The organism is Serratia odorifera, from assembly GCF_041448735.1.
Classification (GTDB): Bacteria; Pseudomonadota; Gammaproteobacteria; order Enterobacterales; family Enterobacteriaceae; genus Serratia_F; species Serratia_F odorifera.
Map to the genome: position 1 here is coordinate 1 of NZ_JBGMUT010000005.1, position 55701 is coordinate 55701.

Genomic DNA, 55701 nt, shown 5'->3' on the forward strand with positions numbered 1-55701 from the left:
TCTTCCTCCAACTGGCGCAGCCGACGCAGTTCCGTCACGCCCATGCCGCCAAACTTCTTCTTCCAGTTGTAAAAAGTGGCTTCAGAAATCCCCATCTTTCTGCACACTTCCTCCACGCGCGTGCCGGTTTCCGACTGTTTCAGGGCAAATGCGATCTGTTCTTCGGTATAACGTGTCTTTTTCATGTCAGATGACCTCTTTTTTCAGGAGAAGAAAGGCCGAAAACTCTACTTTACGCCGGTACTGAACAAAGGGAAGAGATCAGAAATGAAATGAACTGCAATGAATCATTGTTGTCGACGCGCTATGATAGTGCTGTGTATCGAGACAGTAGTACAACACTATTTTACAGGGAGAGAATATATCCATATGATCGAAAATAAGCCTATTGATGTTGACGAGCACTCGATACTCGTATCGCTTACGCCGGAGTATATCGAGAAAGAACATGTTGGGTATGTTCTGGCAATTGAAGCTGCTCTTGCTGATAAGCAGATCCGTAACATCGCTTTATCGGGTAACTACGGAGTGGGTAAGAGTAGCATCTTGCAAGAAGTTGCTCGAAGAAAGGATGATCATGTAGTCGAAATTTCTTTATCAACCCTGTCACCTATAGAAGTATCAAAGCTGGACGATTCGGTACCAAAGCAGGCAACGACGCCAACGAATCGCATTCAGCAGGAAATTGTGAAACAACTGCTTTACCGCGAAGAACCGAGTAAAACACCGGGCTCTCGCTTTAAACGAATTGAGCGATTTCGATGGAAATGGGAAACAGTGTCGGCTTGCTTGCTGGGATTCGCAGTCGCTGTCATTTTTCTCTTGTCGGGGTGGACGGCCCAAGTTGTATCAGCAATACCTTCATTGAAAGCTCTTGGTGCCTGGATACATGCAGGGATCTTTAGCGTGGCATCAGGTATTGCCTTTCTGATTCGCTGGCGGTTCTACGGCAAACTTCATATTAAGCAATTTTCAGCTGGCGCCGCGACGGTCACACTTGATGATAACTCTGTATCGTACTTTGACCAGTATTTAGATGAGATCGTATATTTTTTTGAAGTTTCTGATCGCAATATCGTCATTTTTGAGGATATTGACCGTTTTAACGATTCGCACATATTTGAAACGTTACGTGCACTGAATTCATTACTCAATGCATCGCCTCAGATCAAAAGGCCTGTCTGTTTCATTTATGCCGTCAAAGACAGTATCTTCGACAATATTGCCCTGAATGAGGAAGGACGTAAGATTGAAAAGGCGATACTTGAAAACGGCGACCCAGCGCTCGCTGAGGTAGTTCGTGCGAACCGGACAAAGTTCTTCGACCTCATTATCCCGGTTGTTCCCTTCATTACCCACAGAAGTGCACGTAATCTCGTGTTGAAACAGCTTGGGAATATGAAGAATCAGATAGCACCTGAACTTATCGACCTGGCATCTCAATATGTCCCGGATATGAGGTTGCTCAAAAATGTTCGCAACGAGTATATAGTTTTCCGTGAAAGGATTTTTTCTGGTGATGGAGAACAGCTCAATCTTAATAAAACCGATTTGTTTGCGATGATGCTTTATAAAAATACCCATCTTACGGATTTTGAGACAATTAGGATCGGCAAGAGTAAACTGGATTTTTTATATAAAATCAGTCGTGAGTTGGTTGCCATTAATATTAAAAGGCTTGCGGATGAGTACGCTAGTCTTCGTTATAAGCTAGAGCATATCAACACAATAGCCTCAAAGTGTGAACGATTAGGTGAGGAATTGCTTGCCCATGTAAAGAGAACAGCAGAGGCCGTTGATTATAAGCTCCCGAACGCAACTTTCACCTTCAAGGGCATGGCATTTTCTCAAGAGGAGCTGAAAGGAGAGTCATTCTGGCAAGACTTAGTATTAGCTGATGGTGATACTGTATTCCAGGTTCGTACTCGGCAAAACTATACTATGGATTTTACTCGGGATAGTCTTGCTGAAGTCCTCGGTGAGCCATTAGACGTAGATTTATGGGAAAATCAAGAAAGGGAATCTATTATTGATGAAATAGGAGATAGAAATTCCGATATTCAGTTTCTGAGAAGCGCAGATCTTCATGATCTTATTAGACGTCCGGAATTTATGGTGGCGTACGAGGATAATAATCTACCTCTCGAGACAATTGCACGTTCTCTGCTGAAAACAGGTCTTGCATACCAACTGATTCGTGCAGGTTATATTAATCGTAATTTTACACTTTATACGTCAACGTTTCATGGTACACGTGTGAGCACGACGGCCACTAACTATATTATTCATCATGTTGAGCGTGACCTGATGGATATCTATTTCAAGTTAACGCCAAAAGATGTTGATGCCGTGGTTCGTGAGCGTGGTAAAGAGTCGCTCAAAGATTCCGCCTTATACAACATCGATATTCTGGACCATTTACTCGTTAAAGATAGCGAATTAGCTGATATTATGATCCATTCTTTATTGGATTTTAGCGAGAATGCTGAAAAGTTCATGCAAGCATACCTTTCTTCTGGGGAGCAGCGTCCGCTTTTCATTGAGCGATTAACAAATGTATTTACCAGAATCATTCCGTTTATTGTAAACCTGACGGCTTTAGATGACGCCTCCCGCTTGCAGTTTGTTAATATTGCCCTGACCCATCTTCCAAAACTTAAACAACGGACTGATTCAGTTTCATCTGTGTACCTCTTAACTCATTACGCTAAGCTTACCGCCATTACCTCAGATGCCATTTCTACATCTCAGGCAGAACGTATTGGAACGCTTTTCAAGGAAGCACATATTATTGTGCCTCGATTGCAGCCTTTGGGTAGACAGATTCGTCGGGCCTTCCAGTCCCAAAGCATTTATGAGATCACCTATGAGAACCTGTTAACTGCTATCGATAGTGCAAAAAGTGTAGCGCTGGACATAATAAACACTGCGAGTGAGACAGTCTTTAGCTATGTTCTTACAAATCTGGGCACGTACCTTAAGGCTATAGAAGGCAAATCTTTAACAATTGATGTCCCCGATTCCTTTATCACAATCATCGAAGAGGTACTTGCTCAAGATGCGTCTCATCTTAATGACGTAATTAAGCATGCTCATACTGATTGTCATGTAAGGGATCTTGCGCAAGTATCAGAGGCTGCTTGGCAGCCACTCGCTGAACTTTGCCGGTTCCCCGCAACATTTAATAATGTCATTCGCTATATTGCTGTCTTTGGTGCAGTCGATGCACACCTATCCCAAGTGCTTTCTACATGCGGCACGATTTTTGAGGCTGAACCAGCGGAAGACGAACAAAAGACGTCCTTGGCGACAGCAATTCTCGCGGCCAGAGAATATCTTTCTCCTGCATCTCTGCGTGTAGAGCTGGTGAACAGTTTAAACCTCGGCCATTACCTAGATATCAGCGATGTAAATGCGGAAGTGGGGGATCTTTTCGCGTTATTGCTCAGGCACGACCTCATTGAGGATGACTTGGAATCATACGAACATCTTGCTGGGACTGACTGGCCGACCCGGCAGGCATTCATTAATGAGTCAGCGCATTTTGAAGAGTATATGACGCCTGAACTTGTTTGCTCTGACTTGGTTGAGATTTTGGCCAGCGATGTTATCAAAGCTTCGATAAAATCAAAAATAGTTGATGAAGCAACTTCATACGTCGCATTAGCGGATTTTGCTGGTATTAATCAACTGGCAAAATATGCAACACACCATGGTTATGCCTGTGATCTGTCAGTAGTTCAGAAGATGGCAGAAGATGGGGTGGCGGCGGAGCTGGTTATCCCTCTTTTACAACCGCACCTGGAATCGATTAGCCGCCAACAGCTGTTTTCTGTGCTGCGATTACTTGATGGGGATTACCCTAACTTGACGAACGTTGGTTATGACAAACCCCGAATTCCAAATACTCGGGCAGATCTGGCACTGCTCGAGAGACTAACGCTAGAAGGTATTGTAGGTAAATACGATGCGCAAGAGTCGCCGATTAAGGTCAATAAGAAGTATAAATAGTGTTTCACCATTATTCGCAATAGACCACTAAAGGCACGTCATTTAGCGCAAGTGTTACAGATGGATGACACTTTTTGTTAGCAGATTCATTACCAATGGACGCTGCATCAATTTGCTGAGTCTCAATGGGTTATCTGACAAGTGTAGTGGTCAACAAAAACTGGCCACGGCTTTAGAGTTTTCCAGTATCGATCTTCCGATTCGTTTGCTGGCAACCCATCGCTATGCCTTGCGCCGGCGTAGGCATCACCGGCCATGTGTCCTGGCGCAACCGACAACCGCTATAAAAACGGGATAAGCCCCGGCTACTTTACGCCTATACCTCGCTATGATAAGTTCAAGTGATGAATACAGAATACAAAATCAGCGTTTTCAATCATAACCTGTGGTGGCTGCCTTCTTAAAGGCGGTCTGAATCTGTATTTTCCATTTTCAATTAACCGCCGAAAGGCGGTTAATTTCATTGATAAGACCCCCTTTCGGCCGGATGCCTAAGGAGTCTTATATGAACAGCAAATCCATTATTCTTACCGGCGATCGCCCTACTGGTCCGCTGCATCTGGGTCACTTTGTTGGCTCACTGCGCCAGCGCGTCGCCCTGCAACGAGATTATCAACAGTTTGTGTTGATCGCAGACCTGCAGGGGCTGACGGATAACGGCAGCAATCCGCAAAAAATTCGGGACAATATTCCCGAAGTTCTGGCCGATTATCTCGCCGCGGGTATCGATCCCTCGCTCACCACCCTCTGTCTGCAATCCGCACTCCCGGCCCTTGCCGAACTGACCGCGCTGTATATGAACATCGTTACCGTGGCGCGGGTGGAGCGTAATCCAACGGTAAAAAATGAAATAATACAAAAAGGGTTTGCACGGTCATTACCGGTCGGTTTTCTTGTCTATCCCATCAGCCAGGCGGCAGACATTACCGCCTTCAAAGCTGATAGAGTCCCGGTCGGCGACGATCAATTACCGATGATCGAACAGACTAACGAAATCGTCCATAAGATGAATAGCCTGTTCCCCGAACCTGTTTTGCGCCATTGCAAGGCGATGTTGAGCGAAACCAGCCGCCTTCCGGGTATCGACGGTAACGCCAAAATGTCTAAATCATTGGGCAATACTCTGCTCCTTTCCGCCAGCGAGGAGACCATCCACCGCGCGGTTGGCGCAATGTACACCGACGCCAATCATCTGAAAGTGACCGACCCGGGGCAGGTAACCGGCAATATGGTCTTCACCTATCTGGATGCGTTTCATAGCGATAAAGCCAAGGTCGCGGAGATGAAGGCACATTATCAACGGGGTGGTCTGGGTGACCGGACATGCAAAAATGAGCTTGAAATGTGTTTACAAGAGCTGATTGCGCCTATGCGCGAGCTTCGTGCAACTTATATTCAGGACAAAGGCATGCTGATGGCACTGTTAAAGAAAGGCAGCGAACGGGCACATGAAGTCACGCAGAGCACTTTGCAGGAAGTGAAACGCGGGTTGGGTGTTCCGGTGTTCTGAGGGGGACGGGAGTATTGCATACCTTTCACCCCGTGACTGGTCAAATGGATGAATATCACCGAGGCGGCTAAATTTGTGCTACCTGTGGAGAGCGGAAAGGCCTGCTTTGCGCCCATCGCCGCCAGGGGCGCTATGGCCGATTCTGTGCCACCAGCGGGTACATGAGTGGCCGGTAAAATCACGCTCGGTTACCGGTTCATCTCTTGTTGTCTCATCAACTCTTGAGGGCGTAGCGAAGCTTTTATACTGGCTCCATTAGCCTGATGCTGGCACAAAGTGGGGGGGTATCAGAATTAACATGCGCCGCGCATGTTGGAGCGATGCGCGGCAGGAGATGTGTTGATAAATAGCGTTATGGGGTGTAAAACTGCTCTTTATGCTGGTAGCGATATTCTTGAGTGATCCCCGTGTAACCGTATGAGGCCGCTTTACAGTCGATGATATGAACGTTCGACTGAGGATGTAAGTTACCAATCGCTTGTTCCATCGCCTGGTAAATCGCTTTTTGGTATGCCGCTTTCTGGTCTTTGCTACAGGTTTCATCCACGACGGTTACCTCCAGCCTGAACGAGTTTTTCCCCCACTCAGCCAGACTTTTGCCATCAATAAACCAGTCATCGTCATCGACATGTCTCACTATGACCATTGTTTCGAAGCTATTTTTGTTTAAAACATCACAGGTGATTTGAGTGGCTAGCAGTACACACTGTTTGGTGAGTTTTTGATTCTTTAAGCCAGACAGCGTCAGGGTTATACCCGGCATAACAAGTCCTTAATCAGATTTTCATATTGGCTAAATCATTATAGGAACCGCTACCGGTTCTGCAGCAATTTATAAATCATCAAGATGACATCTGCGCGCCGACCGATGGTATTTCGGTGGGCAATTGGGGGCCGTAGAAGCACAAAAGAAGCAGCCAGCGCTCTTGCCATGTGGCTATGCGCCTCCCGCACGAAGGCGCGGACATGACGGCCAGCCCCCGTACCGCGCAAGCCACTGCGCCGCCTACTGTCTAAGAAGCTCAGGTGCTACACATCCAGTCGCGAATAATCTCTCCGTATAGCTGCTCAGCCTCGTCTATTCGGCTGAGCAGGCAGTATTCGTCGGTTTGGTGGGCCATTGACGGCTCCCCGGGACCGAGAATAATACAGGGTGGATTTCCCAACGCCGGCAGCAGCAGGGATGCGTCGGTAAAGTAGGGGACCACGCGAGGTTGCAGCGGCTTTTCGTGCAGTGGCTGACAGCGCTGATAAACCTGCTTTATCCATACGCTATCTTCTTCGCTCAGTACCGCCGGCAGATCGATCAGCGTGGAAACCGTGACGCTCTTGCCAAGCAGCGTGGTCAACTGCTGTCGAATGGTGGCGTGCTGTAAATTGGGTGTGCTGCGAATGTCCACATCAAAACGCGTGTGATCCGGAACGGAGTTGATATTTAGCCCACCTTCGATGCGTCCGACGTTAAGCGTGGACTGCTTCATCAGTGGATGCGGTGCACCTGGTGAAAAGTGTTGTATCTTACCCAAGGCATCCGCCGCCAGATAGATAGCATTAATCCCCAGTTCGGGCATCGCGCCGTGCGCCGTTTTCCCCCGCGTTTCGCAGCGTAGCCAGAGCGCGCCTTTATGTCCGATAACCGGATAATTGGCGGTGGGTTCACCAACGATCAGCGCGCCAATCGCCGGCATCGTCTCTGACTCGATCAACGCCCGTGCGCCGTCACAGCCGGTTTCCTCCCCGCCGGTGATCAGCAATACCACACCATGCCCGGCGATAATGTCTTTTCGCTGCCGAAGGCAGGCGATGGCAAACGCCGCTATCGCCGCTTTCATATCGCTGGCTCCGCGTCCGTAAAGGCGCCCATCATCCATCTGTGAACCGAAAGGATCGTACTGCCACTGCGCATTGCCGAGCGGAACGGTATCCAGATGGCCGGTAAAAGCCAGCGGTTTACCTGTCGTCGCCCCTGGCAACCTGGCGATCAGATTGCAGCGTCCCTCACCGAACGACGACAGAAAAACCTCAAAGCCGCTCTCGCGAAGCCAATCGGCAAAGAACTGCATGCAATCGACTTCGTTGCCTGGCGGGTTAATGGTGTTAAAGCCCAGCAGTTGCCGGGCCAGTTCTAGGGTGGTGGTCATCAGTCGCGTTCCGTCAGCCAGTCGAGGCAGTTAATCCACAGTTGGCGGTAGCCGGGCCATTTGGCAAACTCTGCTGGCAGCCAATGTGCGGACATATCGCTAGTCCATACCAGCGAGCGCCCCTGTTGATATTCGCGAACGGCCAGCAGCGGATGATCGGTACCGGCGATCGTAGCCAACAGTTTGCCCTGCGGATGCATTTCCACTTCGTTATAACCCAGCAGCCACGGCCATTCGCCCGGCATATCGTTAAACAGCGCGTGAGATCCCGTCACTTCGGCATAGCAACCTTCCGGAGTTTCAACACGATCATCCCATGCCAGGCAGCGTACTGGCAGCACCTTCTCCACTGCGGTATTGCGATAGCGCGCGCCGCCGTTAATTCCCTGGAAGCTGTAATAGCCGCCAATCATCATCAGCGCACCACCAGCCGCAACATAATCATGCAGTAGCGTCAGACGATTGGCGGTACGGCAGCTTTTCAGCCAGGTATCCGGATGCAGCAGCAACGTATTGGCACCGATATCCGACAGGATAATGGCATCCCATTGCCGTAATGCTTCCTGCGTTAGCGGAAACTCGGTCGCTGCCGCGTGGGCAGGCATATAGGTAATGGCATAGTCGCTATCTGCCAGCGCGGCCAGGAAATCCGTTGCGCCGGTATGCCAGGTGGCGGTAGCAAACTGATCGAAGCCTTTAACGTGTGTTGAAGTGCTGGTCCAGGATTCACCCACCAGTAAGATTTTCTTCTGCATTACTTTTTCCTTTTATCCGCCAAAGACCCGTTGGGGATTTCCAATCATCAAGGTTTCGAGTTGTTCGCCGCTGACGCCATGGCGCCGCAAGCGAGGAACAAAATGCTTGAGTATGTAGCCGTAGCCGTGACCGCCATAGCGGGTGAGCATGGTTTTCAGGAACACATCCTGCGATAGCAAAATCTGCTGGATATAGCCGTCGTCAATCAGCTCGCGAATGGCACGAGCGTTCTCCTCGTCAGAGGGGGATTGCGCCGACTCGTCGGCGTAGTAGTAGCTCATGCCGATCATGTCGTATTCGAGAAACGCTCCGCGTTGCGCCAGTTCGCGCTGGTAGCGCTTATCGGCAAAGCTGGGATTCATATGGCACAGCACCGTATGGCGTAGATCGGCGCCTTCCTGTTCGAGAATATCCAGCACTCGATGGCCGAGCCGTTCCCAGCCTGGCAGATGAACTTCGATCGGCACACCGGTCGCGGCACTTGCCCGGCCTGCGGCGCGCAGCGACTTCTCTTCATCTGACGTAAAGCGGCTGGAGATACCGATTTCACCGATCAGCCCGGCGAGCACTGCCGGCTTCTCTTCTGCACCGCCGAGGTCGTAGATCAGCCGTTCGGTCAACTGCTCGACGCTGCTGTTTTTTACCCACTCGGGATGCGACGGTTCCAGATAGAGTCCGGTACCCATAATAATGTTCAGCCCGGTCAGGCGAGCGATGCGCGCCAGCGCTTGCGGATCGCGGCCAATACCGATATTGGTCGGATCGACCACCGTTTCCCCGCCAAGGGCGCGATATTTGGTCAGTTCTTCAATTGCCACGTCGACATCAAACAGCTGACAGTTATCACGGCTCATCAGTGGATTGAGCGACAGTTCGCCGAGGTTCTCTATTTTCACGGGCATTTCGGCAAGATGGCGATCGCTACAGCAGCAAGGTGGCACCCATTTGCCGGAGGCATCCAGCAGGATATGCTCATGCATCAGCGTGACGCCCATCTCGTTAATAGGCAGCGGGCCCAGCACCGTCATTACGTAACCGCTGCTGACGCCTACCGGCAACGGAATAGGGTGGCGAAAAATTGATCCTTTCATCAGCTATCCTTTTGCCGCAGAGCGCGTGGGGTTGAGAATGCGGGTGTTCAGCCAGATAGCCAGCAGGATAATGGTGCCGGTGGCTATCTGAGTGTAGAACGGCGAGATATGCGACAGGATCAGCCCGTTCTGAATCACCGCAATCGACAGCGCGCCCAACAGTGTGCCGATAATGGTGCCGAAGCCGCCAAACAGACTGGTGCTGCCAAGAACAACGGCGGCGATCACCTGCAGTTCGAAGCCTTCGCCTTGGTTGGAGGAGCCGCTGCCGAGACGGGCGGTAATAATCATTCCTGCCAGTGCAGCGGCCATTCCGCTGATGATGTATACCTTCATCGTCACTGCCTTGGTGTTAATCCCGCTGCGGCGTGCGCCTTCGGCGTTGGCGCCGATAGCCGTAACGTAGCGGCCAAAGCGCATATGGTTCAGTACGATATGCCCGATAACCAGAATCATAATGCCAATCAGCGCCGGCATCGGGATACTCATCACCCAGGCGCGGCCGATAAAGGTAAACAGGCTGTCAGCGGGAACAGGAATCGAGTAGCCCTGAGTCACCAGCAGCGCGATACCCCGTACTACAGCCAGGGTGGCGAGGGTGACGATAAACGCCGGTATCCCTTCATAAGCAATGAAGAAACCGTTGATTGCGCCAACCAGCCCGCCGAGCAACAGACCACCGAGCAGAACCACCGGCCACGGCAGTCCCCAGTTGTTCAGGGCGATAGCGGAGAGCGCGCCGACCAGCGCAAGGGTGGAGCCAACCGACAGGTCTATACCACCTGTCGTAATCACCAGGGTCATTGCGGTCGCGACGATCAGCAGCGGGGCGCTCTGACGGATGATATTCAGCCAGTTGGTGCCGGTGAGGAAGTTACTGGTGATCAGTGAAAACACCACGCAACAGAAGACGAAAAACAGAGCGATGCTGACTACGCCCGAGTGGTTATGCAGCAGGCGTCGCGGCAGCGAATGCTGGATCATGCGGGAGCTGCTTAAGTTCATGATACTCATCCTGTTACCTCAGTGTGCAGCCGCAGAGTGAGCGGTGAATTTTTCGCCCACTATCAGGTTGACGATATCGCTCAGGCTGGTGTCGGCCACCCGCCGATCGGCGACGTTGGTACCTTCATACATCACCATGATCCGGTCACAGACCAGGAACAGGTCCTGCAGGCGGTGGGTAATCAGAATCACGCTCACACCGCGAGCAGAAACGCGACGGATGAGCTCCAGAACCGCTTCTACTTCCGCGACGGCGAGCGCGGCGGTTGGTTCATCCATAATCAGCACCTTAGGGGCAAAAGCCGCCGCGCGGGCGATGGCTATAGCCTGGCGCTGGCCGCCGGAGAGATTACGGACCAGTAAGCGGGTATCGGGAATGGAAATTCCCAGCCCTTTTAACATCTCACGGGCATCGGCGTGCATTTTGGCTTCGTCGAGAAAGGGGATGCCGAGCACTGATTTCATCGGTTCGCGGCCCATAAACAGATTGCCCGCGACATCGACCGTGTCACATAGCGACAGATCCTGATACACCATCTCGATATGGCAGCGCCGAGAATCCGCAGGATTGGTAAACTGGTGCTGTTCGCCGTCGATACGGATCGTGCCGCTGGTGGGGATCACCGCACCAGACAGCACCTTGGTCAGGGTTGATTTCCCCGCGCCGTTATCGCCCACTAAACCCAGTACTTCGCCCGGAGCCAGCTCCAGGTTGACACCGCGCAGTGAACGTATCGACCCATAGGTCTTGGTGATATTGATCATCTCTACCCTTGGCGGGATAGTTTGTGGCTGCTGCATCTGTTAACTCCCATCGCTATTGCAGGGAAAATGTTCGCCGTCCTGTGCGAAAGACTCCATCCAACACGGTTTACAATCTAGTAAACCGGTTTACCTGGTGGGTGAAGTACTCGCAAACACAGTCAGGCCAACGCTATTTGAGATATTTGTTCGCCAGTAAGAACATTGCAGCATCCGTGCCAGGGCAGTAACAACACAGCAGCCCTATCATTTAACGCCATGTAATAAATCGGTTTTTTTTAAACACATCCCGGTAAACCGGTTTACTGATTATAGTGAAGGGATTTTGAGTTGATCGTTTTTTGCGCCAAAATTGGGCGCTTTTGCGCCATTTTGGGACATGCTTAACAAATCTTGATTGAATCGCGGCTAATCCATTCGACCGGCAGGCGGGTTTCTGCGGGGATGTCTTTCTCGTTGTTCAGCAGGCGCAGGATGATATTCACTGCGGTGCGGCCCAGTTCACGTGCAGGCTGACGGATGGTTGAGATACGCGGCTGGGTAAAATCGGCATAGTTGGCGTCATCGAAGCCGACTAGCGACAATGCCGCTGGTGCCTGTAGTCCGTTGGCGCGCAGCCCGTCGAGCAGTCCCAGCACCAGATAGTCGCTGGCGGCAAAGACGGCAGTAGGGCGAACCGCTTGGCTAAACAGATATTCCAGCGCCTGTTGGCCGAACTCACGCTGGTATTCGCCGTACATGACCCATTCAGGTGGACAGCTCAGACCGGCCTGCTCCATAGCGGTGCAGAACCCCTGATAACGTTCGCGGACGCTCATCAGCTTGTCAGGCCCGCCGACGAAGGCAATATGGCGATGCCCGGCGGCGAGCAGCTTTTCTGTGGCAATCCGCCCGCCTTGCACGTTATCAGCAAAAACTTTCGGTACCTTACTACCGGGTATGTCCTCATCCAGCAGCACAATGCGTTCGTGACGTTGAATTTCTTTACGCAGCAGGCCGTTATCGGGGCGGTTAGTGGTGAACAACAGGCCATCGACCTGGCAGGTATCCAGCCAGCGAATGAATTGACACTCTTTTTCCGGGTTATTGCGGGTGATGCACAGCACCAGGCTGTAGCCGCTGGCAGAGGCGGCTTCTTCAGCGGCATCGGCCAGTTCAGCAAAGAAAGGGTTGGTAATATCAGGTAGCACCAGGCCAAGAGTTTCGCTACCCCCCTTGCTGAGGCGGCGTGCAAGGCTATTGCCACGATAGTCCAATTCGTGGATAGCTGTTTCGATGCGATTGATGGTTTCCTGCGGCAGCACAATACTGTTGTTCATATAGCGCGACAGGGTGGCCTTCGACAGTCCCGCCAGCTTTGCCACATCGGATAACAATACGCGTTTTATACTCATTTCCTGCGCCATCTCTGCCAGAATCGGCTATCTGTAACATAGTTAAGCGCCGTGGATACAGCAATTTCTCTGGCAACAATTACTTGAAATAATTGCTTGACAAATTTCAATCAGCGGAGAATTGTATAGGCAGTTTACCGCATCATCCGGGAAGTCATTCCCAAACCCGCTTAAGCCATTCCAGTAGCGCACCGAAACGGACCGGTTGCCGGAATGAATTTAGGCCGGTGCTAGCCGAACGGTCCTTGATTGTTCTGGTATATACACGATATTTGCCCGCCAAAAAGTAACTCTTCTGCGTTCGCATGCGGCGCGGAATTCTGCTGGCTATCCACTCTTCCCGACGAGGATAATGATGATGTTATTTAACACCGGAAAACTGCGTTTTATTACTATAGCAACGGCGATGCTGGCATCAGTTGTTTTTATTTCTGCTGCTCGTGCTGCGAGTCCGACTTATGCCTTGGTACAAATCAATCAGCAGGCTCTGTTTTTTAATTTGATGAATAAAGGCGCGCAGGATGCAGCGAAGTCCAGCGGCAAGGATTTAGTTATTTTTAACTCCAATGATAATCCGGTTGCGCAAAATGACGCGATTGAAAATTATATTCAGCAAGGCGTTAAAGGCATTCTGGTTGCTGCTATCGATGTTAACGGGATTATGCCGGCGGTAAGAGAGGCCGCCGCGGCAAACATTCCGGTAATTGCTATTGATGCTGTATTGCCGGCCGGACCTCAGGCGGCGCAGGTCGGTGTTGATAATATCGAAGGCGGTAGAATTATTGGTAAATACTTCGTTGACTATGTGCAGAAAGAGATGGGTGGCCAGGCGCGGTTGGGTATCGTCGGTGCCTTGAACTCGGCGATTCAGAACCAACGGCAGAAGGGATTCGAAGAGACGCTGAAAAGTAATCCGAAAATTACCATCGCTAACGTCGTCGATGGGCAAAACGTGCAGGATAAAGCGATGACCGCAGCGGAAAACCTGATTACCGGCAACCCTGATCTGACGGCGATATATGCCACCGGCGAACCCGCGCTGTTGGGGGCGATTGCCGCGGTGGAAAACCAGGGACGTCAAAAAGATATTAAAGTTTTTGGCTGGGATCTGACGGCGAAGGCGATTTCGGGTATTGACAGCGGCTACGTTACCGCAGTGCTGCAGCAGGATCCGGAACAGATGGGGGCAGAGGCCCTGAAAGCGCTGAACAGCATCACTTCAGGTAAAACCGTGCCGAAAACCATTCTGGTTCCGGCCACGGTGGTGACTAAAGCAAACGTTGATAGCTACCGTTCGCTGTTCAAGTAAGTTAGTGCGCGCCGTCCTTGGCTAACAGGGCGGCGAGTTCGTTGCCGTCAGGAAACGCGCTGAGCGTACCCCGGCGGCTAACGGTAATGGCGGCAGCGCGGCTGGCATGAGCCAGCGCCAGGTCATCCGGCTCCACCCCGCGCAGCAGCGCAGATGCCAGCATCACGGCAAGGAAAGTATCGCCTGCGCCGGTGGTATCAAGCGCTTCGACAGAGGTGGCAGGGCAGAAGTGGCGCAGGCCATCACGGATCAGCCAGGCTCCGGCAGCCCCTTGGGTAATGACCAAGGTTTTCACGCCGTAAGGTTGTAGTAGCTCTGCCTCGGATTCATTGACCACCGCGATGTCGATAAGTGGCCACAGGTGGCAAAAATCAGGATTAACCGGTGAAGGGTTAAATACCGTGGTCATACCCTGCGCTTTGGCGAACTGAAACAGGCTGCGAGTTTTGTCCAGGGAGAAATTCCCCTGTTGTAACAGAATATCGCCCACGGCAGCGTCAGCCAGGTGTGGAATAATATCATCCAGGCCAAATGTATCTGCGGCGGCGGTGGTTGTAATAATGGCATTGTCACCATCGGCGATATTTAAAATAATCGAGGTGTCGCTATGTTGATTGAAATTGCAGTCGGGTAGCAGCGTCAGGGGTTCATTTTTAATCTTCTGACGGATCCAGATGCCATTGCTGTCACTCCCTGTTGCGGCAATTAAACGCGTTTCGATGCCGCAACGGGACAGGATAATTGCCTGGTTCGCTCCTTTACCGCCTATATCCTGAGAGGTTTTAATTCCATGTATCGATGATCCTTTCTTTGGTATATCAGAAATGGACCATGCTTCATCTACGGTAATATTACCGGTAACGTAAGCTCGCATAGTGCTCCCTTAAAAGGATGGATAAGATGATTTCTATCTCAGCAGAAAAATCGAATGCAATACAAGCTATTTTTTCACGTAGTAAAGTCGTTATTGGCGTTGTTCACTGTGCACCTTTCCCAGGTACGCCTAAATATCGAGGAAAATCAGTTAGTGATATTATAGAACGCGCGCTTCGTGATGCGGAACATTATCTTTCAGGTGGGGTTCACGGACTGATTGTAGAAAACCACGGCGATATTCCTTTTTCCAAACCTGAAGATATTGGCCCTGAAACGTCAGCGCTGATGGCGGTCATTACCGAGAAAATTCGCCAGCGCTTCGGTGTGCCGCTTGGAATTAACGTATTGGCTAACGCCGCGATTCCTGCGATGGCTACCGCATTGGCGGGCGGGGCCGATTTCATCCGCGTAAACCAGTGGGCCAATGCCTATATCGCCAATGAAGGGTTTATTGAAGGGGCTGCGGCCAAGGCATTACGCTACCGCAGCAAGCTGCGTGCTGAACATATTCGCGTCTTTGCCGATAGCCACGTTAAGCACGGCAGTCATGCCATCGTTGCCGATCGCTCGATTCAGGAGCTGACTCGCGATGTGGACTTCTTCGAGGCCGACGCGGTGATTGCCACCGGTCAGCGCACGGGCGATAGCGCCACCATAGAAGAAATTGACGAGATTCGCGCTGCGACAGAATTACCCTTGTTGGTGGGGTCCGGCGTGACACCGGCGAACGTCTGTCAGATCCTCGGACGCACCCAGGGGGTGATCGTCGCCAGCACCATGAAGGTTGATGGCGTATGGTGGAACGACGTTGATCTGGCGAGGGTCAAACATTTTATGTCGGTCGCTCAGGCAGCTCTGGAGGAAGCGTAATGGAAACGTTTAGCGATCGCCTGCTACGCGAACATCAGCAGGTGTGGCAGGCGATGCAGCAGCACCGTTTTGTCGTTGATATTGAGCAGGATCGGTTACCAACCAGGGTATTTAACCGCTATCTGGTCTTTGAGGGTAACTTTGTCGCCACGGCTATCGCGATTTTTGCTCTGGGCATCAGCAAGGCTCCGAATATTACTCAGCAGCGTTGGTTGATCGGTGTACTGAATGCGCTGGTTGAAACGCAGATTACCTGGTTTGAAAGGGTGTTGTCTGAACGCCGGATTAATTCCGCTGATTACCCCGACGATCTACCCGGTGTACGGCACTTTCGCGATGGTATGTTGCAGACGGCACGGCAGGGGCGTTATGAACATATCATTACCATGATGTTCGGGGCAGAATGGATGTATTACGTCTGGTGCCGACGGGCGAGTGAGCAAAGCCAGAGTGATGCAGACGTCCGGCTCTGGGTAGAAATGCATGCGGAAGAGGAGTTTTACCAGCAGGCTCGCTGGTTGAAGGACGAACTGGATCGCTGCGCCATGGCACTTGGTGAACGCGAAAAGCAGGCGCTGTCGGCGCTGTATGGCGATGTGCTTCAGTGGGAAATAGATTTCCATACTGCAGCGTATGAGAATTAACCACGCGGGTAAAATGGGGGCGCCGGATACGGCCCCCCTTACACTGCAGTTGCATTATATCTGAACGTTAAGTTCAGATAGCGGGGGAGGAAAAAATTGAAGCGTCTGTGATGTGCCGGCAGCGGACAATACAGAAATTTAACTTTATTTAATGTCTCTGAGTTTAATTATTCTTTTTTCTCTAATCTGATATCAGCATCTCCAACATCCGTTTTATTACCCCAACCGAGATGTTTGTAAAATTTCGCTGCACGGCTATTTTTTGCAGTTTCCAACCAGATTACTTCGTGATGTTTGAATAGTTCTTTTTCAGCCGCCATAACAAGCCTACGACCTATTCCTTTATTTTCATGATCCGGAAGAACAAATGCGGCAAAGAGACAACCTTCATCCTGCAAAACCATTGAAAAGCCGACAACCTTCATGTTATCAATAGCGACCCAGGCACAGGGGCCATTCTGGATCATATCGGCAACTACGCTTTCAGTGATACCCATTTGCCGCATTTCTTCACGACTCAGATGATTTTCAATTACCGAAGTTCTAACATCGAAGATACTATCGACATCTGTGATCAAGGCTTGTCTTATATCTATTCCCATTAGAGCGGCTCCATAAACGGCAAAAGTAAAAGGATATTACATCGTGAAAAATACCATTTCCGAGCCTCTTGAGCTAGGTGTATTGTGTATATGATGTCCGCTCCTCACTCAAAGCAGATCCGACGGTTCTGGGTTCCTGCCGTTTGCCAGCACAGGCAAACACCGCTGGGGGAGGCCAGTCGACGAGGGCGCAACAATATAACCAATCTCTATTCAATAAGAGGTTGGTTATCGTTACGTAACCATGAAATAAAATCTTATCGGTCTCTTGGCACGGAGCTAACGTGCTTAATGCCTAACGGAAAAACTCCGCCATCGCCTCACTCAACGCTTGCGGTTGTTCATCCGGGATAAAGTGGCCGCTATGCGCGATAGTGATGCCAATGACGTTATCAGCAAACTGGCGCAGCGGCGTGGCCATATCAGGAATGGACCCCTGATCGGCGCTAATGGCCAGTACTGGCAGCGTCAATTTTCCCTGTTTGCACTGAGCCCGGTTTTGCGCCGCCGACAGCTCCACCTCGCGGTAGGGTGCCAATCCTGCGCGCAGTGCGCCGTTCTGTTTTAACAACCGTACATATTCCAACATATCGTCGTCGCTGAATGCCATTGGGCTGGCGGTTTTGCGTCGCAGGAACCACTGCAGATAAATCTCTTCATGCCCGCTAATCAATGCTTCTGGCAGATCGGGTAATAAGTGGAAAGCGAAGTGCCAGGTTTTCCATGCTTTATCCTGTGTGACAGCTAAGCTCTCCGGCAGTGTAATGCCCGGAATGCCCGGAATGCCCGCATCGAGCAGAGCCAGTTTGAGCACCTGCTGGCTATAACGCACGGCATACGGCCAGGCTACCCAGGCACCCACGTCATGGGCTGCGAGATAATGGCGTTCAATGCCAAGCTGTTGCATCAATCCCGCTATTTTCTCGGCCAGAGCCTGTGTGTCGTAGCCGGATTGCGGCTTATCGGAGTCGCCTTGTCCGGGCAGATCGGGGGCGATGATATGGTAACGCGCAGCCAACCGCGTCATTACCTGGTGCCATGCGTACCAGCTTTGCGGGAAGCCTGCCAACAGCAGCAATACTTCACCTTGTGGATTGCCGCCTCTGACGTAGTGCAGCCGAGTTCCCTCTACCGTGGTGTAATAATGGGCAAAGCCGGGCATATTGGCGATCGGTTGTGACCAAGGGTGTGTGATGACATGTTCCGACATTCAAACCTCCAATTATTAAGGAAATGATCATTTCCTTATTTGATAAAATTTTATTCCAGCAACCTCATTGCCGTGGCGATCAGCCGGTCGCGAGCCGGTAAATCACCCGCCTTGCCTGCTACTCGCATGCCCAGAATCAGACACAACAGCACGCCGCCTAACGCTTCAGGATCCTGTTGTGGATTCACCGAACCATCGTGCTGGCCCTGTTCAATCAGTTGCAGGATAGTTTGCTGATTACGCTTAAGCGCGGCATGCACCAATTCGGACAGCTCGGCATCCAGTTGTTGTAATTCGATGACGCTGCCGACCACCAGGCAACCACGTCGCCCTTCCAGATCCTGGGTAGACTCAAGATAGAAGCGCAGCAGTTCTGCAATTCTGGTCCGGCCATCAGGTTGTTGCGCCAAACGCTGGCGCAGTATCCTGTTGCGCAGCGAGGTATAACGCGCAAAGACCTGTAGGAACAGGCTACGTTTGTCGCGAAATGCTTTGTAGATACTGCCTGCGGTGAGTTGCATCGCTTCGCTAAGATCGCTGATCGAAGCACTGTGGTAACCCTTTTCACGGAATACCAACATGGCGAGATCGAGCGCTGCATCAGGATCAAATTGCCGGGGGCGACCGCGCTCGCGTACTCCCCGTAGTTTCTCAGACATCATTCTCAGCATTTAGGAAACAAACAATTCCTAAATACTCCCACAACCACCAATAAATGAAAAGTGCGCCAAGCCAAAAAAAAATTCAATGCATCGACGTCTGCCCATCGCATGGTCGAGGTCATGCTCCGTGGGCCGGCCTGCCTGCTGCCAGAGGCAGATGCCCGATGCCTTTACGTACTCTCTATCTGCTTGAAAATCAATATCCGTACAATTAGTAGACTTGATAGTCTATTAATTATATGTAGACTTGCCAGTCTGTTTAATGAGCTTGCGGAAAATAGATGCTGAACTCAAAGAATTACTTCTTAACCCTGTGTTTATCACGCGTCGTAGTCACTTTTTTCTTCTGGATGGCTGGCATTTTCGGCGTATTCAATTTTGACGTTATCGTTGAGGAAATGGTGGCGGTAGGCCTGCCCTGGCCAGTATTGTTCGCGGTAGGAACCATCCTGTGCCAGCTTGTCGGCTCGGCCCTGATTATTTTTAATGTTGCCGGGTTGGGCTGGGTTGGATCGGTGATGCTGATTGTGTTTACATTGCTTACCATCCCACTGGGTCATCCATTCTGGGCCTTTAGCGAGCCGGAACGCACCAAGGAGTTCCATATCGTTCTTGAACACATTACCGTTGTTGGAGGGTTAATGATGAGCGCCATTCTTTCGGGCCATAAACGATGAATGACACAATCCGCAGGAAAGGTCGGCCTAAAGATCCGTTAAAAGCGCATGCGATACTTCAGGCCGCGCGCACGTTGTTTCTGGAGAAGGGACTGGAGGTTACTACGGAAGAAATTGCCCGTGTTGCCGGCGTTGCAAAAGCGACCCTTTACTCAAATTTCGCTGATAAAGAGATGCTAATTGAGGCGGTGTTACGCCAGGAATCAGATTTAACAATCAGTGATGATGATTTTGAACAACGGCATCACCTACCGCTAGCGAATGTTCTGACTGCCTTTGGAAATCGGTTTGTCCGTTTCATCAACCAGCGGGAGTTAACTGGATGGGACAGGCTGATTGCATCAGCCTCTATTCGTCATCCGGATTTACCCAAGCGGTTTTATGCCGCAGGCCCCGGCAGGGCACAGCAGATGCTGGAAGCTATCATTGCGGAAGCCATTACCAAGGGGACGCTGCGGGAGTGCGATCCTGGTGAAGCCGCAGACGATCTGGCTGGCTTATGGCTGGGTATGACGAGTCTTGAGATCAAGCTCGGGGCACGCAACGCATTAACCGATGAGGAAATTAACCATCGGGTGGCACACGCGCTTGATATTTTTATGCGATCTTATTCCGTGGGAAACATCTGAGAGACGGCTATTGCCTACAACACGGAGCAGTCACCTTGTTACTGCGTATTAGACGCCAGCTGCGCGCTGATGGTGACTCATGCGCCAAGGGACAGGCGTAGCGAACCAGAGGCCTTTCTCACCCACATCCTTGTGGGAAACTGGCGCTGGAACGGGTTGCCTTTGGATGAACCAGTCTTTGGCAACCTAATGGTTTAGAGCTCACCCCGGATGATGGCTGCGCCGGCACTTAACGCCTGCAGCTTACCGTTGGCTACCCGACGGGATAGGGGAGCCATGCCGCAGTTGGTTGAAGGGTAGAGTTTGTCGGCATCGACAAAGCGCAGCGCCTGGCGCAACGTATTGGCGACTTCCTCGGGTGTCTCAATGGTATTGGTTGCCACGTCAATGGCCCCGACCATCACTTTTTTACCGCGGATCAGTTCCAGCAGATCCATAGGAACACGCGAGTTATGGCATTCCAGTGAGATGATGTCGATCATCGATTTTTGCAGTTTGGGAAACGCTTCTTCATATTGTCGCCACTCGGAGCCCAGCGTCTTTTTCCAATCAGTATTGGCTTTGATACCGTACCCATAGCAGATATGTACTGCGGTTTCGCATTTCAGCCCTTCAATGGCTTTTTCTAGCGTGGCGATCCCCCAATCGTTTACCTCATCAAAGAAAACGTTAAAGGCGGGCTCATCAAACTGGATTATATCGACGCCAGCCGCCTCTAATTCCTTGGCTTCCTGATTGAGAATTTTGGCGAACTCCCAGGCCAGTTTTTCGCGGCTTTTATAATGGCTATCATACAGCGTATCGATCATTGTCATCGGGCCAGGCAGTGCCCATTTAATCGGCCGGTCGGTGAGTTGGCGTAAATATTTGGCATCTTCCACAAAAACCGGTTTTTGACGTTCCACCGCCCCCACCACCGTCGGCACGCTAGCATCATAACGATTACGAATTTTAACAACCTGACGCTTCTCAAAATCAACGCCGTTGAGGTGTTCAATAAAGGTAGTGACAAAGTGTTGACGCGTTTGTTCGCCATCGCTGACAATATCAATCCCCGCCCGAATCTGGTCTTCCAGGGACAAACGCAGGGCATCCTGTTTCCCCTCAATCAATTCCTCATTGTGCAATTTCCAGGGAGACCAAAGTGTCTCTGGTTGTGCCAACCAGGACGGTTTGGGTAAGCTGCCGGCAGTTGAAGTGGGGAGCAATGTTTTCATAATTAGCTAGCCTTTTATTTTCGGTTAATCACAGCGCGTAATGGGTAGACCATTGCTCAAGAATATTCTTGTATGGTTTGATAAAGTGTTCTTCAGTAAACTTTCCCTGCTCGATTGCCAACTGGCTGCGTTCTTCCCGATCATAAAAAACTTTCGTTAATGAATGATCCTGATGATTCAGGTTTGGTTGATAGCATTGTCCTGCCACAGAGTTGGCATTGTAAATTTCAGGGCGATAAATCTTTTGGAATGTCTCCATCGTGCTGATGGTGCCGATCAGCTCAAGATTGGTGTAATCTTCCAGTAAATCACCAGTGAAATAAAAGGCTAACGGCGCAACGCTATTTGTCGGCATGAAATAACGAACCTGTAGACCCATTTTTTTGAAATAACTCTCAGTCAAAGAAGAACCTTCCTGCTGATACTCGATGCCCAACACCGGGTGTTGGTTGCCTGTCCGGTGATAGATATCTTTGCTTGAGATGCTTAAACATATAACAGGCGACTTCTTAAAGTTGTTTTTATACGCTGTCGAGTTGATGAAATGCTTGAATATATTGCCATGCAGATCGCCAAAGTCATCCGGGATGTTGAATTCAGATTTGTTTTTGTTGTGTTCCAACAGCAAAACACTGAAGTCATAATCGCGCACGTAAGAGGAAAAGTTATTCCCAACGATGCCTTCGATACGTTGGTTTTTTTTCTTGTCGATAATGTTGGTTTTTAATATTTCAATTACCGGGAAGGTATCACCATGATCTTCAATGCGCATCTCGGCAGAAATGATTTCCAGCTCGACAGAATAACGATCGCCTTTTGGATTATCCCAATGCGCTAATGTATTGAAACGATTATCAATCATGACAAGAGTATTGCGCAGGTTTTGCTGGCGGTGGGCCCCTCTGGCCAAATTGGCAAAATTGGTGGTAATACGCGTATTCTCCGAGGGGTTATAATTCTCATCGAACAGGCTGCTCTTAATGGTAAATGTAAAATCTGTGTTCATGGTGATCTTGCATCCTAAGTTCTGATATGAAAACTGAATTTATTCCATGAGTTGCCAAAAACGTTGGCGTTCTCGTTGAGCAGTCTTCATGTTCTCAAAAAGCTAACATTGCATAATTTATGCCAGAGCCATTGGACGAGTGAAAGCGACTTAATTTCATTACCACATGAGTCATCTTCATGATGGTCTGGCGTAAGGTAGCGCCGGTATGATCGCCGCTGAGTCAGAGCGCCCGCCGCGCGCATCCAGCAGGTCGGCGGTTGAACAGGCTGAAGACTACTAGAGATAGAAGGCCTTGATGGTTCGCAACGGCGTGGGTTTTGAGTTATTCATTTCGAGGATGTAAGAGATCTCCGCTTTACTCATGCTGTAATAGACACCGTTTGCGGAAGGTTTGCGCCAGTGCGGGAACGAGATATCTCATGGTGTGTCACGCAGTATGCGTGGCGAGGAGTGTTAAAAGTGTTCCAGCATAAATGCCGAAAATGCCCGTACTGCGAGGAAGCGACGGCTTTCAAGCCAGACTGCAGGAATATATGCCCCTTTACCATGAAATCCGTCAGAACGGGAATTAACGCCGGTTTTTTACCAGAGAGGTTGCCATAAAACGTGTCACCATGCCTATTCCAGTACCGGCTACCACTTCGCCATCGTCGCTGGCATCGACGATGGCGGGAGATGCTGGCACGATTTCGATCTCGTGTTCTCTTACCTGGAACGGCCAGTGAAAACTCTGCGCCGTATTTTGGTAACGCATATTAACCGCTTTATAACCGTTAGGCTTATCAGGGGGCGTTTGCCGTAGACGCAGATGCCTGTAAGCGCGTGGTAATGGATTGCCCGGTAAAAATATAGTAATACATGGCGATCACGAACCCATCGATGGTGAACAGGGAAACGGTTGAAGTGAAGATCACCAAAATGAGCACGTCGAAACTTTTGAAGTTCAGCAGTTGGAAGCCAAACGCGACGCCAAGGAAACCTAACACCCCAAGATTGATGAACACGCCGTTTATGCCGACGTTGGGCGTAAATCCGCCACCGCGTGACATTAAGAAATCAACCAGGCCTCTATTACGGTAATCAAAACAGGTATAATCGACGTCGCAACCAAAGATAAGGTTGCCGATGCTCATATGCTGAATCATATATGAAGCAGACAGGCGATGGGCTAGGGACTCATTGGCGGTATAGAAGGAAGGGCTGCCAACGTTGAGATAGGATGCCACCACCATAAAGAAAATAAATACCAGGCCAAAGGTAAATTGATTGGGGATCTTATTGATGAAGCGTTTGAAAGGCCTCAGTAACAGCACGATGATGAGTGCTAACGAGGCCTTGGATAGGCTGGCCAGATAACCGGCGGTAAAAAGGAATTTTTCTTTCTTATTAAGTTTCCCTTCTCTGATCCTTATCAAGAAGATAATTGCCAGTAGTGATGCAAAGAACCCGGCTTCGCGCGAAAGCCCTGACATACGGGGGAATAAGAACAGGGCAAACTGATTGCTGGAGGTTTTCGTTGCCAAAGAGCCCCAGATCAATTGAGACATGTTTTTAGGGCCCATTTCCATGGCGATGCTTTTATCGATAAAGAACGCCGTGAATTGTAATAAGCACCATATTATTGACAGTATAAAACAGAAATAAACTTTCTTTGCCACTTCATCTTTCATCAATACGAAATAGGAAACACCTAGGGCGATCATGGCTGATTTTATCGCGATGAAAGGATTGAATGCGGCAAAGCAAACCGCCATCCAGAGAAAGATGAAGGCTAATATCCTGACGCTTAATATTCGTAGCCGGCTAAGGAAAGTCGTATCGGCAAATACCAAAAAGATCCATAAGTAGAGTGTTATTCCAGAGATATACGGGTTAAATGGGACGGCAACGAAGAACAGCGCTATCATCCAGCGCAAAGTATTGTCAAAAATAAACTTCATAGCGTACTTCCAAATTGTTGTTTGGTTGACAGGTCAGTTTCCCTTCACCTGTTGCTACTGCTGTTGTCTGTGTGTGGGCGTAGCATAACATAAAGTTTTTAGGTTTTTTCCGAAAAATGCGCAAAACTGAAGGAGAACCACAAAGATCCTTGCCTTATGATTCCTGATGTGAATGTACGTGATGTAGGGCGGGAAATTCTCTGAACTACCCCCAGGCAGGGGGTCAGTTCGGTAGAGGGTTAAAGATCACTGCTGCCATGGCGACGAGTATTGCTACGGTGCCGATAACGTACAACATCAAGCGTTTAATACAAGCATTGCGCTTTCTTGCTTGAGATACCATATGCTCTCACTTCTATTATGGGACACCTTAATACCGTAGTCATGCTTTAGGGTCTCGTCTAGGTGCTTGCTGCAATATGCCAAGCTTTCCGAACTTTCCGAATCCAGGGTTGGACGGCGATGCGAGCATTTTACTTCTGATTCAACATCCTAACTGTCTGCTCATTATCCGTCTGGAGGCGTATCGCCACGGCTTTGGCTCAAATGCGCCAGCGTATGCCTGGCGCTTTGCCGGTTCAGAGGGCGGTAACAGATTGTCGCAACGGCGTTTCCGCTTAAACCCCGGCGGCAGACGCCATACTGCGGCATTCCTGTGCGCAACGGTGACAGGCTTTGGCGCACAGTTGGCAATGTTCGGCTTGATGCTTGGCGCATTCATTGCCGCATTTTTCACACAGTTCGGCGCATAGATTGCATAATTGGCGGGCAAATTCGCTGTCCAGCGACATAAACTGCGCAGACAGCCGGCATATATTTGCGCATTGAATGTCTAACCGGATGCACTGGCGCATCATCGCCAGATCCTCTTCTTGCAAGCAACAGGCCGCGCAACGATCGCAGGCTGCTGCGCAGGCATAGCAAGCTTCGATACAGCTGTTGAATTGTTCGGGCATACATCCTCCTCCCAGAATGGCAAGAAATCGCTATGTTTAAGCGTGGATCAGGATGGCGCGTTAAGCCAACCGAGGCGAGGAGGGTTGCCCGGCCGCTGGCGGGTATGCCAGCGGTGGCAGCGGTGGGTAATCGCCGCCGGCAACCTTGCTTGAACGCAATCTGTGATCGTTGTGCCAAATCCTCGCACCCATTTTGCTTGTCACTGGGCGAATGACTATGTTGATTTTGGGGTCAATATTGCCGTGGTGCGTTTATTACCGACATTGCAAAGGGGATAACATGGCGCTTTCCAGACAGGAGAGGGAGGTCGGTTTCGAGCAGTGGCTGTGCAGTATCAACGCCGCCTGCGGTCGCTTTGCGGCCAAATCGCTCGGTGCCGAGTTCAGCGGTGCACTGCAGGAGTTCCGTTCGCATGCCTTACGCCTGAGTATCGTGGATGTGGCTCAGGCATCTCTGTACCGTACCCGGCGCGAAGTCGCGCAAAGTGACGGCGGCCACTTCTTTACCGTTTTCCAACTGCGCGGTAGCGCGCTGATGACGCAGGGCGGACAGCAGAGTTTATTGACCGCCGGCGACGTTACGCTGATCGATGCCTCTCGGCCCAGCTATTTCAGTTTTCCGCAGGATTCGCGGCAAATCTCTCTGCTATTGCCTCGCTGCTATCTGGAGCAACCATTTCGCGTTGCCGATGTGCAATGCGCCAAACGTATCGGTGCCGATCGCGCGGTCGTGCAGCTCAGTTATCAGTTGGTCGCCGAATGTATCAAGCATCCGGCGATGAGTGCGGCAGAAAGCGAAGCGGTGTTGAATGCCATCGCCACCCTGTTACGACCGACGCTGACCAGCCACGATCGTGGCGCCGAGCTGCATCAGCCGCTTTTTGACAAGGCGCTGGTGCTGATCGATAGGCATATTCAATCCGAACGGCTGCGCCCGGAATGGCTGGCGGCGGAGGTTGGCGTCTCGCTGCGTAGCCTGTACCGGCTGTTTGCCCGCCGGGGGCTGGTGGTGGCGCAGTACATCAAGCATCGGCGTCTGGATCTGTGTGCTCAGGCGCTACGCAACGCGCCTGAGCGGCAAAAACTGGCCGGTCTTGGCTATGACTGGGGATTCAGCGACCATAGCCATTTTTCCACCGCCTTCAAGCAGCGTTTTGGCGTTTCGCCTAGCGACTATCGCAAGCAATACCAATAAACGGTGGTTGGAGCATGCCCCCGCGGGCTGAGGGCATGGCGCTCAGTAACGAATACATACGGATTTTGACTCGGTATAGGCGTCCAGCCAGTCCGGGCCAAAATCGCGGCCGCTGCCGGATTGTTTGAAACCGCCAAACGGCATATTGGCGTCAATCAATGTATGGGTGTTGACCCACACCGTGCCGGCCTGAATGCGTGGGGTATAGGCCATTGCAGCTTGCAAACTGCGGGTCCACAGGCTGGCGGTCAGTCCGTATTCGCTGTCGTTGGCCAGCCGCAACGCTTCCTCGCCATCCGCAACGCGGATCAGGTTCACCACCGGGCCAAACACCTCTTCTCGTGTCAGATTGAGATTTGCCGCCGGGTTAATAACCAGAGTGGGGGGAATATAGAAGCCGTCACCCACCGGGCCATTGGCGCCGGCGATCAGTTCGGCATGTTTGGCTTTGGCATCGTCGAGAAAGGCGGCCACCCTGTCGCGGTGACTGCGCGATACCAGCGGGGTGATCTGCGCGCGGGTATCCATTCCGGGGCCGACGCTGAGCGATTTCACCGCCTGTTCAAAGCCGGCGACCACGTTATCGTAAATCGGCGCTTCGATATAAATACGCGAACTGGCGGCACACACCTGTCCCTGATTGAGGAAGCTGCCCATCATCAGGCCTTCAACCACCTGCGTGATATCAGCATCTTGTAATACGATTGCCGGGTTTTTACCGCCCAGCTCCAAGGTGACGCGCGTTAAGCGGTCGGCTGCCGCACGGGCGATGCCTTTACCTACCGGCGTTGAGCCGGTGAAACTGACTTTGGCCACCAGCGGGTGCTCGGTCAAGGCCTTGCCGCATACCGCGCCACGGCCGGTCACCACATTGAATACGCCCGGCGGGATGCCGGCTTCGCTGGCCAGTTCGGCCATGCGCAATAGCGTCAGCGGCGTAGTTTCCGACGGTTTGATAACGATCGAGCAACCGGCAGCCAACGCAGGCATCACCTTCCAAATACCAATCATCAGCGGGAAGTTCCACGGCACGATGCCGGCCACCACGCCAATCGGTTCTTTGCGGGTATAGACCTGATAGCGGGCCCCCGGCGGCATCGGGATAGAGACGTCCAGCGTTTGGCCGGTGATTTTTGTCGCCAGGCCGGCGGTGTAACGCATCCAGTTCAGCGTGCAGCCAACCTCAAAATCACGGGAAATCATGATGGATTTGCCCTGTTCCAACGTTTCCAACTGTGCCAGCTGTTCGGCGTGCTGTTCGACCAGATCGGCATAGCGCAACAGGATACGTTCACGCTCGGCCGGCAACCGCTGTGCCCAGACGCCGGCGGTGAAGGCCCGATGGGCGGAGGTCACGGCGCGCGCAACGTCTTCGGCGCTGGCGTCGGCGGTAGTGGAAATCTGCTGTCCGTCGGCAGGGTTATGCACCGGCAGCCGCTGTTCGGCCTGCGAGGGCTGCGATTGCCCGTCAATATACAGACCATGTTGACGATCGAGAAACTGCGACACGCTGTCCAGAATGGTTACGGTATTGTCAGGCATACGCCCTCCTGTCAGGCAAAAAGGTCACTTAACGGCACCAGTCTAGGCGTTTTTGCACTGCCGGCTTTTGTTTGCCTGACAATCGATTTGCTCTGCGTGACAGCCGCCACTCGCGCCCGCTAACGCGACCTGAGCTGGCTGCTGGAGCGAATTATGAACTGAGGGTGGCCAGCCGGGTGGCGAAGCCGAGGAATAGCAGGGCAATCAGGCCATTGCCCAATTTGGCCAGGCGTTTTTTATGGCTGAAGAAATGCGCCAGCATACTGCCGGCAAAGATCAGCGTGGTCATGTAAACAAAGCTTACCGACTCCAGAATCAGCGCCAGAATGGTGTAGGACAGCCCAGGGTGTGCGTAATTAAAATCAATAAACTGCACGAAGAACGACACGTAAAACAGAATGGCTTTGGGATTGGTCAGGCTCAGCGTCAACGATTTGCGCAGAATGCTGTTGCTACTTTCCAGCGGCTGCTGTGCCGTTTGATTCTTTTGAATAAAAGTGGCGTACAGGAGCTTGGCGCCGAGGAACAGCAAATACAGGGCACCCAAATAACGCACCAGGGTAAACAGGAACGGCGTGGTGCGGATCAGCGTGGCGACGCCGATATAGGCGCAAAAAATCAAAATGGCATCACCGATAAATACGCCCAGGGCGGCGGTATAGCCGGCGCGAACGCCGCGCGAAATACCCATTTTCAACACAAACAGGCTATTTGGACCCGGCAGGACAATGATAAAAATCACCCCTGCGAGATAAGTCCATAAATTCAGGATGCCAAAACTCTCTAACACATTAACCTCACAAGCCTTTTAATACGCGCAACGCTCAGGCGTTATCCCTGGCCCCGGTTGGGCCGTGCCCGATCCTAACGCTGCGCGTTGGGCTTGGCAATCTGCATTGTCCGAACCATCATTTCCGCGCCAGCAAGGTGGCGAAACGCAGTTGGATACGCTGGCCATTGGCATCGGTTTTATGCAGTTGACCGACATCCTCGTTATATTTCACAATTTCCCAGTGGCGATAATAATTTTTCAGTTCATCGGGTTTGAAGGTGAACGGAAACGGCAGCGGGCAAGGGAAGTCCGGCGTGTCCATCGCGGCGACAATCAGATTGTGACCGCCGCTGACGGTGCTGGCCTGCATATCCTGTATCATGGTGGGGATGGTTGCGGGTTGCAGAAACATCATCACCACGGTGGAAAGAATAAAGTCATAGGCACCGCTAAAGCGATGGCTATTCAAGTCCTGTTCGCTGGCGCTGATATGGTTCAGGCGTTCGGCATCAATGATCCGGTTCAGTTCGGCGACGCTGAGCGCATTCTTGTCCCAGGCGGTTACCTCGAAGCCCTTCAGGTTGAGATACAGCGAGTTTCGCCCGCCGCCACAGCCCAGATCCAGCGCCTTGCCTGCCGCTATCTGGCGGACTGCGGCGATCACTTCCGAGTGGGTACGGCTCAGGCCGTATTTTTGGTGAAAGTAGTCTTCCGGTTGCGTGGTGATCGACATGTCATTCTCCAGCATCAAGTCTGATTTAAATTGCATATATAATGCATGTTATTGGTGTGTTTTACCATCCGCAGCATAACGCAGGGCAGTTTTCGACGGCGGGTACTGGATCATAAACGGCAGCTGAGATAACGTCTTTTACGCCGATGCCATGATAATCAGGGAAAAGATGTTTTATAACCGCCATTCTGAACGACTCCCCGCCTTTCGACCGCTAATGCTGACCGCGTTGCTGGTGTTGGCCGGGTGTGCCAGCAAAACCACCCCCGAAGCGCCTGAGCGCCGACCGGCAGATGTCAAGGCGCAAGTCATCAAACTGATGCCGCCCAGCGCCAAGGATCGCCAGGGTTGGGCAACGGATATCACCGCAGCGTTTGCCGCGCAAGGCCTTGACGCGAGCGACGAGAACATCTGTTCCGTACTGGCGGTTACCGAGCAGGAATCGACCTTCCAGGCCGATCCGCAGGTGCCCGGGCTGCCGAAGATCGCCTGGAAAGAGATCGATCGTCGCGCCGATCAACTGCATATTCCGCATTTCCTGGTGCGCACCGCGCTGATGATCACCTCGCCAAACGGCAAGAGTTACAGCGCACGACTGGACAAGGTGCGCAGTGAAAAGGAGCTGAGCGCCATCTTTGATGACTTTATCGATATGGTGCCGATGGGCCAACGGCTGTTTGGCAATCTGAACCCGGTGCATACCGGTGGACCCATGCAGGTGAGCATCGCCTTTGCCGAGGCCAATGCCAAAGGGTATCCGTATCCGATTGACGGTTCGATTCGTCGTGAAGTGTTCAGCCGGCGTGGCGGCATGTATTTCGGCATCATGCATCTGCTCGGCTATCCGGCCAATTACAGCCGTTCACTGTACCGTTTCGCCGATTTCAACGCCGGTTGGTACGCCAGCCGTAATGCGGCATTCCAGAGCGCGGTCAGCCGTGCGAGCGGCATTCCGCTGGCGCTGGACGGTGACTTGATCAACTACGGCACCGACAAGCCTGGCTCCACTGAACTGGCGGTGCGCGCGTTGGGCAAACGACTGGCTATCAGCAATTCCGCCATTCGGCGGGCGCTGGAGAAGGGCAACAGCCTCGATTTCGAGCATACCGACGTTTACCAACAGGTGTTTGCGCTGGCAGAAAAAACCGAAGGCAAAAAGTTGCCGCGTGAAGTGTTGCCGGGCATTACGCTTGAAAGCCCGAAAATTACCCGCAAGTTGACCACGGCCTGGTTTGCCAAACGGGTTGACGATCGCCGTCAACGTTGCCTGGCTCGCGCCAAATAAAAAACCTCATGGGTGAGGGAGGCGGAAGGGCCGTTTGTCCCTCACCCGACTGATTAGGCGCAGCGGCGCGGGTTGCGCAAGCCGAAGTTGAAGTTATTACAGCGGTTGCAGAACTCTTTCATCACCGGCGGTGTATCCATCATCGGCAATTTCACTTCAATAAACGCCAGCCGGTCCTGGCGAGATGCGTGTTCCAGCGCCAGTTCCAGCTGTTGGCCGGTTTCCACGGCGGCGCAGAATGGGCGAGCCTCGGTGTTGAGCACCGCTGGCAGTGCGGCATAATCCCAGCGGCCGATATCGTTGTACGATGATGCTTCGCCGAGGATATAACGTTCGATGGTGTAACCGTCATTGTTTATCAGGAAGATAATGGGTTTTTGCTCGTAACGCAGCAGCGTTGACACTTCCTGGGCAGTCAACTGGAACGAACCATCACCAATGAACAGTATTTGCCGGCGTTCCGGCGCGGCCATCAGCGTGCCGAGCAGCGCCGGTAAGGTATAACCGATGGAGCCCCAAATCGGCTGATTCACCACTTTCACCCCGTCTGGCATGCGCATACCACCGATGGCCGCTCCCGAGGTACCGTTTTCGACCACCAGCACGTCGTCTTCGGCAATAAATCGGCTCATACGCTGCCAAAAATAGGCCTGATCGAGCGGTGCGTCGCTGGGGGCGGCCAGTTTGTGGCGTGGGTTGGGCAGCGTGGCCATTGGCGTCGCCGCGTCGCCGGCGGCACCGTCCAGCAGTGCCTGCAACAGATCGGCGGCGGCCACTGCCGGATAGGCGACGTTGTCCAGTTTCACCGTGTATGGCTGAATGTCTATCTGTCCTGCGGTTGGGATCTGATGCGAAAAGTAACCGGTGGTCGAATCCACCAGCCGTGCGCCAAAGTTCAGCACGCAGTCAGAGTTCGCCATCAGTGCAAACAGTTCCGGTCTTGACAGATTACCGCTGTAGCCGCCCATCCAGCCGGCGGTGGTTTCGGCGATAATGCATTTTGCGGTTGGCATATTGGTCAGCGGAATGGCGAATTTATGGGCAACTTCAACCACCAGTTGCTGCAACTGATAACGATCGACCATCTGATCGATCAGCATCACCGGCCGCTGTGCCTGTTGCAAGCGTCGTAGCAAGGCGCTGGCAGCCAGCTGCAGGTTGTAGCGATCGCTGGCCGGCAGGCGCGGCGCCACCACGGCGCTTGTTACTTCGATCTCTACTTCGCAAATGTCTGACGGTAGCTGTAAATAGACCGGTTTCTTTTCGGTCCAGGCCACCGCCAGAACCCGTGGAATTTCCACCGCGGCATTTTCCGGCGTAATCAGCGCCTGTGCGACGGTAAACTGTTTAAAGCAATTCATTACATTGTCAAAATTGCCGTCGGCCAGTGAATGGTGCATTAACGCATGGCTTTTCATGGCATGCAGCGGCGGGGTGCCGGCCAGGCATATTACCGGTGAGGATTCAGCATAAGCGCCGGCAATGCCGGACAATGCCGCCAGATCGCCAACGCCATAAGTGGTAATCAACGCACCGGCGCCTTTCATGCGCGCATAGCCGTCAGCGGCGTAAGAGGCATTCAATTCATTGCAGTTGCCAATAAACTGTAGCTGGTTGTCATGCTCAATCAACTCCAGCAACGACAGATTATAATCGCCGGGCACGCCGTAAATATGGTCGATATTCAGTGTGCGCAGTTGTTGCAGAATAAATTGTCCGATGGTGACTTTCATCTCTTGCTCCGAATTTATTGTGTTGGTTTTATCAGGCAGAAATCAGCAATCAGCTTTGCCGGTGTTATTGCGTTAGCGAATGGCGCGAAAAGCGTATTACGCCTGCTGGTATTAACAGTTATGGAAAGCGCTGATTGCTTCAAGATCGGCAGGCCAGTGGCCGAACGGTATTTATGTACGCCGGGCTTTACGTTTAAAAATGCCATGGCACAGGGTAATGGTCGGCTTTGGCAGCCTGAGCGGGTATTTCTCTCGCCAGCAAAAAACCGTGCTTAATGCCATTTCTGGCGATAGACAGCGGGGGAGTAATCCCAATTAGATATTTTCGGTACTTTTACGATTACTAATAATCCTAGGCGTATCACCTGCCATAACGCGGCGGAGTCAGACCCGGCTCAGCCGCAATCGGCAATATGTGCTGGAGAAACCTCTGCGGAAATCAATAATTAACTTATGTAATAGTAATAATATTAGGCGGTGTTACTTTTAATTTACACCATAATAACAAGGTGGCAACCAGCAAGCGCTGTGATGGGGATAACACTGATGCCAGCAGGTCAGGCCAGATAATGCGCTGGCGATCACATCCGCTTTGGCGGCGGGGGTAAAGCTATGTTAACGGCCGGCGTGGCGATTCATTGTTTGACGTCGAAACGGAGTTTTCTGACAGATCGTCAGCGGGGGATGGCGTTAGCATGGCGTTTAAGGATGCCACGGTGCGTGGAGCGCTCTTGCAAGTCCATCGGACATAACAATGCCCAACGGCTAAACTTAATGAATCGACAACAAATATCGCTTAGCGCTGGGATTGGCAAAAGTCTGGGTTGATCTTGCAAGTACGATCGGTAAGAATCCCCGGCCGTAATTTATACAGGAGTTTTATGATGTTTTATAAATGGACACCGTTGGCATGCGGTATGGCGTTGATGTTTTCTGCACTACCTTCGCAGGCCGAGGTTGGTGCAGAAAACGCCACTGCCGTGCAGACGCAGGTGGCAGCAGAAAATGGCGCTGCCGCGCAGACGCAGGCGGAGGCACAAAACGCCACTGCCGTGCAGGCTGAACAGCCCGGCTTATGGCAGCGCTTTACCCATAATGTGGCTGAAACCTGGAACAACTCGCCGAACAAGGATATCTATCTGCCGGCGATCACCTGGCACAACCGCTGGACGTACGACGACGAACACATCGACAAGTACAACGAACGTCCATGGGGAGCAGGTTATGGTATTTCGCGCTTCGATCAGGACGGTGATTGGCACGGCATCTACCTGATGGCGTTCAAGGATTCCTTTAACAAATGGGAACCTATTGGCGGCTACGCCTATGAAAAGATCTGGCGCCCGCTGGACGATAAGGATTTCCGCCTTGGCCTGGGCTTTACAGCCAGCGTCACCGCGCGTGACAACTGGAACTATATCCCGATCCCGGCGCCATTGCCGTTGGCCTCCATTGGTTATAAAAGCCTGACGTTCCAGGCTACCTATATCCCCGGCACCTATAACAATGGCAACGTATTCTTTGCCTGGCTGCGCTGGCAGTTCTGACTCTTTCCCTCGTCCTGACTATTCCTAAAATTGCGTTTTCTGCCCGCCGGATGGAACTTGTTGGCGGGCATGACGTTCGAATCTGTGTCCGGCGGCTTGCCGCCTACCGAAGATAAAACAGGAGCTTAATCATATGAACAGCAAGCATCGTTTACTGCTGGCGTTAGCATTGACCACATCTATGGCCGGTACGGCAAACGCGGCTGGCCTAATGGATTCTATTAGCGATGCAGCCGGCGGTCTAAGCCAATCTGGCGGCGAAAGCGGCGGTATGTCACTGTCCAGCCTGACCGGACTGCTGAACGGCGGCGACAAGGCATTGAGTTCCAGCAGCATGACCAACGCGGCCGGCATTCTGCAGTATTGCGTGAAAAACAACGTGCTGTCGCAAAACGGCGTTGCCGGCGTGCAGACCAAACTGATGGATAAACTGGGCATTAGCAGCAGTGCCGACGCCAACAGCCAGGAGTATCAACAAGGGTTGGGTGGCTTGTTGCAGACCGGCGAAGGTAAAAGCCTGGATCTGAACAGCCTTGGCACCTCGCAGATCACCGAAAAAGTGAAGCAAAAGGCCTGCGATCTGGTACTGGAACAGGGTAAATCCTTCCTTTCCTGAACGGCGTGAGTAAAAGTTGAATATGAAAAAGAGCGTACTGTTTTCTCTGCTTGCCGGTGTGGCAATGCTGCAAGGATGTCAACAAGTGAAAACCCACGACGCACCGCCTCCGCCGCAGACTACTTCGATCGGTATGGCGAATCCGGCGGATGTCTACTGCAGCAAAATTGGCGGTACCCTAAACGCCAAACAGAATGCGCAGGGGCAGTATTCGACCTGTACCTTGCCAAGCGGTGAGGAACTGGAGAGTTGGGCGCTGTTCCGCCGCGATCATCCGGTGAAGAAATAACCCAGCGCCGGCATTAAAACTCGCTGGTGCTGATGGCCTGATACTCCACCTCGCCGTGGCCATGCAGGCTCAGCGGCAGACGCCAGTTATGTTCTACCGCCAGCGGAAACGGCTGCGAGCGAAAGCTGCAGCCGCTTTTTATGTCGCGGATCTTTAAAACGTACTTGCCAGCCGCCGAGACGTTGACGGCAAAACTGGCCGCAGCGGGAATGAACACTTCTGCCAACTGTTGCGGATGTTCCGGGGTTTCCAGCTTCACCACCACGGCAAAGTCATTGCGTTGATTTTCCAGCGTGATGCGCTGTAAACGGCTGCCGGCCGGCCGTTCGGGTTGGTGGAGGTAGCCCGCCGCGGCGGGCCATGGCTGGCCGTCGTTGTCATGCAACGGACCACCGCACTGTTCGCGAGCTTCACGCAGCGGCAAGCCGCGGTTGATGTCGTAATGGGCCGGCGCTGTGCTGGTCAGCTCCTCCTGCTGGTGCTGAGCGTGCAGATAGCGTTTGGTGCCAAATATCCCGACGGCGATCAACATAAAGAAAATAAATAGCGTCAGACGGCTGTTAAAAATGCGGCCAAACAGCCTGCCTGGTAATTGAAACAGCCAGCTTGCGATTCTCAATAGCATATGTTTTCCCTTAGCGCCCAAGCCGTTACGTCTGCGGTAACGTTGCCTCCCACAGTATAGCCAACAACCGTCGGCCAAAATCGTCTAACCCTAATTTTCTTATTTATTATCGTACGTTGGTAACCGATTAGCGCTACTTTAACGGCGTGGCGGGAGAGCAATATGTCAGTCAACGTCGTCCAGGGTTTGTATCACGTTTTATTCAACTGGACGAAGGGCCAACGCTGGAGGTGATGTGGTTGCCACATCTGCTGCCCGACGGTAACGCCATCGAAATCACCACCTGATCAGCTTTCCTCCAGAGCGGCGAACTGCTGGCCGAGGAAGTCCAGCAGCAGGCGCACCGCCGGCAATAAACCACGGCGTGACGGGTACACCGCGTGTACCACGCCACCCTGTGGTCGCCAGTCAGGCAGCAAGGCCATCATATCGCCCCGCAGGATGTGATCGCGCATCATCATGCTCGGCAGTTGTACTACCCCGGCGCCGGCAATTGCCGCGGTACGCAACATTAGCATATCGTCGGTGACCAACCTTGGCAGGTGTTCCCAGTCAAAGCGGCGCGTATCCGGGCCGGTCAGTGTCCACTGGTGCTGGGGGCGCGCCGGACCAAGATCGAGCGTCGGGTAGCGTAGCAGATCTTCCGGCTGCCTGACGTCGCCGAGTGCCCGCACCAGCGCCGGGCTGGCCGCCACGCACCAGCTGCGCTGCGCCAGCACTTTCAACACCAGATCGCTGTCTTCCAGCGGCGGTGGCCGCACGCGTAACGCCAGATCCAGTCCTTCTCCCACCACGTCGACCCGGCGATTGGTCGCTTCCAGGTGCAGAGACACTTTGGGGTAATCGGCCATAAAGCGTGCCAGCATATCCCCGACGCGGGTATGCAACAGCGCGATCGGGCAAGACAGGCGCACGGTGCCGCAAGGCTCCGCGCGGGTCTGTTCGATTGCCTGCTGCGCGGCCTCGGCCTCCACCAACATTGCCTTGCAGTGCTGATAATAATTCTGCCCGACGTCGGTAATGGAAAACCGGCGCGTTGAGCGCTGGATCAAGCGCACGCCGAGCCGTTCCTCCAGCAGCGCCACCCGGCGGCTGAGTTTGGATTTTGGTATGCCGAGCGCTCGGCCTGCAGCGGCAAATCCCTGATGTTCCACCACGCTGGCGAAGAAAAACAGGTCGTTCAAATCGATCAACATTGCCGCTCCATTGTCCTACCAGTAGAACACTGAGTGTATATCTTGCCGACTACTGCGGCAATCACGGCGGGTTTACACTGTTGGCAACAAATAAAGGCCGAGAGGCCGGTAATGGGAGATCCTTATGAAAAAGATCCTAGGCGTCTATAACAGCCCTGAAGCACATTGGGTCGGCAACGGTTTTTTGGTCAATTCGCTATTTTCCTATAACGATCTGGGGGCGGAAATGAGCCCGTTCCTGTTACTGGATCATGCCGCGCCCACCAAATTCCGCGAAACTACCGGGCGACGCGGCGTTGGCCAGCACCCGCATCGGGGTTTCGAAACCGTAACCATCGTTTATCAGGGCGAAGTGGAGCACCGTGATTCCACCGGCAGCGGCGGTGTGATTGGCCCAGGTGATGTGCAATGGATGACTGCCGCCTCCGGTATTCTGCATGAAGAGTTCCATTCAACGGACTTCTCTCGCAAAGGTGGCACCATCGAAATGGTACAGCTGTGGGTTAACCTGCCGGCCAAGGATAAAATGGCTGCGCCGGGTTATCAGACGCTGCGCAATCAGGATATTCCGCAGGTAGCGCTGGCGGACGGTGCGGGACAGGTTCGGGTGATTGCCGGCGACTTCGCTGGCCATGCTGGCCCGGCACGCACCTTCAGCCCGCTGAATGTGTGGGATATGAAGATCAATGCCGGTCACACCACCACGCTAACGGTGCAGGAAGGTCATACGCTGGCGCTGGTGATGCTGCATGGCGCGATACTGGTCAACGGCGAGCAGATTGTTCGTGAAACCCAGATGGTGATGCTGGACCGCGTGGGTGATACCCTCACCATTGAAGCCAACAGCGACGTCAGTCTGTTGGTGCTGAGCGGTGAACCGATCGATGAGCCTATCGTCGGCTATGGTCCGTTTGTGATGAACAGCGACGCCGAGATACAGCAGGCGTTTGAGGATTTCAACAGCGGCAATTTTGGCACCATGCCGGCGGTTGAAACCGTTAGCGGCAGAGACTGAGCGAGCACCTCCCTTCGGCTGGCCCGTTATCGCGGGCCGGCCTTCTGGTTTGCATGGGCGTTTGCGCCAGCTGGCCGCGCTGCTTTACCCGATCCTGCGTAATTCATCACGTTTATGCCGGGATGTAAGCAAATATCAAGCGGGTGAAAAGGCGGCGAAAAGCCGCTTTCATGCCCATCGGCGACGGGGTAGGTTAGGGCGGTTCCTGTTCAATGAGATCCTAACGATGAAGCAAACCCTGAAAGCCCTGACTCTGCCCTTTCTGACCGCTGCGGTATTATTCAGCACTGGCGCGCTTTCCGCGCCTGCGCCAGCCGACAAGCCATTACCGCCGCAGTGGCAGCAGGGTAACGTACGGCCACCTTTCCCTGGCCCCGACGGCCACCCAATGCCTAAACCCGGTTTTTGCCACGGCGGCGAACTGTTTTGCGCCACCTCTGCCAGCGATAACCCCACGGACACCATTAACAAACTGACGGCGGTGATCCCGACCAGCCAGGCCAAGCACTATGAAGTGCGCGTTTCGGTGGTTGCGTTGCCGGATAACCCGCCGCTGCGCTGACGATAACCCCAGCCGACGTTGGTCGGCTGGCCTTTCGCCGGGGAGCGCGCTAGTCTGGAGACAAACCAGGAGGCGCGATGAACCCTAGCGTAATTTCTTCCCCGCCGCTGCCTGTCGAACCGGTGCTGTTATTCGACGGCGAATGCAATTTATGCCACCGGCTGGTGCGTTTTTTGATGTGGGCAGACCGCCATGGACGCCTCCGTTTTGCCACCGTACAGTCAAGTACCGGGCAGGAGATGTTGCGTAGCCTGGCGATGCCAACCGACCGTTTTGACAGCGTGGTGTTGCTGGCGTCGGGCCGGCACTGGCTGCGTTCGGCGGCGTTTTTTCAGGCACTGCGCTGGCTCGATTGGCCTTTTTGCTGGTTATCTGTCGCCCGCTTTCTGCCGCGTCGGCTAGGTGACGCCCTCTATGACGGCGTTGCGCGTAACCGTTATCAGTGGTTTGGTCGCAACGATGGTCAGGACTTGCCGGGCAGTGAACAACCCTGGCGTTATCTGCCGGGGGGACGAGACAGGCCGCGCTGAACTTTACTTTTTTTTACCGGCTAACTGCTTGAAATAGCACCGGTGCGCCCTCATATAATGGTCTGTTCGATAATAAGGAGAGCCCATGGGAATCAGCGAAGAAGAAAATATCCGCCGACTCAGCCAAGAGAAGAACGCCATTGGCAATATGGCAAAATGGGTAGCGATTGTTTCTGCCTGCTATTTTGTCTTGATGGTGTTTTATGGCCATCCCGTCGGCGTATTGACCATGTCCGGCGCTATCTGTCTGGTGGCGACCACCACCTGGCTGAAAAAACGTCGCAAGGTAAAAACCTACCGCCGGACGCTGGCAAAGATCGCGCCTGACGACACACCGCAGTAACCTTCAGTCATCCTGGTCAACGTCTGCTGCTGGTCAGCATGCGGTCTGGGGTGAACCGCCAAACTTTCATCTTTTCCATCGTCGATGTGCTCAACGCGTCAGATGACGCCTGGTCGAGTTATCCCTGCATGCGCAAACCTCGCCGTTGTGTCGCGCTGGTGATGCAATAGCGCCGCAGTTGATGCGCTGCGGCGGTAGGGGATTTCAGGTAAGTGCCACGATATCGTGCTGACAGCGGGGGATTAAATGAAGGAATCGTCGTCGTTAAAGCCGTCATCGTCGGCGAAATCAGCGAAATCGTCGTTCTGATAATCGGCATCCTGTAGGCCGCTGTTGCCCTGATTAAGAAAACTGCCGTCACCGTTATTGAATGTATCAAGATTGTTGGCAGTATCAATATTATCCATCGCGTTATCTTGCGGGGGTTCATTGATTATGTTCACTATCTCTTCCGGCTGAGAGTGGCGGAACATACCGGTCAGCATATCGGCCAGCACCACGCCACCGGCCACGCCGGCCGCGGTTTGCAGCGCGCCACCGAGGAAACTGCCAGCGCGTGACGGCGCCTGCGGTTGGGCATATGGCTGCTGCGGCGCATAGCTACCCTGAGTCGGGCTGTTCCAGCCGTTATTGGCGGGCTGTTGAGTCTGGTACGCTTCGCGCGTGGTGGCGGCCTGTCGGTTACCGCCGCCAAACAGACCGGCTAGAAAACCGCCGCTGCTCTGCTGGCTCGGGGCGTTTTGCTGGCGTTGCGCGAGCTGGTTTTCCAACTCTTTCACCCGCTGATCCAGCTGTTTTAGCGCTGCTTCCTGAATGATCATCGCCTGCGCCATATAGTAAGGCGCGGAAGGCTGCTCGCGGATGTGCTGGTTAATTTGCTGCTCAGCCTGACTATCCCGTTGGCTCGTCTGAGTCTCGGCTTGCTTTAAGCGGCTGAACAGACCATCAATAAGGCGTTGTTCTTCAGATTGCATAGGATTCTCTCAATAGGGTTTTGCCCTACCACCCTAGCGCGATTGCCCAAGCCAATAAATACGCCATAGGTAAACCTGTCTGCGAATTTGTTACCAATTACGGCAACGGCAGCAGCATCACCAGTTTCAGCACGTTGTTCTCCGCAGGGTTAAAGGTAACTTGCTGATAATACAGGCGGCCTTGCTGGGGATGCTCAAACAGCCGTTCCCCGCCTTCACGCGCCATTACGTCATGCTGCTGCCACCAATGGTTGAAGTCGTCGCTGTTACGCGTCATGTTGCGCACGAAGGCGCGCATCGGATCGGTTGCCTGATGGTGGCTGGTTTCGGCACGGAATTCCGCTACCACCCGGCGCGCGCGATGGTGCCAATCACTGACCAGCGTTTTCGCCAACGGGTGGAAAAACATAAAGTGCAGCAGATTGGGGGTCTTGGCCTGGCCGAGCCAGCCGGAAAACAGCGCTTGCGCGGGTTGATTCCATGCCAGCACGTTCCAGGTGATATCCAGCAGATAGCAGGGGACATTGACCTGATGCACGCTGTGCAAGACGGCGTCGTTGACGCTGTCTTGCTGGCGTTCCTGTTCCGGGTCGGCCACCCGTGCCAGCGTAAACAGATAATGGCGTTCGGCGTAGCCGAGCTTCAGCGCCTTGGCGATGCGCGCCAGCGTAAACGGTGATATCGAGACGTCTCGCCCCTGCTCAATCCAGGTATACCAGGTAGCGCTGATACCGCTGACCTGCGCCAATTCTTCCCGCCGCAGGCCGCTGGTACGGCGACGCGGGCTGCTGGGCAGGCCAATCATCTCTGGCGTGACGCGCTCACGGTGGGCGCGCAAGAACGCGCCAAGGGCCTTCGGGCCGGACAAATCATCAGTTTGCATAGGCTGGTACCGGTTGATACTAGGATAACTGCACATATTGTACCCGTATATGGTGCTGATTATAGTTGCCGAAAGCCATCCGGCATAGGCGTGAGCCGCACAATAATCAAGGAGCAACCATGAGCAATCACAACAGTCATCAAAATGCCGTCGATCGCCAGTTTGGTGAACAGGCCAATGCCTATCTGACCAGCGCGGTACACGCGCAGGGCAAGGATTTACAGCGTCTGAGTGCGTTACTGGCCGAGCACCCGCACGCCCGACTGCTGGATCTGGGCTGCGGTGCCGGCCATGCCAGCTTTACCGCCGCGGCGCAGGTAGCGCAGGTGGTGGCTTATGATTTGTCGGCGCAAATGCTGGAGGTGGTCACTCGAGCCGCCGACGAAAAAGGGTTGCAAAACGTGCAGGTGCAGCAGGGTATGGCGGAGGCGCTGCCGTTTGCCGACGCCAGTTTTGAGCTGGTGATCAGCCGTTATTCGGCACACCATTGGCACGATGTTGGTCAGGCGTTGCGTGAAGTGAAACGGGTATTGAAACCGGGCGGCACGGCGATTTTCATGGACGTGGTCTCACCGGGACACCCACTGCTGGATATCTATCTGCAAACCGTGGAAGCACTGCGTGATACGTCGCACGTACACAATTACGCGCCGGGAGAGTGGCTGCGTTTATTGACCGAAGCCGGGCTGGTGATTGATGCGGCAACCAGCGATCGGCTGGCGTTGGCATTTGACAGCTGGGTAGCGCGTATGCGTACGCCGCAGCATTTTGTCACCGCCATTCGCGCCTACCAGCAAAGCGTTTCTGACGAGGTTAAACAGCATTTCGCCATTCAGCAGGATGGCACCTTTACCTGCGACATTATGATGCTGGTCGCCAGAAAAGCGTAATCGCTGCAAAACGCAGGGCAACCGCCAGGGTTGCCCTGCAATAACAATCGCCTGCCGGTTACTTTTTCTCTTCCAGCAGGCAACGGTAAATCAGGCCGCCAACCACGCCGCCGATCAACGGCACCAGCCAGAACACCCACAGCTGTTGCAATGCCCAGGTGCCCTGGAAGATGGCCACGCCGGTGCTGCGCGCCGGGTTGACCGAGGTATTGGTCACCGGAATACTGATCAGGTGGATCAGCGTCAGAGCCAGACCAATCGCCAGAGGCGCAAAGCCGGCAGGGGCGCGATTATCCGTGGCACCATGAATGACAATCAGGAAGAAGGCGGTCAGCACCAATTCAATCACGATGGCGGCCTGCAGAGAATAGCCGCCCGGTGAATGCTCACCGTAACCGTTGGAAGCAAAACCGCCGCCGGTCACATCAAAGCCGGCCTTGCCGCTGGCAACCAGATAAAGTACCGCGGCTGCGGCAATACCGCCAATGACCTGAGCAATAACATACGGAATAACGTCTTTCGCCGGGAAGCGGCCGCCGGCAAATAAACCGACGGTAACGGCCGGGTTAAAATGCCCGCCGGAAATATGCCCTACGGCATACGCCATGGTTACCACGGTAAGACCGAAAGCGAGAGCGACACCGGCAAAACCAATGCCCAACTCAGGAAAAGCCGCGGCTAATACTGCGCTGCCACAACCACCAAACACCAACCAAAATGTGCCAAAAAATTCGGCAAAAAGTCGCTTTGACATAGACTCCATCCTACTGGATAAACTAACGGGCGTTAGCACTAAAAACTATAGAACACCTTTTTTATTTATTGCAGGTATCTTGAGAACTTTCTTAGTGCACCTGTGATTAGGGCGGTTATTAAATCCCTGTCGCCTTATTTTGTCCATGTGAAATGCGTTATTTTCATAATCTGGCGACTCATTGCGGTATTTTTTGCCAATCGGATCGGAATATTGCGCACGCGGCGAATTTAAAATGAGCAGGTGAAAAACGCGAATGGAAGAAGATTAAAAATGCCATATGATTTTACCGTTCGATATTTAGTGGTTAATTGCTTATTTCTATTTGCCATTGGTTTGTTTTCAGTTATTTCAGTAGATTAAGCAACGCTGTCATCAAAACGTCATTTCTGATAATTACCCTGACAGCCGGCCGATCCTTTCCCATTACCGAGCTTAACTATCATGAGAAGAAAAACGCTTTTCCTGTTGTTGTCTGCGCTGTTCCCGCTGGCTGCCGGCGCGACAGAGATCGAGGTTGCGCGTTACGCCGTCAGTTTTCCCGCTGGCGAGCGCGTCAGTTACGCAGGAGCATTTACCAGCAACTTTCCACAGGGGCTGCCGGTTGGCGTTGGCTCCGGGCTGGTATTCAACGGCAGGCAGGGGAATGTGCTGCAATTGACTACCGTCACCGATCGTGGTCCGAATGCCGATGCGCCGACGGTGGGCAAGCAGGAAGCGAAAATCTTTGCCGCGCCGCAGTTTACGCCATTACTGATGGATATCCGCATCAGCGACGGTCAGGCGGTGGCCGGCAATGCGCGGCCGTTGCATGACGGCCAGGGGCCGATCGTCGGATTGCCGTTGCCGGCGGGCCTTATCGGCTCAACCAATGAGGTGGCGTTGAACGACCGGCTACAGACGCTGCCGAGCGATAAGCGCGGGCTGGATACCGAAGGCATCACGCCGGATGGTCATGGCGGCTATTGGTTATGCGATGAATACGGTCCGTTCCTGATCCACGTCGACAATAAAGGCAAGATTTTGGCCAAGTACGGTCCGCAGCCGCAACAGGGCGAGCAGGCGATAGCCGCTGGACTGCCGAATATTCTTAAATGGCGTCAGCCGAACCGCGGCTTCGAGGGCATTACGCGTCTGCCGGACGGCCGAATTCTGGCGGCGGTGCAGAGCACCCTCGACGTCGACGGCAAAACCAAAAATACGGCGCAGTTTACCCGTCTGGTGAGCGTTGACCCGGCCAGTGGCAAGACCGCGCAATATGGCTATCCGATTGATATCGATAGCTATAAAAAAGCCAAAGACGCCAAAATTGGCGATATCGTGGCGCTAGATAACCAGCGTATTTTGCTTATCGAGCAAGGTAGCGACAAAAACAAGCAGATGATCAACAAGATATATCTGGTTGATTTACGTCAGGCCAGCGATTTGACGGCGTTCGATGGCCAGGGTAAAGCGCTGGAATATGATGATGCCAAAGCGTTGGCCAGCCGCGGCGTGCAGCTGGCACAGAAACGCGAAGTGGCCGATCTGCGCAAGCTGGGCTGGCAGCAGGAAAAAGTGGAAGGTCTGGCGCTGATCGACCCTCGCACGCTGGCGGTGATCAATGACAATGATTTCGGCTTGCAGGCCAGGCTGGTGGATGCACAACCGAAGGCCAACAAGGTAGGCGATTACCAACGGAATGCGCAGGGCGGTCTGATGCTGGACGGCAAGGTGGTGCCGACGCGTATTGAACTGTTGCCGCTGGAAAAACCGCAATCGTTGAGCGAGCTGTGGGTACTGACGTTACCACAGCCGTTGATCTAGTCGCTCGGCAGTAACCACAGGCTCCGAATGGAGCCTGTGGTCATTTGCGACGCTGCAGGCGGTCAGGCGTGAGCAGCATGTGGCGTGCGTCGGCGAGAAATGCTTTCCCAGATGGCGACTGCGAGCATTATCAGCGTGGTTAATCCATTGACCATCAACAGATCGGTCAGGTAGGCCAGCGGCGTCAGCACGACTAACGCCAGGATGCCTACCAGGTGCGACAGCGGGAAACGCCGATACACCAGCCGTTTGTATAGCCCGTTAGCGAACAGATAGACTGCCGGCCCGAGCAGCAGAACGGCGGCGGTAACCGAGGTAATACCTCCGTCGGGATGGGCGATAACCAGCTCGTTGGCGACGGCGCAAATGATGATAGCCCCAACCAACGCCACATGCACATAGTGGAAGTAGGCGCCTAGTTGGCCAGGATTTTCCGACTGACTGATGGCATGACTGCCGGCTTTGCTGCTGGTATCGAAATACACCCACCACATTGCCAGACTGCCGATAAACGCTACCAGCGATGCAATCAGGGTTGGCGCACTCCAGATGTCCATTTCGCTCAGCGTGGAGCCGGTAATCAGAATGGTTTCACCCAACGCGACAATCACAAACAGCTGACAGCGTTCGGCCAGGTGGTGGCCTTCAATCGTCCATTCACTGCCGCTGTCCGAGCGGCCGAGCAGCGGCAGGCGGAAGCCAAACATCGGCGAGATGTATTCGCACAATACGGCGATGGCCCATAGCAGCAGACGGGTACTGCCTTCGCTGAATCCCCCGGCCAGCCAGAAAAGCGCCGAAATGATCAGCCAGCCGAGTATGCGCTGGAAGTTTTTGCGTAACGCGTGCTGTTTCAGCAGCGCCAGCACCGCCAGCGTACGGCCCACCTGCAGCGTGATGTAGCAACCGGCAAATATCAGCCCACGCTCGCCAAACGCTTGCGGCAATGCGGAGGCGACAAAAAGCCCCAGTAGCATGATGGTAAATAACAGCAGGCGGATCTGGCGAGTATCCGGATTGAACCAGTTGGTGACCCAGGCGGTGTATTGCCATGCCAGCCAGATGGCAAACCACAGCAACAGGGTTTGCAGCGCGCCTGTCAGCGTCAGGTGATGCAACAAGTAGTGAGAGAGTTGCGTTACGGCAAATACATAGATCAGATCGAACAGCAGTTCGGAAAATGAAACCGAAGCGCCCTGGCCATTTCGTTCGCGCAGCAGGTTGGGGGTCATAAGTATCCCTGTTAAATGATAACCGTCAAAACAAGACTAGCTCAGATTTTTTTGTCCGGAGAACAAACCTGTTGCGGCACAATAAACGGTATCGACAGACATCGTGCTGTTATTTAAATAAAATTCCCCTCGCTACTGATGTGAATCTTTGACGGTAATCACCAGGTCATAATCACACGTACTTTCTCCTTATTTTACTCACAAAGATTGATGTTCTTTACGTTGCATGACGTCCGCTTTCACTGCTTGGCCAATAATTAACAACGTGATGTTAACAATAACCAACAATATTCGGAGTCCGTCATGAAACTTTATCCTTACATCGCAGCCGCCGTTATGGCAACCGCTTCATTTTCTTCTCTGGCCGCCACGCAGGTGGGTCACGATCGGGCCGCCAATCTGCAGAGCATCGGCGTGGTCTCGGTTTCCGGCATTGCCGGCTCCCCGGACGATGCCGTCAGTGCGCTGAAATCAAAAGCCACCGAACAGGGCGCCTCGTATTACCGTATTATCGGTTTGGATAATCCTGGTGATTCCAGCAGTTGGCGCGGTAATGCCGTTATTTACCGTTAACAACATCGATAATAAAAACATGGTCGCCAAGAAGGCGGCCATTTTTTTGCCGTTGCATTTTATTACAACTGTGTCTGCCGCTTTCGGAATTATGTTAACGATCTCGTTGGCATTTATGCGCACATTGGGAATCCCTAACGCAGGAGTCTCCAATGATAAACGCGACACGGTTACAACTGAAAAATCACTTTGCCTATCTACAGCAGTTTGTGGCGTCCCCACGCACCGTTGGCACGCTGGCACCGTCTTCCCCCTGGCTTTGCCAGGCGATGCTGAACCAGATTGAATGGACCCGTGCGTTGACCATTGCAGAATTGGGCGCGGCTGATGGCGTGCTGACCAAACGAATTCTCGGGCGCATACGCGCCGATGCCGACGTGGATGCCTATGAAATTCAGCCCAACTTTGTGCACCAGCTGCGGCAGATCGATGCGCCGCGCCTGCGGGTGATGGCACAATCGGCAGAACGGCTGGAGCGCGATTATGACGTTATTTTTTCATGTCTGCCGCTGTTGTCGATGCCGCTTAAAATCAGCATGCGCATCTTGCAGCAGGCGCAGGAACGGCTGCGAACCCGCGATGGGACGCTGGTGTTGTTCCAGTACAGCCATTTGTCGGAAAAATTGCTGTCGCGTTATTTTCATTGGAAAAAGCAGCGGGTGGTGCGTAACTTCCCTCCTGCGCTGGTCTATGTCTGCACCCCACGTTAGAGGCGCTTTTCCATTACCACCACCTGGTCGCCGTACTGTTGACGGCGTTCAATGGTGCGCCAGCCCCAGGCGGCGTACAGCGCTTCGCATTTATCGGTGAGCAGGTGCAATAGCGGATGGCCCCCGCGCTGCGCCAACTCAAGCACCGCCTGCTCAAGCCGCCGGGCGATACCCTGTCGGCGGTGATCGGGATGAACGAACACCCCGGCCAGCCACGGCGTGAGATCGCGGCGGTGATGGTCGTCGCTTGGCCACAGGCTGGCCATGGCCAGCGGGCGCTGCTCGTCTATCATCATTAGCGTGAAATGGTCTGCGCTGGACTGGCTGCACAGGGCGTAGCGCTGACGCGCGCCTTCCAGCGAGCCGCCGCGTTGACTGCCCCATTGACCAAAAGCCCAGGCGGCGCAAACATCGGCATACTGTGGATAATCACTGAGAAATACGATTTGTTGGCTCATCTTTCCTCCAGAGTCACTTATCGCCATTTAGCCGTTTTTCAGCGCGCCGCGCGACCGTTTTTTTTACTTTATAAAGCACATTTTTCCCGCGTTATCGCCGTTTTGCGGCTAAAACGGGGAAATTACGCTGTTTCACTGCGCAGAACCTTATTGTGATTGAATACGATAATGAGAGTGATTATCATGCGCAAACCTTTTGCCGTTTTGTTGCCCCCCATGCGTAAATTCCCCGCTTTGCTGGTACTTTCTCTGTTTTTCGTCGTGTTTTCGCTGCAGGCGAAGACGGTCACCGACATGCTTGGCCGCACGGTGACGGTGCCGGACAACCCGCAGCGCATCGTGCTGGGGGAGAGCCGTATGCTGTATACGCTGGCGCTGCTGGAGCCAGGTAATCCGGCGCAGCGCATCGTCGGCTGGCCGCAGGATCTGGCGCGCTATGATGCGCAAAGCTGGCAGATTTACAGTCAGGCCTTTCCGCAAATCAAGACCATACCGGTCATCGGCGCGGGCAATTTCCGTCAGATAAATGCCGAAAACCTGATCCCGCTACGGCCGGATCTGGTGATTCTGGCGCGCTATGCCCGTGAAGACGGCGATCGGCAGTCGCTGGTCAATGCGTTAAGCAAGGCGGGGATCCCGGTCATTTATATCGATTTGCGTATCGACCTGTTGCACAACACGGTGCCAAGCGTGCGTCTGCTGGGTGAAGTGCTGAATCGACAACGGCGCGCCGCGGATTTCATCGCCTTTTATCAACAGCATATGGCGGTGGTGCGCGACCGGCTGGCGGCTTATTCCGGCACGAAACCCAAAGTGATGTTGCACCTGCACCTTGGCCGGCGTGAAACCTGCTGCACGACGGCCGCTCATGGCAACCTGGGGGATTTGGTCACCTTTGCCGGCGGCGACAATATTGCCAACGCCAGCATCAAGGGGGTTTATGGCGAACTGAACCCGGAAACCGCGCTGACCGCCAACCCTGACGTCTATATCGCCACCGGTATGGCTGGGGCGCAGGGCAAACGCTATTCCGACCTGCTGCTTGGGCCGCAGATGACTCAGCGGCAGGCCGATGACAGTTTTCGCCGGCTGATCGATCAACAGCCGCTGCTGGCCCAGCTCGGCGCGGTAAAAAACCTGCATGCCTGGAGCCTCTGGCACAATTTCTATCTCAGCCCCTACCATGTGGTGGCGGTTGAAATGCTCGCCAAAGCGTTTTATCCGGATCTGTTTGCCGACATCAACCCGCAACAGACCTTCCAACAGCTGTATCAGCAATTCTTGCCAATACCATTTTCAGGGACCTATTGGAGTCAGTTAACTCGTGAATAATAACAAATACATTCGCCGTATTAATACGAAGCGAATGATGTGGAGCGCCTGCGTGCTACCGCTAGCGGCTGGCGTCAGCGTTGCCCGTGCGGCCGAAACCACCGCCGACAAGCAGGAAAATATCGTGGTGGTCGGTACCCGTTCGGTTAACGGCGTTGAAAGCTATCAACCGCTGACCAGCGTGACTGGCACCCGCAGCGAAACCAGCCTGCTCAACGTGCCGCAGGCGGTGGACGTGGTGCCAAAGCAGGTGCTGGTCGATCAGGCGGTCGGCAGTCTGGATGAGGCGTTGTACAACGTCAGCGGCATTACCCAGACCAACACGCTGGGCGGCACCCAGGACGCGGTGATGAAGCGCGGCTTCGGCGATAACCGCGACGGCTCGATCTTGCGCGACGGTGTGCGATCGATCCAGGCACGCAACTTCACGCCGACCACCGAACGGGTCGAAGTGCTCAAGGGGCCGGCGTCGATGCTGTACGGCATGGGCGAACCCGGCGGGATGATCAACATGATCGGCAAAAAGCCGCAGTTGCAGCAACATACTCACGTTGAGGGCTGGGGCAGCAGCTTCAATGGCGGCGGCGGGCAACTGGACGTGACCGGGCCGCTCGGCACCTCCGGCTTTGCCTACCGGATGATTGTCGATCACGACGAAACGGACTACTGGCGCAACTTTGGCCGCAATCGCCAGACGGTGATTGCGCCATCGTTGATGTGGTACGGCGAAAACACCACCGTGCGGTTGGCGTATGAGCATATGGAATACCTGACGCCGTTCGATCGGGGCACCATTATCGATTCGCGCACCGGTAAACCGGTAAACACCCCGCGTGATCGTCGCTTTGATGAAAGCTACAACGCCACGCGCGGCGATCAGGACAGCGTCACCCTGCAAATCGAGCAGGTGCTGAACGAGCGCTGGAAAAGCGCCTTCACGTATGCCTATAACCGCAACAGCTACAGCGATAATCAGGCGCGCGCCACCGCGCTGAACCCGGAAACCGGCGCGTTGACGCGTCAGGCCGACGCTACCGCCGATGCGGTCAGCCATGCCAATGCGCTGCAATTGACCCTGAACGGCGACGTTGACTGGGGCCATGTCAACCATCAACTGCTGTTCGGCTTTGATTTTGAAGACAGTCGCACCTACCGTGGCGATATGATTCGCGGCAGCAAGAACAGCGATTTCAATATTTATAATCCGGTTTATGGCCAAATGCCGGCGTCCACCGCCGTCAGCGCCAAGGACAGCGATCAACGCGAGAATATCACCAGTTACGGCTGGTTCATGCAGGATTCCATCCAACTGACCGACAAATGGTTGGTGATGGGCGGACTGCGTTACGACAGCTTCGACGTCTTCGCCGGCAAAGGGCGGCCGTTTGTTACCAATACCGACAGTTCGGACAGCAAGCTGGTACCGCGCGGCGGCGTGGTCTACAAAGTGACGCCGTACCTATCGCTATACGGCAGCTACACCGAGTCGTTCAAACCCAACTCCTCTATCGCTACGCAGATTGGCTCTTTGCCGCCGGAGCAGGGCAAAGCCTGGGAAGTGGGCAGCAAGGTCGAGTTACCCAATGGCATTACCGGAACGCTGGCGCTGTTCGACATCACCAAACGCAACGTGATGGTCAGCCAACTGGTGGACGGTGAAACCGTTACCCGCACCGCCGGGCGCGTGCGCTCGCAGGGCGTGGAGCTGGACGTAGCCGGCAATATCAGCGAAAACCTCAGCGTGATCGGTTCATATGCCTATACCGATGCGCGGGTGGTGGACGATCCGGACAACAAAGGCAAGGAAATGACCAATGTGGCACGCCATACCGCCTCACTGTTCCTGACGCAGAACCTGGGCTCTCCGGGGTTGTACAGCGGCGATCAGATGCGTATCGGCGCTGGCGCGCGCTACGTTGGCCGTCGGCCAGGCGATGCTGCCAACAGCTTCTATCTGGATCATTACACGGTGGCTGATGCGTTTGCCGCCTATACCATGCCGGTGAACGGTTATCGGGTGAAATGGCAACTCAACGTCAAGAACCTGTTCGATAAAACCTATTATCCTTCCAGCGGTGGCGACCTGCGCATCGCCGTGGGGGAGCCACGCGAAGTGGTACTGCGCGCCAGCGTCGACTTTTAACCCCGGCCACTGGCCGCTGCGGCGGCCGGTTTCTGCCGCGGGATAAATCTGGTTAAATAGCCGGCCGCAGCGTTAAAGGAGCCACCATGAGCCTGAACATCCGACTCGCGCAGTCGTCAGATATCGCGCAACTGATCGCCGTTGAACGCTCGGCGGCCACGCTGTTTCGCCAATTGCCGCAGTGGGCATTTATTGCCGACGCCGAAGGCATGCCGGCGGAGCGACACGCCGAGTTTATTGCTCGCCAGCATCAATGGTTGGCGCAAGACGGTGCGCAGATCGTGGGATTTGTCGCCGTCCAGCCGCATGACGCCAACTGGCATATCGCCGAGTTGTCGGTGGCCGCGGCACATCAGCGGCGCGGGATAGGACGTCAGTTGCTGACCCATCTGATCGACCAGGCGCGGCTGGCCGGGGTGACCCAGCTGACGCTGACCACGTTCCGCACCGTGCCGTGGAACGCGCCGTATTACCGTTCGCTAGGTTTCGAGATCCTGGCGACGCATGAGCTATCCGAGGCATTGCGCAGTCAGATGGCGGGTGAAGCCGAGCACGGTTTGCCGCTGGGCAGCCGTTGTGCCATGAAATTTACACTATCGTAAAGATTGAAATACATGACGTTGGCGGTATGATGCAGCAACAACGCCTTCGTGAACATGACGCGCCATAGCCTGCGCGCGTAACAGATACAATCAACGTCACCGGACAAGGGACACCCATAATGACACAAACCATTTTCATGGTAGGCGCTCGTGGAGCCGGTAAAACCACCGTTGGGCGGGCACTGGCGCAGGCGCTGGGCTTTGGCTTTATCGATACCGATCTGTTTATGCAACAGGCTGCGCAGATGAGCGTGGCGGAAATGGTCGAGCAGGAGGGTTGGCTGGGCTTTCGCCGCCGTGAAACCATCGCGCTGCAGGATGTTACTCAGCCGTCAACCATTGTTGCCACCGGTGGCGGTGCGATCCTGGCGGAGGAGAACCGCCGCTTTATGCAGCAGCATGGCACGGTGATCTATCTGCGCTCCCCGGCCAGGGTATTGGCACAGCGGCTGGAGGGATCCCCCGACGATACCCAGCGACCGACTTTGACCGGTCGGCCGATTGCCGAAGAAATGTTGGAGGTGCTGGCGGCGCGTGAAGCGCTTTACCAGGATGCGGCACATCACGTGCTCGACGGTACTGGCGATCCGCAACAGGTGGTAGCGCAAATTCTCGGCGTACTGCAACGGGAAACGGTTAAGTAACCGCGCTGGGTGTCTCAACGAAAGTACATGCCCGGCGTCACGCCAAAGCGTTGGCGAAACGCCGCGATATAGGCGCTGACATTGTCATAGCCGACATCGGCGGCCACCGCAGCGATCGGTTCGCCGCGCGACAGGGCTTCCAGCGAACGAATCACCCGCGCCTGCTGTCGCCAGCGGGCAAAGCCAATGCCGGTCTGCGTGACAAACAGACGACTCAGGTTACGCACGCTCAGTCCGGCCCAACTGGCCCATTCATCCTGTCGGCGCGCATTGGCCGGATCGTCAAGCAGCGCCCGGGCGATTTTCAGCAGCCGGGCATCCTGCGGTAACGGCAGTTGCAGCGCTTGCTGCTGCTCCCCCTGCATTTCATCGAACAGTACCTGCAACATGCGCCGCTGTGCGCCGGTCAGCGTAGCGACCGGGAAACCGGCGATGCGCTCCACCAGCGCCTGTACCAGCGTACTGGCCTGTATCAGCTGTGGCCGTGGTGGCAATTTGCCGCACAGCGCCAGCGGTAGGTAAAGACTCCAGCCCGCCACGTTGCCGCAGGCTTGCGCCTGATGTCGGCACTGTGGTGGCAGCCAGCCGATGCTGCCGCTGGTCATCGCCCATTGCTGACGTTCGGTTTCCATCGCCATCATACCTTGGGTCAGCAGGTAAATTTGCCCGTGCGGATGCTGATGCCACGGCGTCAGGTGTTGCTTGGGATGCAGTAAACGTTCGCTGTGTAATTGCATTTTTTTGGCCGTTTAACGTTATATTTGGTCCTGCTGTGGTTATTATGCCAGCCGCCGTCGGGGGTATGATCGGTGGCTTAACCCAGTCTAACGGAGTATGCCATGAATACCTCTACCCCTTCAGAAATCGTGGTTCGCGCTTTGCAGCAGGTGGTTGCCAGCCCGGAACATCACCCTGCGGTTATTGCCGACTTTTTCAGCCAGGACTACCAGCAGCAGGTGGATGGCCATACCTTGGATTATGCGCAGTTCGTGCAGCATATGGCGTTGCTGAAGCAGCAGACGCGCAGTATGCGGCTAAACGTGTTGGCGCTGGCGGAACAGGGCGAAACGGTGCTGACCCACCACCGGGTGGTGGTGGAGAAATGCGATGGCCGCCGCTGCGAGGTGCAGGTGTTGGCCCATTTTACGCTCCGTGCCGGACGCATCGTGCGCTGCGACGAGCTGACACATTTGCTGTCGGGCGATAGCGCCGATCGCGACTTGGGGGGGCGCCACTGACTGACGCAACGCGGTGATTGTCTATACTTAACGACAGGTTAATCACACAGGAGAGCGATATGCCACAGAAACCTCCCTATCCGAGACAAGCTCGTATCGTTGCGATCGACAAGGGCGAGCAGGGCAGTCAGGTTCGCTGGTATGAATTGCGTGCGGATTTTCCAAAGCCCGATACGCTGATCAGTGAGCATGAGACGGAACAGGAAGCCAAAGATGCCAAACGGCGTTACGAGGATAAAGCATTAGGCGAATAAGTCGCCTGCTGTTTTGCAGAACCGGCATTTGCCGGTTCATTTTATTGCTTGGCTAACGCAATAAATCAGTACGATCCTCTGCTTATATCGCTTATCAGCGCATATCCCCAGCTATCCAGTCGCAATATTTGCGCGATCTTTGATGAATTTTATTTTCAGCAGCATCATTCGCTATAAATCAACTGCGCGGAAAATAACAAACTGCTTGACGATAAACTGTGCGAGTTTTAGTTTTCTAATTATCGAACAGGAACCAGGTTCCATATAGTGGAACAGGAAGCGCAATGACGACGTTAGAAAATGCCGCAGCGGTACTAAAACTGTTTTCTCGACAGCACATGACGCATGGCCAGCCGGGCATTTCTTTCAGCGACGTCGTCCAACAGCTGGCATTACCAAAAAGTACCGTTTCTCGGCTGCTGCAAACCATGGAAAACCAGGGGATGCTTGAGCGTGATGCGCAAAACCGCATGTATAAAATCGGCCGGCTGTTACTGACGGTAAGCAGTCATTACCTGTCGACGCCGATGGTCGACAACGCTGCGGCTGGTATGGTGCAGCTCAGTGGCTTGACCAGCTGTACCGGCTATATTTCGATGCTGGACGGCAGCGAAATCGTCGTGATGCGCGTATTTCCCGGGCGGCACTTTTTGCAGGTGGTGACGCCGGTCGGCAGCCGCTCGCCGGCGGCGGAAACCTCGGTTGGCCGGGCGCTGCTGGCGCGTGAAGACGACGCTCAGGTGGCCGAGCGCTTTGCCGCCGGCTATCGGGTGGCGTCGCCCAATGCGCCACAAACGCTGGCGGCACTGCTGCAAAAATTAGCGCAGATCCGCCAGCAAGGCTGGTCGTTGGCGCGTAATGAAACCTTGCAGGGCATTAGCTCGCTGGCGACCACGGTGACCAACAAGCATCGCAGCGAAACCGTCGGGCTGTGTTTGTCTTTCCCGACCCAGAGCGTCGAACAGCCATTCGCCGCCGAGGTATTATTAGAATTAATGACCGTTTCACGGCAATTGGCAGAAAAGCTCGGTGATGATTATTGGCGTCAGATCCCATAGCGCGTCGAGTAGGCCTTTTTCCGTTACCCTAAATCATTGGCGCCAATACCAGGGAATTTGCCAACGATTTAATGATTAAAATAATACGTATATTTGTTGGGCCGGTAATAACGGAATTAAATCGCTCGCAGTTCCATATATTGGAACTGCGACGGTGCCTTATTGCCATAAATATCTCTTTTCGCTGTTGCAGGGTTATTCAGGGGAAATGACGTAATGAAGCCAAATACCACAATCAATCCGTTGCGGGATATCGGCACGCTGTTGGTGATGGTGGCGCTGTCGGTGATTGGCGCAATTATCGGCGTGCAGCTTATTACCACGCTCGGCGTGACGCCGAATACCTCGATTATCGGCGCGCTGCTGGCCATGCTGCTGGCGCGTCTTCCGTTGCAATTCTTCCAGCGCTATCGTTCGGTGCATACGCAGAATCTGGCACAGACGGTGATCTCTTCCGCCACTTTCGGCGCGGCTAACAGCTTGCTGATGCCGATTGCCGTGCCCTATGTCATGGGGCAACCGCAGCTGATTCTGCCAATGTTCTGCGGCGTGGCGGCCGCGATGCTGCTGGACGCCTATCTGTTATACCGCCTGTTCGATACCAAAGTGTTCCCGGCCGCCAATGCCTGGCCGCCGGGCGTGGCGGCGGCGGAAGCCATCAAGGCCGGTGACCGGGGCGGCAAACAGGCTTGGTTGCTGGTGGTCGGCGTAGCGATCGGCATTGCCGGCTCGATGCTGAAGATCCCGATGGCGGCGTTTGGCACCGCGTTTATCGGCAATATCTGGGCGCTAAGCATGTTCGGTGTGGGTCTATTGCTGCGCGCCTATGCCGAACCGGTGGCCGGCGTTGATATCAATGCGCTGTATATTCCGCACGGCGTGATGGTAGGCGCCGG

59 protein-coding genes (1 of these 59 only partly in view) are annotated in these 55701 nt (G+C 53.7%); 30 read left to right on the forward strand and 29 right to left on the reverse strand.

Annotated elements, in window-relative coordinates; all coding sequences use genetic code 11:
- A partial coding sequence (locus tag ACCC84_RS14155) for a transposase (RefSeq protein ID WP_371902005.1) occupies positions 1 to 185 on the reverse strand: 185 nt, incomplete at its 3' end.
- 184 nt (positions 186 to 369) lie between these two features.
- On the opposite strand from ACCC84_RS14155, the gene ACCC84_RS14160 reads away from it, so the two are divergent.
- Together ACCC84_RS14160 and trpS are read left to right on the forward strand one after the other, a co-directional pair.
- Complete coding sequence (locus tag ACCC84_RS14160) at positions 370 to 4011, forward strand: YobI family P-loop NTPase (RefSeq protein ID WP_371902006.1); 3642 nt, start codon at positions 370 to 372, stop codon at positions 4009 to 4011.
- Positions 4012 to 4516: 505 nt separating this feature from the next.
- Positions 4517 to 5521 carry a tryptophan--tRNA ligase gene (trpS, locus tag ACCC84_RS14165; protein ID WP_039991083.1) on the forward strand — a complete coding sequence of 335 codons (1005 nt, stop codon included), beginning with the start codon at positions 4517 to 4519 and terminating at the stop codon, positions 5519 to 5521.
- Between the two features lie 352 nt (positions 5522 to 5873).
- Here trpS and ACCC84_RS14170 read toward each other — a convergent pair whose 3' ends face one another.
- From ACCC84_RS14170 to ACCC84_RS14200, 7 genes are all read right to left on the reverse strand, one after another.
- Entirely contained in the window at positions 5874 to 6284 is a 411-nt protein-coding gene (locus tag ACCC84_RS14170; RefSeq protein WP_004954904.1) for a tautomerase family protein, read from the reverse strand.
- A 259-nt stretch (positions 6285 to 6543) separates the two neighbouring features.
- Positions 6544 to 7662 carry a M20 family metallopeptidase gene (locus tag ACCC84_RS14175; protein ID WP_371902007.1) on the reverse strand — a complete coding sequence of 373 codons (1119 nt, stop codon included), beginning with the start codon at positions 7660 to 7662 and terminating at the stop codon, positions 6544 to 6546.
- Entirely contained in the window at positions 7662 to 8417 is a 756-nt protein-coding gene (locus tag ACCC84_RS14180) for a glutamine amidotransferase (RefSeq protein ID WP_004954898.1), read from the reverse strand. Before ACCC84_RS14180 ends, ACCC84_RS14175 begins: the two co-directional genes overlap by 1 nt.
- A gap of 12 nt (positions 8418 to 8429) precedes the next feature.
- Positions 8430 to 9509 (reverse strand): phosphotriesterase family protein, encoded by a 1080-nt coding sequence (locus tag ACCC84_RS14185; protein WP_039991081.1) that lies wholly within the window; start codon positions 9507 to 9509, stop codon positions 8430 to 8432.
- Between the two features lie 3 nt (positions 9510 to 9512).
- Positions 9513 to 10514 carry an ABC transporter permease gene (locus tag ACCC84_RS14190; RefSeq protein ID WP_164844279.1) on the reverse strand — a complete coding sequence of 334 codons (1002 nt, stop codon included), beginning with the start codon at positions 10512 to 10514 and terminating at the stop codon, positions 9513 to 9515.
- An 18-nt stretch (positions 10515 to 10532) separates the two neighbouring features.
- Positions 10533 to 11279: an ATP-binding cassette domain-containing protein gene (locus ACCC84_RS14195; protein WP_164844329.1), complete on the reverse strand. Its 747-nt coding sequence runs from the start codon at positions 11277 to 11279 to the stop codon at positions 10533 to 10535.
- Between the two features lie 380 nt (positions 11280 to 11659).
- Positions 11660 to 12682 (reverse strand): LacI family DNA-binding transcriptional regulator, encoded by a 1023-nt coding sequence (locus tag ACCC84_RS14200; RefSeq protein ID WP_004954886.1) that lies wholly within the window; start codon positions 12680 to 12682, stop codon positions 11660 to 11662.
- A 343-nt stretch (positions 12683 to 13025) separates the two neighbouring features.
- Here ACCC84_RS14200 and ACCC84_RS14205 point away from each other — a divergent pair, with 343 nt between their 5' ends.
- Positions 13026 to 13979 carry an ABC transporter substrate-binding protein gene (locus ACCC84_RS14205; RefSeq protein ID WP_371902053.1) on the forward strand — a complete coding sequence of 318 codons (954 nt, stop codon included), beginning with the start codon at positions 13026 to 13028 and terminating at the stop codon, positions 13977 to 13979.
- A gap of 1 nt (position 13980) precedes the next feature.
- On the opposite strand, the gene ACCC84_RS14210 is transcribed toward ACCC84_RS14205, so the two are convergent.
- Positions 13981 to 14853, reverse strand: coding sequence for a PfkB family carbohydrate kinase (locus ACCC84_RS14210; protein WP_004954880.1), 873 nt, complete (start codon positions 14851 to 14853; stop codon positions 13981 to 13983).
- A 26-nt stretch (positions 14854 to 14879) separates the two neighbouring features.
- Here ACCC84_RS14210 and ACCC84_RS14215 point away from each other — a divergent pair, with 26 nt between their 5' ends.
- Positions 14880 to 15725, forward strand: a complete 846-nt coding sequence (locus ACCC84_RS14215) for a BtpA/SgcQ family protein (protein ID WP_371902008.1) — start codon at positions 14880 to 14882, stop codon at positions 15723 to 15725.
- Positions 15725 to 16369: a TenA family protein gene (locus ACCC84_RS14220; RefSeq protein WP_004954876.1), complete on the forward strand. Its 645-nt coding sequence runs from the start codon at positions 15725 to 15727 to the stop codon at positions 16367 to 16369. The genes ACCC84_RS14215 and ACCC84_RS14220 overlap by 1 nt, the downstream gene beginning before the upstream one ends.
- A gap of 167 nt (positions 16370 to 16536) precedes the next feature.
- On the opposite strand, the gene ACCC84_RS14225 is transcribed toward ACCC84_RS14220, so the two are convergent.
- The 3 genes from ACCC84_RS14225 to ACCC84_RS14235 all read right to left on the reverse strand — a co-directional run bounded on the left by ACCC84_RS14225 (position 16537) and on the right by ACCC84_RS14235 (position 18843).
- A complete protein-coding gene (locus ACCC84_RS14225) occupies positions 16537 to 16971 on the reverse strand; it encodes a GNAT family N-acetyltransferase (protein WP_004954874.1) in 435 nt (144 codons plus the stop codon).
- 295 nt (positions 16972 to 17266) lie between these two features.
- Complete coding sequence (locus tag ACCC84_RS14230) at positions 17267 to 18181, reverse strand: alpha/beta fold hydrolase (RefSeq protein WP_371902009.1); 915 nt, start codon at positions 18179 to 18181, stop codon at positions 17267 to 17269.
- Positions 18182 to 18231: 50 nt separating this feature from the next.
- Positions 18232 to 18843, reverse strand: coding sequence for a TetR/AcrR family transcriptional regulator (locus ACCC84_RS14235; RefSeq protein WP_227745746.1), 612 nt, complete (start codon positions 18841 to 18843; stop codon positions 18232 to 18234).
- Positions 18844 to 19124: 281 nt separating this feature from the next.
- Here ACCC84_RS14235 and ACCC84_RS14240 point away from each other — a divergent pair, with 281 nt between their 5' ends.
- Together ACCC84_RS14240 and ACCC84_RS14245 are read left to right on the forward strand one after the other, a co-directional pair.
- A complete protein-coding gene (locus tag ACCC84_RS14240) occupies positions 19125 to 19520 on the forward strand; it encodes a DoxX family protein (protein ID WP_004954869.1) in 396 nt (131 codons plus the stop codon).
- Complete coding sequence (locus ACCC84_RS14245; protein ID WP_004954865.1) at positions 19517 to 20149, forward strand: TetR/AcrR family transcriptional regulator; 633 nt, start codon at positions 19517 to 19519, stop codon at positions 20147 to 20149. The genes ACCC84_RS14240 and ACCC84_RS14245 overlap by 4 nt, the downstream gene beginning before the upstream one ends.
- A 194-nt stretch (positions 20150 to 20343) precedes the next feature.
- On the opposite strand, the gene ACCC84_RS14250 is transcribed toward ACCC84_RS14245, so the two are convergent.
- From ACCC84_RS14250 to ACCC84_RS14270, 5 genes are all read right to left on the reverse strand, one after another.
- Positions 20344 to 21366 (reverse strand): methionine synthase, encoded by a 1023-nt coding sequence (locus ACCC84_RS14250; protein ID WP_088499879.1) that lies wholly within the window; start codon positions 21364 to 21366, stop codon positions 20344 to 20346.
- 28 nt (positions 21367 to 21394) lie between these two features.
- Positions 21395 to 22372, reverse strand: coding sequence for a DUF1852 domain-containing protein (locus tag ACCC84_RS14255; RefSeq protein WP_371902010.1), 978 nt, complete (start codon positions 22370 to 22372; stop codon positions 21395 to 21397).
- A gap of 571 nt (positions 22373 to 22943) precedes the next feature.
- Positions 22944 to 23129 carry a type 2 periplasmic-binding domain-containing protein gene (locus ACCC84_RS14260; RefSeq protein WP_371902011.1) on the reverse strand — a complete coding sequence of 62 codons (186 nt, stop codon included), beginning with the start codon at positions 23127 to 23129 and terminating at the stop codon, positions 22944 to 22946.
- Positions 23130 to 23157: 28 nt separating this feature from the next.
- A complete protein-coding gene (locus tag ACCC84_RS14265) occupies positions 23158 to 24315 on the reverse strand; it encodes a hypothetical protein (protein WP_273868815.1) in 1158 nt (385 codons plus the stop codon).
- A 617-nt stretch (positions 24316 to 24932) separates the two neighbouring features.
- Positions 24933 to 25271: a four-helix bundle copper-binding protein gene (locus ACCC84_RS14270; protein ID WP_273868818.1), complete on the reverse strand. Its 339-nt coding sequence runs from the start codon at positions 25269 to 25271 to the stop codon at positions 24933 to 24935.
- Between the two features lie 280 nt (positions 25272 to 25551).
- On the opposite strand from ACCC84_RS14270, the gene feaR reads away from it, so the two are divergent.
- The gene (feaR, locus tag ACCC84_RS14275; RefSeq protein WP_371902012.1) at positions 25552 to 26466 is read left to right on the forward strand and encodes a transcriptional regulator FeaR; all 915 of its coding nucleotides are present in this window, start codon (positions 25552 to 25554) and stop codon (positions 26464 to 26466) included.
- Positions 26467 to 26508: 42 nt separating this feature from the next.
- On the opposite strand, the gene ACCC84_RS14280 is transcribed toward feaR, so the two are convergent.
- From ACCC84_RS14280 to tehB, 3 genes are all read right to left on the reverse strand, one after another.
- Positions 26509 to 28008: an aldehyde dehydrogenase family protein gene (locus tag ACCC84_RS14280; protein WP_004954841.1), complete on the reverse strand. Its 1500-nt coding sequence runs from the start codon at positions 28006 to 28008 to the stop codon at positions 26509 to 26511.
- A 151-nt stretch (positions 28009 to 28159) separates the two neighbouring features.
- On the reverse strand, positions 28160 to 28798 hold the full coding sequence (gene leuE / locus ACCC84_RS14285; RefSeq protein ID WP_088499882.1) for a leucine efflux protein LeuE: 639 nt from the start codon (positions 28796 to 28798) through the stop codon (positions 28160 to 28162).
- 118 nt (positions 28799 to 28916) lie between these two features.
- Positions 28917 to 29513 (reverse strand): tellurite resistance methyltransferase TehB, encoded by a 597-nt coding sequence (tehB, locus tag ACCC84_RS14290; protein ID WP_039991072.1) that lies wholly within the window; start codon positions 29511 to 29513, stop codon positions 28917 to 28919.
- Positions 29514 to 29682: 169 nt separating this feature from the next.
- On the opposite strand from tehB, the gene ACCC84_RS14295 reads away from it, so the two are divergent.
- A complete protein-coding gene (locus ACCC84_RS14295) occupies positions 29683 to 30798 on the forward strand; it encodes a DUF1615 domain-containing protein (protein ID WP_198773385.1) in 1116 nt (371 codons plus the stop codon).
- A 53-nt stretch (positions 30799 to 30851) separates the two neighbouring features.
- Here ACCC84_RS14295 and ACCC84_RS14300 read toward each other — a convergent pair whose 3' ends face one another.
- Entirely contained in the window at positions 30852 to 32531 is a 1680-nt protein-coding gene (locus tag ACCC84_RS14300) for an alpha-keto acid decarboxylase family protein (protein WP_371902013.1), read from the reverse strand.
- Between ACCC84_RS14300 and ACCC84_RS14305 the strand changes: the two genes are divergently transcribed.
- From ACCC84_RS14305 to ACCC84_RS14320, 4 genes are all read left to right on the forward strand, one after another.
- Complete coding sequence (locus tag ACCC84_RS14305; protein ID WP_127913642.1) at positions 32511 to 32807, forward strand: hypothetical protein; 297 nt, start codon at positions 32511 to 32513, stop codon at positions 32805 to 32807. The genes ACCC84_RS14300 and ACCC84_RS14305 overlap by 21 nt on opposite strands.
- A 605-nt stretch (positions 32808 to 33412) precedes the next feature.
- The gene (pagP, locus tag ACCC84_RS14310) at positions 33413 to 34078 is read left to right on the forward strand and encodes a lipid IV(A) palmitoyltransferase PagP (RefSeq protein ID WP_004954828.1); all 666 of its coding nucleotides are present in this window, start codon (positions 33413 to 33415) and stop codon (positions 34076 to 34078) included.
- 133 nt (positions 34079 to 34211) lie between these two features.
- Positions 34212 to 34694, forward strand: coding sequence for a YjjA family protein (locus ACCC84_RS14315; RefSeq protein ID WP_004954825.1), 483 nt, complete (start codon positions 34212 to 34214; stop codon positions 34692 to 34694).
- A 22-nt stretch (positions 34695 to 34716) separates the two neighbouring features.
- The gene (locus tag ACCC84_RS14320) at positions 34717 to 34983 is read left to right on the forward strand and encodes a putative hemolysin (RefSeq protein WP_004954823.1); all 267 of its coding nucleotides are present in this window, start codon (positions 34717 to 34719) and stop codon (positions 34981 to 34983) included.
- A gap of 13 nt (positions 34984 to 34996) precedes the next feature.
- Here ACCC84_RS14320 and ACCC84_RS14325 read toward each other — a convergent pair whose 3' ends face one another.
- Entirely contained in the window at positions 34997 to 35608 is a 612-nt protein-coding gene (locus ACCC84_RS14325) for a hypothetical protein (RefSeq protein WP_004954820.1), read from the reverse strand.
- Between the two features lie 146 nt (positions 35609 to 35754).
- Between ACCC84_RS14325 and ACCC84_RS14330 the strand changes: the two genes are divergently transcribed.
- Entirely contained in the window at positions 35755 to 35895 is a 141-nt protein-coding gene (locus tag ACCC84_RS14330) for a VOC family protein (protein ID WP_371902014.1), read from the forward strand.
- Here the strand turns inward: ACCC84_RS14330 and ACCC84_RS14335 are convergent, their stop codons facing one another.
- Complete coding sequence (locus ACCC84_RS14335; RefSeq protein WP_198773383.1) at positions 35896 to 36804, reverse strand: LysR family transcriptional regulator; 909 nt, start codon at positions 36802 to 36804, stop codon at positions 35896 to 35898. It abuts the gene before it with no gap.
- Between the two features lie 124 nt (positions 36805 to 36928).
- On the opposite strand from ACCC84_RS14335, the gene ACCC84_RS14340 reads away from it, so the two are divergent.
- The 4 genes from ACCC84_RS14340 to ACCC84_RS14355 all read left to right on the forward strand — a co-directional run bounded on the left by ACCC84_RS14340 (position 36929) and on the right by ACCC84_RS14355 (position 39254).
- Positions 36929 to 37819 (forward strand): pirin family protein, encoded by an 891-nt coding sequence (locus ACCC84_RS14340; protein WP_004954812.1) that lies wholly within the window; start codon positions 36929 to 36931, stop codon positions 37817 to 37819.
- A 226-nt stretch (positions 37820 to 38045) separates the two neighbouring features.
- The gene (locus ACCC84_RS14345; protein WP_004954808.1) at positions 38046 to 38381 is read left to right on the forward strand and encodes a hypothetical protein; all 336 of its coding nucleotides are present in this window, start codon (positions 38046 to 38048) and stop codon (positions 38379 to 38381) included.
- 77 nt (positions 38382 to 38458) lie between these two features.
- The gene (locus ACCC84_RS14350; protein WP_004954807.1) at positions 38459 to 38911 is read left to right on the forward strand and encodes a thiol-disulfide oxidoreductase DCC family protein; all 453 of its coding nucleotides are present in this window, start codon (positions 38459 to 38461) and stop codon (positions 38909 to 38911) included.
- A gap of 85 nt (positions 38912 to 38996) precedes the next feature.
- On the forward strand, positions 38997 to 39254 hold the full coding sequence (locus ACCC84_RS14355; protein ID WP_371902015.1) for an ABC transporter ATP-binding protein: 258 nt from the start codon (positions 38997 to 38999) through the stop codon (positions 39252 to 39254).
- A 242-nt stretch (positions 39255 to 39496) separates the two neighbouring features.
- Here ACCC84_RS14355 and ACCC84_RS14360 read toward each other — a convergent pair whose 3' ends face one another.
- Both ACCC84_RS14360 and ACCC84_RS14365 read right to left on the reverse strand, forming a co-directional pair.
- On the reverse strand, positions 39497 to 40228 hold the full coding sequence (locus ACCC84_RS14360; RefSeq protein WP_004954801.1) for a DUF2076 domain-containing protein: 732 nt from the start codon (positions 40226 to 40228) through the stop codon (positions 39497 to 39499).
- A gap of 97 nt (positions 40229 to 40325) precedes the next feature.
- Positions 40326 to 41111: a helix-turn-helix transcriptional regulator gene (locus ACCC84_RS14365; protein ID WP_004954796.1), complete on the reverse strand. Its 786-nt coding sequence runs from the start codon at positions 41109 to 41111 to the stop codon at positions 40326 to 40328.
- 119 nt (positions 41112 to 41230) lie between these two features.
- Between ACCC84_RS14365 and ACCC84_RS14370 the strand changes: the two genes are divergently transcribed.
- Positions 41231 to 42001 (forward strand): class I SAM-dependent methyltransferase, encoded by a 771-nt coding sequence (locus ACCC84_RS14370; RefSeq protein WP_004954793.1) that lies wholly within the window; start codon positions 41231 to 41233, stop codon positions 41999 to 42001.
- A 58-nt stretch (positions 42002 to 42059) separates the two neighbouring features.
- Here ACCC84_RS14370 and aqpZ read toward each other — a convergent pair whose 3' ends face one another.
- A complete protein-coding gene (aqpZ, locus tag ACCC84_RS14375) occupies positions 42060 to 42755 on the reverse strand; it encodes an aquaporin Z (RefSeq protein ID WP_039991068.1) in 696 nt (231 codons plus the stop codon).
- 444 nt (positions 42756 to 43199) lie between these two features.
- On the opposite strand from aqpZ, the gene ACCC84_RS14380 reads away from it, so the two are divergent.
- Entirely contained in the window at positions 43200 to 44561 is a 1362-nt protein-coding gene (locus tag ACCC84_RS14380; protein WP_273868841.1) for an esterase-like activity of phytase family protein, read from the forward strand.
- A gap of 62 nt (positions 44562 to 44623) precedes the next feature.
- Here the strand turns inward: ACCC84_RS14380 and ACCC84_RS14385 are convergent, their stop codons facing one another.
- A complete protein-coding gene (locus ACCC84_RS14385; protein WP_273868843.1) occupies positions 44624 to 45793 on the reverse strand; it encodes a low temperature requirement protein A in 1170 nt (389 codons plus the stop codon).
- A gap of 303 nt (positions 45794 to 46096) precedes the next feature.
- Between ACCC84_RS14385 and ACCC84_RS14390 the strand changes: the two genes are divergently transcribed.
- Together ACCC84_RS14390 and ACCC84_RS14395 are read left to right on the forward strand one after the other, a co-directional pair.
- Positions 46097 to 46366, forward strand: coding sequence for a YdgH/BhsA/McbA-like domain containing protein (locus tag ACCC84_RS14390; protein ID WP_004954782.1), 270 nt, complete (start codon positions 46097 to 46099; stop codon positions 46364 to 46366).
- Positions 46367 to 46518: 152 nt separating this feature from the next.
- Positions 46519 to 47076, forward strand: coding sequence for a class I SAM-dependent methyltransferase (locus tag ACCC84_RS14395; RefSeq protein WP_004954779.1), 558 nt, complete (start codon positions 46519 to 46521; stop codon positions 47074 to 47076).
- Here the strand turns inward: ACCC84_RS14395 and ACCC84_RS14400 are convergent.
- Positions 47073 to 47534: a GNAT family N-acetyltransferase gene (locus tag ACCC84_RS14400; RefSeq protein ID WP_039991066.1), complete on the reverse strand. Its 462-nt coding sequence runs from the start codon at positions 47532 to 47534 to the stop codon at positions 47073 to 47075. The genes ACCC84_RS14395 and ACCC84_RS14400 overlap by 4 nt on opposite strands.
- A 216-nt stretch (positions 47535 to 47750) precedes the next feature.
- Here ACCC84_RS14400 and ACCC84_RS14405 point away from each other — a divergent pair, with 216 nt between their 5' ends.
- The 4 genes from ACCC84_RS14405 (at position 47751) to aroL (ending at position 52255) form a co-directional block, all read left to right on the forward strand.
- A complete protein-coding gene (locus ACCC84_RS14405) occupies positions 47751 to 48866 on the forward strand; it encodes an ABC transporter substrate-binding protein (RefSeq protein ID WP_039992408.1) in 1116 nt (371 codons plus the stop codon).
- A 34-nt stretch (positions 48867 to 48900) separates the two neighbouring features.
- Entirely contained in the window at positions 48901 to 51009 is a 2109-nt protein-coding gene (locus ACCC84_RS14410; RefSeq protein WP_004954771.1) for a TonB-dependent siderophore receptor, read from the forward strand.
- A gap of 86 nt (positions 51010 to 51095) precedes the next feature.
- Positions 51096 to 51611 (forward strand): GNAT family N-acetyltransferase, encoded by a 516-nt coding sequence (locus ACCC84_RS14415; RefSeq protein ID WP_371902016.1) that lies wholly within the window; start codon positions 51096 to 51098, stop codon positions 51609 to 51611.
- A 119-nt stretch (positions 51612 to 51730) separates the two neighbouring features.
- Positions 51731 to 52255 carry a shikimate kinase AroL gene (gene aroL, locus ACCC84_RS14420; RefSeq protein ID WP_004954764.1) on the forward strand — a complete coding sequence of 175 codons (525 nt, stop codon included), beginning with the start codon at positions 51731 to 51733 and terminating at the stop codon, positions 52253 to 52255.
- Between the two features lie 14 nt (positions 52256 to 52269).
- Here the strand turns inward: aroL and ACCC84_RS14425 are convergent, their stop codons facing one another.
- Entirely contained in the window at positions 52270 to 52992 is a 723-nt protein-coding gene (locus ACCC84_RS14425) for an AraC family transcriptional regulator (protein WP_198773377.1), read from the reverse strand.
- A 102-nt stretch (positions 52993 to 53094) separates the two neighbouring features.
- Between ACCC84_RS14425 and ACCC84_RS14430 the strand changes: the two genes are divergently transcribed.
- The 4 genes from ACCC84_RS14430 to ACCC84_RS14445 form a co-directional block, all read left to right on the forward strand.
- Positions 53095 to 53493, forward strand: coding sequence for a nuclear transport factor 2 family protein (locus ACCC84_RS14430; protein WP_004954757.1), 399 nt, complete (start codon positions 53095 to 53097; stop codon positions 53491 to 53493).
- Positions 53494 to 53552: 59 nt separating this feature from the next.
- Positions 53553 to 53747 (forward strand): YaiA family protein, encoded by a 195-nt coding sequence (locus ACCC84_RS14435; protein WP_039991064.1) that lies wholly within the window; start codon positions 53553 to 53555, stop codon positions 53745 to 53747.
- A gap of 284 nt (positions 53748 to 54031) precedes the next feature.
- Positions 54032 to 54805 carry an IclR family transcriptional regulator gene (locus ACCC84_RS14440; protein WP_004954752.1) on the forward strand — a complete coding sequence of 258 codons (774 nt, stop codon included), beginning with the start codon at positions 54032 to 54034 and terminating at the stop codon, positions 54803 to 54805.
- Positions 54806 to 55021: 216 nt separating this feature from the next.
- Positions 55022 to 55701: the beginning of an OPT/YSL family transporter gene (locus tag ACCC84_RS14445; protein WP_004954749.1), read on the forward strand. Its footprint extends 889 nt past the window's final position; the window shows 680 of its 1569 coding nt (coding positions 1-680); the start codon lies at positions 55022 to 55024; the stop codon falls past the right edge of the window.

Excerpts from the sequence above, each read along its gene's own strand:
- ACCC84_RS14175 (WP_371902007.1), bottom strand. The coding sequence starts at position 7,662 with ATGACCACCACCCTAGAACTGGCCCGGCAACTGCTGGGCTTTAACACC.
- ACCC84_RS14250 (WP_088499879.1), bottom strand. The coding sequence starts at position 21,366 with ATGAAAACATTGCTCCCCACTTCAACTGCCGGCAGCTTACCCAAACCG.
- ACCC84_RS14435 (WP_039991064.1), top strand. The coding sequence starts at position 53,553 with ATGCCACAGAAACCTCCCTATCCGAGACAAGCTCGTATCGTTGCGATC.
- ACCC84_RS14385 (WP_273868843.1), bottom strand. The coding sequence starts at position 45,793 with ATGACCCCCAACCTGCTGCGCGAACGAAATGGCCAGGGCGCTTCGGTT.
- ACCC84_RS14300 (WP_371902013.1), bottom strand. The coding sequence starts at position 32,531 with ATGAAAGTCACCATCGGACAATTTATTCTGCAACAACTGCGCACACTG.
- ACCC84_RS14355 (WP_371902015.1), top strand. The coding sequence starts at position 38,997 with ATGGGAATCAGCGAAGAAGAAAATATCCGCCGACTCAGCCAAGAGAAG.
- ACCC84_RS14340 (WP_004954812.1), top strand. The coding sequence starts at position 36,929 with ATGAAAAAGATCCTAGGCGTCTATAACAGCCCTGAAGCACATTGGGTC.
- ACCC84_RS14320 (WP_004954823.1), top strand. The coding sequence starts at position 34,717 with ATGAAAAAGAGCGTACTGTTTTCTCTGCTTGCCGGTGTGGCAATGCTG.
- ACCC84_RS14325 (WP_004954820.1), bottom strand. The coding sequence starts at position 35,608 with ATGCTATTGAGAATCGCAAGCTGGCTGTTTCAATTACCAGGCAGGCTG.
- ACCC84_RS14410 (WP_004954771.1), top strand. The coding sequence starts at position 48,901 with ATGATGTGGAGCGCCTGCGTGCTACCGCTAGCGGCTGGCGTCAGCGTT.
- ACCC84_RS14380 (WP_273868841.1), top strand. The coding sequence starts at position 43,200 with ATGAGAAGAAAAACGCTTTTCCTGTTGTTGTCTGCGCTGTTCCCGCTG.
- ACCC84_RS14200 (WP_004954886.1), bottom strand. The coding sequence starts at position 12,682 with ATGGCGCAGGAAATGAGTATAAAACGCGTATTGTTATCCGATGTGGCA.
- feaR (WP_371902012.1), top strand. The coding sequence starts at position 25,552 with ATGGCGCTTTCCAGACAGGAGAGGGAGGTCGGTTTCGAGCAGTGGCTG.
- ACCC84_RS14430 (WP_004954757.1), top strand. The coding sequence starts at position 53,095 with ATGAATACCTCTACCCCTTCAGAAATCGTGGTTCGCGCTTTGCAGCAG.
- ACCC84_RS14400 (WP_039991066.1), bottom strand. The coding sequence starts at position 47,534 with ATGAGCCAACAAATCGTATTTCTCAGTGATTATCCACAGTATGCCGAT.
- ACCC84_RS14205 (WP_371902053.1), top strand. The coding sequence starts at position 13,026 with ATGATGTTATTTAACACCGGAAAACTGCGTTTTATTACTATAGCAACG.
- ACCC84_RS14395 (WP_004954779.1), top strand. The coding sequence starts at position 46,519 with ATGATAAACGCGACACGGTTACAACTGAAAAATCACTTTGCCTATCTA.
- ACCC84_RS14335 (WP_198773383.1), bottom strand. The coding sequence starts at position 36,804 with ATGTTGATCGATTTGAACGACCTGTTTTTCTTCGCCAGCGTGGTGGAA.
- ACCC84_RS14405 (WP_039992408.1), top strand. The coding sequence starts at position 47,751 with ATGCGTAAATTCCCCGCTTTGCTGGTACTTTCTCTGTTTTTCGTCGTG.
- ACCC84_RS14180 (WP_004954898.1), bottom strand. The coding sequence starts at position 8,417 with ATGCAGAAGAAAATCTTACTGGTGGGTGAATCCTGGACCAGCACTTCA.
- ACCC84_RS14225 (WP_004954874.1), bottom strand. The coding sequence starts at position 16,971 with ATGGGAATAGATATAAGACAAGCCTTGATCACAGATGTCGATAGTATC.
- trpS (WP_039991083.1), top strand. The coding sequence starts at position 4,517 with ATGAACAGCAAATCCATTATTCTTACCGGCGATCGCCCTACTGGTCCG.
- ACCC84_RS14265 (WP_273868815.1), bottom strand. The coding sequence starts at position 24,315 with ATGAAGTTTATTTTTGACAATACTTTGCGCTGGATGATAGCGCTGTTC.
- ACCC84_RS14190 (WP_164844279.1), bottom strand. The coding sequence starts at position 10,514 with ATGAACTTAAGCAGCTCCCGCATGATCCAGCATTCGCTGCCGCGACGC.
- ACCC84_RS14235 (WP_227745746.1), bottom strand. The coding sequence starts at position 18,843 with ATGATGTCTGAGAAACTACGGGGAGTACGCGAGCGCGGTCGCCCCCGG.
- ACCC84_RS14220 (WP_004954876.1), top strand. The coding sequence starts at position 15,725 with ATGGAAACGTTTAGCGATCGCCTGCTACGCGAACATCAGCAGGTGTGG.
- ACCC84_RS14350 (WP_004954807.1), top strand. The coding sequence starts at position 38,459 with ATGAACCCTAGCGTAATTTCTTCCCCGCCGCTGCCTGTCGAACCGGTG.
- pagP (WP_004954828.1), top strand. The coding sequence starts at position 33,413 with ATGATGTTTTATAAATGGACACCGTTGGCATGCGGTATGGCGTTGATG.
- ACCC84_RS14280 (WP_004954841.1), bottom strand. The coding sequence starts at position 28,008 with ATGCCTGACAATACCGTAACCATTCTGGACAGCGTGTCGCAGTTTCTC.
- ACCC84_RS14415 (WP_371902016.1), top strand. The coding sequence starts at position 51,096 with ATGAGCCTGAACATCCGACTCGCGCAGTCGTCAGATATCGCGCAACTG.
- ACCC84_RS14170 (WP_004954904.1), bottom strand. The coding sequence starts at position 6,284 with ATGCCGGGTATAACCCTGACGCTGTCTGGCTTAAAGAATCAAAAACTC.
- ACCC84_RS14295 (WP_198773385.1), top strand. The coding sequence starts at position 29,683 with ATGTTTTATAACCGCCATTCTGAACGACTCCCCGCCTTTCGACCGCTA.
- ACCC84_RS14230 (WP_371902009.1), bottom strand. The coding sequence starts at position 18,181 with ATGTCGGAACATGTCATCACACACCCTTGGTCACAACCGATCGCCAAT.
- ACCC84_RS14195 (WP_164844329.1), bottom strand. The coding sequence starts at position 11,279 with ATGATCAATATCACCAAGACCTATGGGTCGATACGTTCACTGCGCGGT.
- ACCC84_RS14365 (WP_004954796.1), bottom strand. The coding sequence starts at position 41,111 with ATGCAAACTGATGATTTGTCCGGCCCGAAGGCCCTTGGCGCGTTCTTG.
- ACCC84_RS14210 (WP_004954880.1), bottom strand. The coding sequence starts at position 14,853 with ATGCGAGCTTACGTTACCGGTAATATTACCGTAGATGAAGCATGGTCC.
- tehB (WP_039991072.1), bottom strand. The coding sequence starts at position 29,513 with ATGTCGATCACCACGCAACCGGAAGACTACTTTCACCAAAAATACGGC.
- ACCC84_RS14185 (WP_039991081.1), bottom strand. The coding sequence starts at position 9,509 with ATGAAAGGATCAATTTTTCGCCACCCTATTCCGTTGCCGGTAGGCGTC.
- ACCC84_RS14260 (WP_371902011.1), bottom strand. The coding sequence starts at position 23,129 with ATGCGTTACCAAAATACGGCGCAGAGTTTTCACTGGCCGTTCCAGGTA.
- ACCC84_RS14270 (WP_273868818.1), bottom strand. The coding sequence starts at position 25,271 with ATGCCCGAACAATTCAACAGCTGTATCGAAGCTTGCTATGCCTGCGCA.
- ACCC84_RS14360 (WP_004954801.1), bottom strand. The coding sequence starts at position 40,228 with ATGCAATCTGAAGAACAACGCCTTATTGATGGTCTGTTCAGCCGCTTA.
- ACCC84_RS14390 (WP_004954782.1), top strand. The coding sequence starts at position 46,097 with ATGAAACTTTATCCTTACATCGCAGCCGCCGTTATGGCAACCGCTTCA.
- aroL (WP_004954764.1), top strand. The coding sequence starts at position 51,731 with ATGACACAAACCATTTTCATGGTAGGCGCTCGTGGAGCCGGTAAAACC.
- ACCC84_RS14255 (WP_371902010.1), bottom strand. The coding sequence starts at position 22,372 with ATGAACACAGATTTTACATTTACCATTAAGAGCAGCCTGTTCGATGAG.
- ACCC84_RS14345 (WP_004954808.1), top strand. The coding sequence starts at position 38,046 with ATGAAGCAAACCCTGAAAGCCCTGACTCTGCCCTTTCTGACCGCTGCG.
- ACCC84_RS14315 (WP_004954825.1), top strand. The coding sequence starts at position 34,212 with ATGAACAGCAAGCATCGTTTACTGCTGGCGTTAGCATTGACCACATCT.
- ACCC84_RS14160 (WP_371902006.1), top strand. The coding sequence starts at position 370 with ATGATCGAAAATAAGCCTATTGATGTTGACGAGCACTCGATACTCGTA.
- aqpZ (WP_039991068.1), bottom strand. The coding sequence starts at position 42,755 with ATGTCAAAGCGACTTTTTGCCGAATTTTTTGGCACATTTTGGTTGGTG.
- ACCC84_RS14240 (WP_004954869.1), top strand. The coding sequence starts at position 19,125 with ATGCTGAACTCAAAGAATTACTTCTTAACCCTGTGTTTATCACGCGTC.
- ACCC84_RS14370 (WP_004954793.1), top strand. The coding sequence starts at position 41,231 with ATGAGCAATCACAACAGTCATCAAAATGCCGTCGATCGCCAGTTTGGT.
- ACCC84_RS14425 (WP_198773377.1), bottom strand. The coding sequence starts at position 52,992 with ATGCAATTACACAGCGAACGTTTACTGCATCCCAAGCAACACCTGACG.
- ACCC84_RS14215 (WP_371902008.1), top strand. The coding sequence starts at position 14,880 with ATGATTTCTATCTCAGCAGAAAAATCGAATGCAATACAAGCTATTTTT.
- ACCC84_RS14245 (WP_004954865.1), top strand. The coding sequence starts at position 19,517 with ATGAATGACACAATCCGCAGGAAAGGTCGGCCTAAAGATCCGTTAAAA.
- ACCC84_RS14440 (WP_004954752.1), top strand. The coding sequence starts at position 54,032 with ATGACGACGTTAGAAAATGCCGCAGCGGTACTAAAACTGTTTTCTCGA.